At 62.9% G+C, this 54171-nt stretch carries 59 protein-coding genes (1 of these 59 only partly in view); 27 read left to right on the top strand and 32 right to left on the bottom strand.

What is annotated here, in order from left to right; all coding sequences use genetic code 11:
• From NKJ46_RS21280 to rpsF, 13 genes are all read right to left on the bottom strand, one after another.
• Window positions 1-161, bottom strand: the 5' portion of a protein-coding gene (locus NKJ46_RS21280) for a hypothetical protein (protein WP_292662211.1). The gene continues 61 nt to the left of window position 1, outside the view; 161 of the gene's 222 nt are visible here — the first part of the coding sequence; the start codon lies at window positions 159-161; its stop codon lies beyond the left edge, outside the window.
• 124 nt (window positions 162-285) lie between these two features.
• Window positions 286-1032 carry an SDR family NAD(P)-dependent oxidoreductase gene (locus NKJ46_RS21275; RefSeq protein ID WP_352667253.1) on the bottom strand — a complete coding sequence of 249 codons (747 nt, stop codon included), beginning with the start codon at window positions 1030-1032 and terminating at the stop codon, window positions 286-288.
• 22 nt (window positions 1033-1054) lie between these two features.
• A complete protein-coding gene (locus tag NKJ46_RS21270) occupies window positions 1055-1324 on the bottom strand; it encodes a hypothetical protein (protein ID WP_352667251.1) in 270 nt (89 codons plus the stop codon).
• Between the two features lie 14 nt (window positions 1325-1338).
• The gene (purF, locus tag NKJ46_RS21265; protein WP_502903425.1) at window positions 1339-2820 is read right to left on the bottom strand and encodes an amidophosphoribosyltransferase; all 1482 of its coding nucleotides are present in this window, start codon (window positions 2818-2820) and stop codon (window positions 1339-1341) included.
• A 131-nt stretch (window positions 2821-2951) separates the two neighbouring features.
• Window positions 2952-3623: a CvpA family protein gene (locus tag NKJ46_RS21260; RefSeq protein WP_352667248.1), complete on the bottom strand. Its 672-nt coding sequence runs from the start codon at window positions 3621-3623 to the stop codon at window positions 2952-2954.
• A 47-nt stretch (window positions 3624-3670) separates the two neighbouring features.
• On the bottom strand, window positions 3671-5089 hold the full coding sequence (gene radA / locus NKJ46_RS21255) for a DNA repair protein RadA (protein ID WP_352667374.1): 1419 nt from the start codon (window positions 5087-5089) through the stop codon (window positions 3671-3673).
• 231 nt (window positions 5090-5320) lie between these two features.
• Window positions 5321-6811, bottom strand: a complete 1491-nt coding sequence (locus NKJ46_RS21250; protein WP_023677714.1) for a replicative DNA helicase — start codon at window positions 6809-6811, stop codon at window positions 5321-5323.
• Window positions 6812-7017: 206 nt separating this feature from the next.
• Window positions 7018-7986, bottom strand: a complete 969-nt coding sequence (locus NKJ46_RS21245; protein WP_352667245.1) for a small ribosomal subunit Rsm22 family protein — start codon at window positions 7984-7986, stop codon at window positions 7018-7020.
• 3 nt (window positions 7987-7989) lie between these two features.
• On the bottom strand, window positions 7990-8313 hold the full coding sequence (locus NKJ46_RS21240) for a YnfA family protein (RefSeq protein ID WP_352667243.1): 324 nt from the start codon (window positions 8311-8313) through the stop codon (window positions 7990-7992).
• 81 nt (window positions 8314-8394) lie between these two features.
• Window positions 8395-9684, bottom strand: a complete 1290-nt coding sequence (locus tag NKJ46_RS21235) for a cyclopropane fatty acid synthase (protein ID WP_352667240.1) — start codon at window positions 9682-9684, stop codon at window positions 8395-8397.
• Window positions 9685-9837: 153 nt separating this feature from the next.
• Window positions 9838-10422: a 50S ribosomal protein L9 gene (rplI, locus tag NKJ46_RS21230; protein WP_254820243.1), complete on the bottom strand. Its 585-nt coding sequence runs from the start codon at window positions 10420-10422 to the stop codon at window positions 9838-9840.
• A gap of 213 nt (window positions 10423-10635) precedes the next feature.
• Entirely contained in the window at window positions 10636-10884 is a 249-nt protein-coding gene (gene rpsR, locus NKJ46_RS21225) for a 30S ribosomal protein S18 (RefSeq protein WP_006203718.1), read from the bottom strand.
• Window positions 10884-11384 carry a 30S ribosomal protein S6 gene (rpsF, locus tag NKJ46_RS21220; protein WP_292663863.1) on the bottom strand — a complete coding sequence of 167 codons (501 nt, stop codon included), beginning with the start codon at window positions 11382-11384 and terminating at the stop codon, window positions 10884-10886. Before rpsF ends, rpsR begins: the two co-directional genes overlap by 1 nt.
• Before the next feature lie 454 nt (window positions 11385-11838).
• On the opposite strand from rpsF, the gene NKJ46_RS21215 reads away from it, so the two are divergent.
• A complete protein-coding gene (locus NKJ46_RS21215) occupies window positions 11839-13383 on the top strand; it encodes a pilus assembly protein TadG-related protein (RefSeq protein ID WP_352667237.1) in 1545 nt (514 codons plus the stop codon).
• Between the two features lie 31 nt (window positions 13384-13414).
• Here the strand turns inward: NKJ46_RS21215 and NKJ46_RS21210 are convergent, their stop codons facing one another.
• The gene (locus NKJ46_RS21210; protein WP_352667234.1) at window positions 13415-15340 is read right to left on the bottom strand and encodes an LTA synthase family protein; all 1926 of its coding nucleotides are present in this window, start codon (window positions 15338-15340) and stop codon (window positions 13415-13417) included.
• 247 nt (window positions 15341-15587) lie between these two features.
• On the opposite strand from NKJ46_RS21210, the gene fabD reads away from it, so the two are divergent.
• The 7 genes from fabD (at window position 15588) to gmk (ending at window position 22104) form a co-directional block, all read left to right on the top strand.
• Window positions 15588-16553, top strand: a complete 966-nt coding sequence (gene fabD, locus NKJ46_RS21205; protein WP_352667231.1) for an ACP S-malonyltransferase — start codon at window positions 15588-15590, stop codon at window positions 16551-16553.
• Window positions 16554-16613: 60 nt separating this feature from the next.
• Window positions 16614-17351, top strand: coding sequence for a 3-oxoacyl-[acyl-carrier-protein] reductase (gene fabG / locus NKJ46_RS21200; RefSeq protein ID WP_352667229.1), 738 nt, complete (start codon window positions 16614-16616; stop codon window positions 17349-17351).
• Window positions 17352-17538: 187 nt separating this feature from the next.
• Window positions 17539-17775: an acyl carrier protein gene (locus NKJ46_RS21195; RefSeq protein ID WP_006203723.1), complete on the top strand. Its 237-nt coding sequence runs from the start codon at window positions 17539-17541 to the stop codon at window positions 17773-17775.
• Between the two features lie 34 nt (window positions 17776-17809).
• Window positions 17810-19072: a beta-ketoacyl-ACP synthase II gene (fabF, locus tag NKJ46_RS21190; RefSeq protein WP_352467164.1), complete on the top strand. Its 1263-nt coding sequence runs from the start codon at window positions 17810-17812 to the stop codon at window positions 19070-19072.
• Window positions 19073-19165: 93 nt separating this feature from the next.
• Window positions 19166-20386 carry an endolytic transglycosylase MltG gene (gene mltG / locus NKJ46_RS21185; RefSeq protein ID WP_352667227.1) on the top strand — a complete coding sequence of 407 codons (1221 nt, stop codon included), beginning with the start codon at window positions 19166-19168 and terminating at the stop codon, window positions 20384-20386.
• 137 nt (window positions 20387-20523) lie between these two features.
• Window positions 20524-21414, top strand: a complete 891-nt coding sequence (locus NKJ46_RS21180; RefSeq protein WP_352667225.1) for a YicC/YloC family endoribonuclease — start codon at window positions 20524-20526, stop codon at window positions 21412-21414.
• 33 nt (window positions 21415-21447) lie between these two features.
• The gene (gene gmk / locus NKJ46_RS21175; RefSeq protein WP_023719822.1) at window positions 21448-22104 is read left to right on the top strand and encodes a guanylate kinase; all 657 of its coding nucleotides are present in this window, start codon (window positions 21448-21450) and stop codon (window positions 22102-22104) included.
• Here the strand turns inward: gmk and NKJ46_RS21170 are convergent, their stop codons facing one another.
• From NKJ46_RS21170 to lptF, 7 genes are all read right to left on the bottom strand, one after another.
• Window positions 22105-22398 carry a DUF1330 domain-containing protein gene (locus tag NKJ46_RS21170; protein ID WP_352667223.1) on the bottom strand — a complete coding sequence of 98 codons (294 nt, stop codon included), beginning with the start codon at window positions 22396-22398 and terminating at the stop codon, window positions 22105-22107.
• Window positions 22399-22473: 75 nt separating this feature from the next.
• Window positions 22474-23313: a 16S rRNA (adenine(1518)-N(6)/adenine(1519)-N(6))-dimethyltransferase RsmA gene (gene rsmA, locus NKJ46_RS21165; RefSeq protein ID WP_352667220.1), complete on the bottom strand. Its 840-nt coding sequence runs from the start codon at window positions 23311-23313 to the stop codon at window positions 22474-22476.
• 69 nt (window positions 23314-23382) lie between these two features.
• The gene (pdxA, locus tag NKJ46_RS21160) at window positions 23383-24402 is read right to left on the bottom strand and encodes a 4-hydroxythreonine-4-phosphate dehydrogenase PdxA (protein ID WP_352667217.1); all 1020 of its coding nucleotides are present in this window, start codon (window positions 24400-24402) and stop codon (window positions 23383-23385) included.
• Window positions 24403-24415: 13 nt separating this feature from the next.
• The gene (locus tag NKJ46_RS21155) at window positions 24416-25342 is read right to left on the bottom strand and encodes a peptidylprolyl isomerase (RefSeq protein WP_352667215.1); all 927 of its coding nucleotides are present in this window, start codon (window positions 25340-25342) and stop codon (window positions 24416-24418) included.
• 117 nt (window positions 25343-25459) lie between these two features.
• Complete coding sequence (locus NKJ46_RS21150) at window positions 25460-27877, bottom strand: LPS-assembly protein LptD (protein WP_352667212.1); 2418 nt, start codon at window positions 27875-27877, stop codon at window positions 25460-25462.
• Entirely contained in the window at window positions 27877-28962 is a 1086-nt protein-coding gene (gene lptG / locus NKJ46_RS21145) for an LPS export ABC transporter permease LptG (RefSeq protein ID WP_023677695.1), read from the bottom strand. Before lptG ends, NKJ46_RS21150 begins: the two co-directional genes overlap by 1 nt.
• On the bottom strand, window positions 28959-30161 hold the full coding sequence (gene lptF, locus NKJ46_RS21140) for an LPS export ABC transporter permease LptF (RefSeq protein ID WP_352471099.1): 1203 nt from the start codon (window positions 30159-30161) through the stop codon (window positions 28959-28961). The genes lptG and lptF overlap by 4 nt, the downstream gene beginning before the upstream one ends.
• 354 nt (window positions 30162-30515) lie before the next feature.
• Between lptF and NKJ46_RS21135 the strand changes: the two genes are divergently transcribed.
• From NKJ46_RS21135 to NKJ46_RS21115, 5 genes are all read left to right on the top strand, one after another.
• The gene (locus NKJ46_RS21135; protein WP_352667210.1) at window positions 30516-31682 is read left to right on the top strand and encodes a flavin-containing monooxygenase; all 1167 of its coding nucleotides are present in this window, start codon (window positions 30516-30518) and stop codon (window positions 31680-31682) included.
• Between the two features lie 73 nt (window positions 31683-31755).
• Entirely contained in the window at window positions 31756-32139 is a 384-nt protein-coding gene (locus NKJ46_RS21130; RefSeq protein WP_352667207.1) for a VOC family protein, read from the top strand.
• A gap of 41 nt (window positions 32140-32180) precedes the next feature.
• Window positions 32181-33677: a leucyl aminopeptidase gene (locus tag NKJ46_RS21125; RefSeq protein WP_352667204.1), complete on the top strand. Its 1497-nt coding sequence runs from the start codon at window positions 32181-32183 to the stop codon at window positions 33675-33677.
• A gap of 38 nt (window positions 33678-33715) precedes the next feature.
• Window positions 33716-34165: a DNA polymerase III subunit chi gene (locus tag NKJ46_RS21120; RefSeq protein WP_352667202.1), complete on the top strand. Its 450-nt coding sequence runs from the start codon at window positions 33716-33718 to the stop codon at window positions 34163-34165.
• A 111-nt stretch (window positions 34166-34276) separates the two neighbouring features.
• A complete protein-coding gene (locus NKJ46_RS21115; protein ID WP_352667199.1) occupies window positions 34277-35167 on the top strand; it encodes an aminoglycoside phosphotransferase family protein in 891 nt (296 codons plus the stop codon).
• Window positions 35168-35204: 37 nt separating this feature from the next.
• Here NKJ46_RS21115 and NKJ46_RS21110 read toward each other — a convergent pair whose 3' ends face one another.
• Window positions 35205-35669 (bottom strand): carboxymuconolactone decarboxylase family protein, encoded by a 465-nt coding sequence (locus NKJ46_RS21110; protein ID WP_352667197.1) that lies wholly within the window; start codon window positions 35667-35669, stop codon window positions 35205-35207.
• An 85-nt stretch (window positions 35670-35754) separates the two neighbouring features.
• Between NKJ46_RS21110 and NKJ46_RS21105 the strand changes: the two genes are divergently transcribed.
• The 4 genes from NKJ46_RS21105 (at window position 35755) to NKJ46_RS21090 (ending at window position 38464) form a co-directional block, all read left to right on the top strand.
• On the top strand, window positions 35755-36426 hold the full coding sequence (locus NKJ46_RS21105) for a TetR/AcrR family transcriptional regulator (protein ID WP_352667194.1): 672 nt from the start codon (window positions 35755-35757) through the stop codon (window positions 36424-36426).
• A gap of 4 nt (window positions 36427-36430) precedes the next feature.
• The gene (locus tag NKJ46_RS21100; protein ID WP_352667192.1) at window positions 36431-37042 is read left to right on the top strand and encodes a hypothetical protein; all 612 of its coding nucleotides are present in this window, start codon (window positions 36431-36433) and stop codon (window positions 37040-37042) included.
• Window positions 37039-37887, top strand: a complete 849-nt coding sequence (locus NKJ46_RS21095; RefSeq protein ID WP_352667189.1) for a 23S rRNA (adenine(2030)-N(6))-methyltransferase RlmJ — start codon at window positions 37039-37041, stop codon at window positions 37885-37887. Before NKJ46_RS21100 ends, NKJ46_RS21095 begins: the two co-directional genes overlap by 4 nt.
• 124 nt (window positions 37888-38011) lie before the next feature.
• Window positions 38012-38464: a hypothetical protein gene (locus NKJ46_RS21090; protein ID WP_352567494.1), complete on the top strand. Its 453-nt coding sequence runs from the start codon at window positions 38012-38014 to the stop codon at window positions 38462-38464.
• A 37-nt stretch (window positions 38465-38501) separates the two neighbouring features.
• Here NKJ46_RS21090 and NKJ46_RS21085 read toward each other — a convergent pair whose 3' ends face one another.
• Window positions 38502-38864, bottom strand: coding sequence for a VOC family protein (locus tag NKJ46_RS21085; RefSeq protein ID WP_352667187.1), 363 nt, complete (start codon window positions 38862-38864; stop codon window positions 38502-38504).
• Window positions 38865-38990: 126 nt separating this feature from the next.
• On the opposite strand from NKJ46_RS21085, the gene NKJ46_RS21080 reads away from it, so the two are divergent.
• Window positions 38991-39749: a sulfite exporter TauE/SafE family protein gene (locus NKJ46_RS21080; RefSeq protein ID WP_352667184.1), complete on the top strand. Its 759-nt coding sequence runs from the start codon at window positions 38991-38993 to the stop codon at window positions 39747-39749.
• 151 nt (window positions 39750-39900) lie between these two features.
• Here the strand turns inward: NKJ46_RS21080 and NKJ46_RS21075 are convergent, their stop codons facing one another.
• Complete coding sequence (locus NKJ46_RS21075) at window positions 39901-40536, bottom strand: TetR/AcrR family transcriptional regulator (protein ID WP_352667181.1); 636 nt, start codon at window positions 40534-40536, stop codon at window positions 39901-39903.
• 67 nt (window positions 40537-40603) lie between these two features.
• On the opposite strand from NKJ46_RS21075, the gene NKJ46_RS21070 reads away from it, so the two are divergent.
• Window positions 40604-41119 carry a DinB family protein gene (locus tag NKJ46_RS21070; RefSeq protein WP_352667179.1) on the top strand — a complete coding sequence of 172 codons (516 nt, stop codon included), beginning with the start codon at window positions 40604-40606 and terminating at the stop codon, window positions 41117-41119.
• A gap of 456 nt (window positions 41120-41575) precedes the next feature.
• Here the strand turns inward: NKJ46_RS21070 and NKJ46_RS21065 are convergent, their stop codons facing one another.
• Complete coding sequence (locus tag NKJ46_RS21065; RefSeq protein WP_352667176.1) at window positions 41576-42022, bottom strand: hypothetical protein; 447 nt, start codon at window positions 42020-42022, stop codon at window positions 41576-41578.
• Between the two features lie 494 nt (window positions 42023-42516).
• Between NKJ46_RS21065 and NKJ46_RS21060 the strand changes: the two genes are divergently transcribed.
• A complete protein-coding gene (locus NKJ46_RS21060) occupies window positions 42517-43113 on the top strand; it encodes a glutathione S-transferase family protein (RefSeq protein ID WP_352667173.1) in 597 nt (198 codons plus the stop codon).
• Window positions 43114-43190: 77 nt separating this feature from the next.
• Here the strand turns inward: NKJ46_RS21060 and NKJ46_RS21055 are convergent, their stop codons facing one another.
• Complete coding sequence (locus tag NKJ46_RS21055) at window positions 43191-43841, bottom strand: outer membrane protein (protein ID WP_352667170.1); 651 nt, start codon at window positions 43839-43841, stop codon at window positions 43191-43193.
• A gap of 419 nt (window positions 43842-44260) precedes the next feature.
• Here NKJ46_RS21055 and NKJ46_RS21050 point away from each other — a divergent pair, with 419 nt between their 5' ends.
• The 5 genes from NKJ46_RS21050 to NKJ46_RS21030 all read left to right on the top strand — a co-directional run bounded on the left by NKJ46_RS21050 (window position 44261) and on the right by NKJ46_RS21030 (window position 48542).
• The gene (locus tag NKJ46_RS21050; RefSeq protein WP_352667168.1) at window positions 44261-45037 is read left to right on the top strand and encodes an SDR family oxidoreductase; all 777 of its coding nucleotides are present in this window, start codon (window positions 44261-44263) and stop codon (window positions 45035-45037) included.
• Window positions 45034-47112, top strand: coding sequence for an excinuclease ABC subunit UvrC (gene uvrC, locus NKJ46_RS21045; RefSeq protein ID WP_352667165.1), 2079 nt, complete (start codon window positions 45034-45036; stop codon window positions 47110-47112). Before NKJ46_RS21050 ends, uvrC begins: the two co-directional genes overlap by 4 nt.
• A gap of 100 nt (window positions 47113-47212) precedes the next feature.
• Complete coding sequence (gene pgsA / locus NKJ46_RS21040; protein ID WP_023719790.1) at window positions 47213-47809, top strand: CDP-diacylglycerol--glycerol-3-phosphate 3-phosphatidyltransferase; 597 nt, start codon at window positions 47213-47215, stop codon at window positions 47807-47809.
• Between the two features lies 1 nt (window position 47810).
• Entirely contained in the window at window positions 47811-48068 is a 258-nt protein-coding gene (moaD, locus tag NKJ46_RS21035) for a molybdopterin converting factor subunit 1 (RefSeq protein ID WP_023677674.1), read from the top strand.
• Window positions 48069-48071: 3 nt separating this feature from the next.
• Window positions 48072-48542: a molybdenum cofactor biosynthesis protein MoaE gene (locus NKJ46_RS21030; protein WP_352667162.1), complete on the top strand. Its 471-nt coding sequence runs from the start codon at window positions 48072-48074 to the stop codon at window positions 48540-48542.
• Between the two features lie 19 nt (window positions 48543-48561).
• Here NKJ46_RS21030 and NKJ46_RS21025 read toward each other — a convergent pair whose 3' ends face one another.
• From NKJ46_RS21025 to NKJ46_RS21010, 4 genes are read right to left on the bottom strand one after another with little or no spacing between them, the layout of a single operon-like run.
• Window positions 48562-49056 carry a DoxX family protein gene (locus NKJ46_RS21025; RefSeq protein WP_352667160.1) on the bottom strand — a complete coding sequence of 165 codons (495 nt, stop codon included), beginning with the start codon at window positions 49054-49056 and terminating at the stop codon, window positions 48562-48564.
• Complete coding sequence (locus tag NKJ46_RS21020) at window positions 49053-49862, bottom strand: HvfC/BufC family peptide modification chaperone (protein ID WP_352667158.1); 810 nt, start codon at window positions 49860-49862, stop codon at window positions 49053-49055. The genes NKJ46_RS21025 and NKJ46_RS21020 overlap by 4 nt, the downstream gene beginning before the upstream one ends.
• On the bottom strand, window positions 49849-50769 hold the full coding sequence (gene bufB / locus NKJ46_RS21015; RefSeq protein ID WP_352667157.1) for an MNIO family bufferin maturase: 921 nt from the start codon (window positions 50767-50769) through the stop codon (window positions 49849-49851). The genes NKJ46_RS21020 and bufB overlap by 14 nt, the downstream gene beginning before the upstream one ends.
• A gap of 27 nt (window positions 50770-50796) precedes the next feature.
• On the bottom strand, window positions 50797-51120 hold the full coding sequence (locus tag NKJ46_RS21010; RefSeq protein WP_352479258.1) for a BufA1 family periplasmic bufferin-type metallophore: 324 nt from the start codon (window positions 51118-51120) through the stop codon (window positions 50797-50799).
• A gap of 233 nt (window positions 51121-51353) precedes the next feature.
• Here NKJ46_RS21010 and NKJ46_RS21005 point away from each other — a divergent pair, with 233 nt between their 5' ends.
• Both NKJ46_RS21005 and NKJ46_RS21000 read left to right on the top strand, forming a co-directional pair.
• Window positions 51354-52040 carry a YbaY family lipoprotein gene (locus NKJ46_RS21005; RefSeq protein ID WP_352667154.1) on the top strand — a complete coding sequence of 229 codons (687 nt, stop codon included), beginning with the start codon at window positions 51354-51356 and terminating at the stop codon, window positions 52038-52040.
• Between the two features lie 194 nt (window positions 52041-52234).
• Window positions 52235-52504 carry a hypothetical protein gene (locus tag NKJ46_RS21000; RefSeq protein WP_352667151.1) on the top strand — a complete coding sequence of 90 codons (270 nt, stop codon included), beginning with the start codon at window positions 52235-52237 and terminating at the stop codon, window positions 52502-52504.
• A gap of 72 nt (window positions 52505-52576) precedes the next feature.
• Here the strand turns inward: NKJ46_RS21000 and NKJ46_RS20995 are convergent, their stop codons facing one another.
• Both NKJ46_RS20995 and ndk read right to left on the bottom strand, forming a co-directional pair.
• Entirely contained in the window at window positions 52577-53185 is a 609-nt protein-coding gene (locus tag NKJ46_RS20995) for a class I SAM-dependent methyltransferase (RefSeq protein ID WP_352667148.1), read from the bottom strand.
• Window positions 53186-53443: 258 nt separating this feature from the next.
• On the bottom strand, window positions 53444-53866 hold the full coding sequence (ndk, locus tag NKJ46_RS20990) for a nucleoside-diphosphate kinase (RefSeq protein ID WP_023677669.1): 423 nt from the start codon (window positions 53864-53866) through the stop codon (window positions 53444-53446).
• Window positions 53867-54171: the final 305 nt, after the last annotated feature.

Genomic DNA, 54171 nt, shown 5'->3' with positions numbered 1-54171 from the left:
CACTGCACCGACCAGCCGGCTGGCGTCGGTTGCTTCTGGTATTCGGTTATGGCGAAGGTGCACTGTTCGCGGGTGTCGAATGTGCTGGGCAACACGACCATGCCGCCTTGCGGGCCGGCGATCACCAGATACCAGACTAACGCTACGCTCGGTGCCGCCATGGGTATTTCCTCGCTCTGCTTGTTTTGGGAGTCGCACGATCCTAGCAACTCCGGCCCGGCGGGGAAAGCCGGGCCAAAGCGCGGCCTTAAGCCACGGCATCACAGCCGCGTGATGTTAGGCCGCTTACTCCGGCTGCCGGTAGGCGACAAAGCGGTTGTGCTTGGCCTGGAAGATCAGCCCCGTCTCCTTGAGCGTGGGGCTGGCAAGCGGCACGATACGCTTGGCGATCTCCGAAGGGTGCGGCAGCGTTTCCGGATCCTCGCCCGGTACGGCCTGCGCCCGCATCGCGGTGCGCGTTGCCCCCGGATCGGCGGCGTTGACCCTGAGCGGCAGGTTTTCGGTCTCATGTGCCCATGAACGCGTCATGGCCTCGACCGCCGCCTTCGACGCCGCATAAGGCGCCCAGAAGGCGCGTGCGGAGTGGGCAAGGCTGGAGCTCAGCACGATAGCACGGCCGGCATCGGAGAGCCGCAGCAGCGGGTCGACCGAGCGGGTCAGCCGCCATGTTGCAGTGACGTTGATGGTCATCACCTTCTCGAAGGTCTTCGCCTCGACATGGCCGATCGGGGCGATGACGCCGAGCACAGCGGCGTTGGCGACCAGTATGTCGAGCTTGCCCCAGCGCTCGTGTATGGCGCCGCCCAGCCGGTCGATCCCCGCCATGTCGGCAAGATCGAGCGGTACCAGCGTCGCCTGTCCGCCACCTGCCTTGATCTGGTCGTCGAGCTCTTCCAGCCCGCCGACGGTGCGGGCAACCGCAATCACATGTGCACCGGCCGCGGCAAGCTCCCTGGCGATGAAATAGCCGATACCGCGCGAGGCGCCCGTGACGACCGCAACGCGGCCGGAGAGATCGAGGGCAGAAATCATGAGGTCACTCTGAGATCAAAGGTTACGGAGACCAGTTATTATCATAACCGGTTGGAAACCAGATTCCTCGACGCAGGTAATGGCCGATATTCGGCCTGACATGGTTCTGGCCCAGGGTGTCGAGATCGGGGATGATCTTGATCCTGTAGGCGGTCGGAAATTTTCCGCTGGCAAACAACCGCGTTTTGGCGAGATCTACCGCATCCGTCTCGTCTTCTGCGGTGATGCCGACGCCCATCGGAAAACCGTGGCGGCGTCCTGCTTCAAAATCCAGCCAGAACAGCTTCAGCATTGAAGCGACGTCTGCTAAGACCCGCCGGCCGCTAACAGCGACAGCGTGCGCACATTGTCGGAGCCTTCGAAGTCGGCAAGCCGGGTCGGATACTGGCCGGTGAAGCAGGCGTCGCAGAATTGCGGCTGCTCGTTGTCGCGGCCGGCTTCGCCGACGGCGCGGTAGAGCCCGTCGATCGATAGGAAGCCGAGCGAATCGACGCGGATGAACTCGGCCATCTCCTCCACCGACATGCGCGACGCCAGCAGCTTCGACTTTTCCGGTGTGTCGACGCCGTAAAAGCAGGAGGCGCGCGTCGGCGGCGATGCGATGCGCATATGTACTTCCTTGGCGCCGGCATCGCGCACCATCTGCACAATCTTCTGGCTGGTGGTGCCGCGCACGATCGAATCGTCGACCAGCACCACGCGCTTGCCTTCGATCATGCGGCGGTTGGCGTTGTGCTTGAGCTTGACACCCATGTGGCGGATCGAATCGCCGGGCTGGATGAAGGTGCGCCCGACATAGTGATTGCGGATGATGCCGAGCTCGAACGGAATGCCCGCGGCCTGCGAAAAGCCGATCGCCGCCGGCGTGCCCGAATCCGGCACCGGCACGACGATGTCGGCCTCGACCGGACTTTCCTGCGCCAGCTCGGCGCCGATGCGCTTGCGCACTTCATAGACGTTGCGGCCTTCGACTGACGAATCCGGCCGCGCGAAATAGACATATTCGAAAATGCAGAAGCGGGTCTTCTGCGGCTCGAACGGGAACAGGCTTTCGATGCCCTTGCTAGTGACGACGACCATTTCGCCGGGCTTCAGGTCGCGCACGAAACGCGCCCCGATGATATCGAGCGCGCAGGTCTCCGAGGCGAGAATCCAGGCACCGTCGAGATCGCCGAGCACCAGCGGCCGGATGCCGAGCGGGTCGCGGCAGCCGATCATCTTCTTGGACGTCATCGCCACCAGCGAGAAGGCGCCTTCGACCTGGCGCACCGCATCGATGAAGCGCGAATTCAGGTCGCGCTCCTTGCTGGTGGCAACCAGGTGCAACAGCGTCTCGGTGTCGGAGGTGGAGGAGAAGATGGCGCCTTGCTTCTGCAGCGCGCGCTGCACGGTCATGGCGTTGGTGAGATTGCCGTTATGAGCGACGGCAAAGCCGCCATCGGCAAGTTCGGCGAAGAAAGGCTGAATATTGCGCAGGCCGGAGCCGCCGGTGGTGGCATAGCGTGTGTGGCCGATGGCACGGTTGCCTTGCAGGCTGTCGATGACACGCTGCTTGGTAAAGGTGTCGCCGATTAGGCCGACATGGCGTTCGACATGGAATTGGGTGCCGTCATAGGAAACGATGCCGGCCGCTTCCTGGCCGCGATGCTGCAACGCATGCAGGCCGAGGGTTACGATGGCTGCGGCGTCCTGCCGGCCGAAAATGCCGAACACGCCGCATTCGTCGTGGAAATGGTCGTCGGCTTCGGCGGAAAGCACGTCGTCTGCGTCTGCCACTGAGGCTGCCATTGGGGGCTCAAGCTCCGCTAAAGCCGCCATATAAGGTCATAGCGCATCGAAAGCAACGCACGTCGTGCGGCATTCACATGATCGTCAGTCTTGAGCCTCGCCAAGTCGGCAGATTGGCAAGTTTGCCGAAATCAGTTTGCCGGCGCCGGGTTTGCAGGTGCCGGCGTGGCGGGCGTATTGTCGGCCGGCGGCGCGTCGCTGTCGTCGGGTGCTGGAGCAGCGGCGTCGTCGCCGGCGGCAGGGGCTTCCGCTGCAGGCGCATCGGGGGCCAGAGGCGTCTCGGTGGCCGGCTGATTCGGATTGAGCTTGTTGAGGATGGCATTTTCCGGATCCTCGGGCAGCAGGCTTTCGAGCTTGGCGCCGATCGATTCGAGCAACGGCTTTGACTTGGCGTTGGCAATCCAGCCTGGAGCCTTGGCGCCGGCCAGCCAATTGAAGAAAAGCAGCGCAACAGCGACGACCAGGACGCCACGCGCCGCGCCGTAGAGGAAGCCAAGTGTACGATCGAGCGCGCCGATCCTGGAATCGATGATCCAGTCGGCGAGCTTCATGGTGATGACGGAAACGACGATCAGCGCGACAATGAAGACGATACCAGCGGCCGCCGCCATGGCGGCCTTTTCGTTGTCGATATAGGGCTGAATGTAAGGCAGCACCGGCTTGTAGAAAAAGAAGGCCGCCGCAGCAGCAGCTGCCCAGGAGATGATCGACAGGATCTCGCGCGAAAAGCCGCGAACCATAGCGAGCATCGCCGAGACCAGGGTGAAGCCGACGAGAATTCCGTCAAGCAGCGTAATCGGCATGTTTTTCGCCCCACTCCGATCTCTTTTTCACGGCTCGACGAGCCGCATCACTCTTGCTCGTCGGCGCGGCTGCGCCGAGAGCCGGCGATGCGCGCCACGAGATCGGCCAGCTCGGTGGGCTGGAAAGTGTCGGCTCCGATCCCCCCGACCCCATTACCACCAGCAAGTTCCTCGCTGCCCAAGGGCAGAACCGCGCTTCCGAAACCCAGCTTTTCGGCTTCCTTGAGGCGCTGCTGCGCATGCGCAACCGGCCTCACTGCACCGGAAAGGCTGATTTCGCCGAAATAGACGCAATCGGCGGGAAGGGCAAGACCGGTGAGCGAGGAAACCAGTGCCGCCGCCACGGCCAGGTCGGCCGCCGGCTCTGAAATGCGGTAGCCGCCGGCAACGTTGAGATAGACGTCGTGCGTGCCGAAGCGGACGCCGCAATGGGCTTCCAGAACCGCCAGGATCATCGACAGCCGGGCACCGTCCCAGCCGACGACGGCGCGGCGCGGTGTGCCCAGCGTCGACGGCGCCACCAGCGCCTGGATCTCGACCAGCACCGGCCGTGTGCCTTCCATGCCGGCGAAAACCGCGGCACCCGGCGACTTCGCATGGCGTTCACCGAGGAAAAGCTCGGACGGGTTGGCGACTTCCCGCAAGCCTTTGTCCGACATTTCGAAGACGCCGATCTCGTCGGTTGGCCCGAAGCGGTTCTTGACCGTGCGCAGGATGCGGTAGTGGTGGCCGCCTTCGCCCTCGAAATAGAGCACCGCGTCGACCATGTGCTCGACCACCCGTGGTCCGGCGATCTGGCCCTCCTTGGTGACGTGGCCGACCAGAACGATCGCCGCTCCTGTGGATTTTGCATAGCGGATCATCGCTTGGGCGGCGGCACGCACCTGGGTGACCGTGCCGGGTGCCGAATCGGCCATGTCGGTCCACAGCGTCTGGATCGAATCGAGAATGACCAGATCCGGCCGCTTGCCGTCGGCGATGGTGGCGAGGATGTCCTCGACATTGGTCTCGGCGGCGAGTTCGACCGGGGCGCCGGCGACGCCGAGCCGCTGGGCGCGCAGCCTGATCTGGGCGACCGCTTCTTCACCCGAGACATAGACGATGCGGTGGCCCTTTGCGGCCAGTGCGGCAGCGGCCTGGGTGAGCAGCGTCGATTTGCCGATGCCTGGATCGCCGCCGACCAGCAGCGCCGAGCCGCGCACGAAGCCGCCGCCCGTGGCGCGGTCGAGCTCGCCGATGCCGGAGACGATGCGCGGCGCATCCTCGATGTCGCCGGAGAGGCTGGTCAGCACCACCGGGCGGCCCTTGCGGGCGTTGCGCGTATTCGCCGGGCCGGAACCTATGCCGCCCGACGTGCCTTCCTCGACCAGCGTGTTCCACTCGCCGCAGGCATCGCATTTGCCGGCCCAGCGCTGATGCACCGAACCGCAATTCTGGCAGATGAACTGAATGCGGGATTTGGCCATCAGCGTCGCGTCGCTTGCCAATTGCCGAGGCTCGGCGATCCGGCCCACCCCGCTCTGTCCTGCCGGACATCTCCCCCGCAAGGGGGGAGATTGGCTGTCATCGACGCTGTCGCCAATCTCTGATGTCGCAGGAAGAGAGCCGGCGGCAAAACTGCCGATCTCCCCCCTTGCGGGGGAGATGGCCGGCAGGCCAGAGGGGGGTGTGACGGAGCGCGACGGTTGGTCAAAAAGCTACTCGAACCGATCCGGCAAATGATGTTCCTCGGCAAGGTCCGAGAAGCGGGTGAATTCGCCTTGGAAGGCGAGGCTGACGGATCCGGTTGGCCCATGGCGCTGCTTGGCGACGATGACCTCGGCCTTGCCGCGCATCTCGTTCATCTCGTGTTCCCATTTGATGTATTCGTCGGTGCCTGGCTTCGGCTCGCGGTTCTTCAGATAATATTCCTCGCGGTAGACGAACAGCACCACGTCGGCGTCCTGCTCGATGGAGCCCGATTCGCGGAGATCCGAGAGCTGCGGGCGCTTGTCGTCGCGGCTCTCAACCTGGCGCGACAGCTGCGACAGCGCAATGATCGGCACCGCCAGCTCCTTGGCCAGTGCCTTGAGGCCGGTCGTGATCTCGGTGATCTCCTGGACGCGGTTTTGCGACGATTTCGCGCTCGATCCCTGCATCAGCTGGATATAGTCGATGACGATGACGTCGAGGCCGCGCTGGCGCTTCAGGCGACGCGCGCGGGCCGACAGCTGAGCGATGGAAATGCCGCCGGTCTGGTCGATGAACAGCGGGATTTTCTGCATTGTCTGCGAGCAGGCGACCAGCTTTTCGAAATCCATCTCGCTGATCTCGCCGCGGCGGATTTTCGACGACGGGATTTCCGTCTGTTCGGAAATAATGCGGGTGGCCAGCTGTTCGGACGACATTTCGAGCGAAAAGAAGCCAACGACGCCGCCATTGGCAGCCTTGAACGACCCGTCCGCCTGCTGCGCCGGGACATACGCCTCGGCGATGTTGAAGGCGATGTTGGTGGCGAGCGAGGTTTTGCCCATGCCGGGGCGGCCGGCAATGATGATCAGGTCGGACGACTGCAGGCCGCCCATGCGGCGGTCGAGGTCGCGCAAGCCGGTGGCGACGCCCGACAAATGCCCGTCACGCATATAGGCGGCATTGGCCATGTCGACGGCGGTCTTGACGGCATCGGTGAAGCTTTCGAAGCCGCCATCGTAGCGGCCGGTTTCGGCCAATTCGAACAGGCGCCGCTCGGCATCCTCGATCTGGTCGGAGGGCGACATGTCGACCGGCGCGTCATAGGCGATGTTGACCATGTCCTCGCCGACAGTGATCAGCGCGCGCCGCGTCGCCAGATCGTAGATGGCGCGGCCATAGTCGGTTGCGTTGACCACCGTGACCGCCTCGACCGCCAACCGCACGACATATTGCGCCACCGTCATGTCGCCGACCTTCTCGTCGGCCGGCAGGAAGGTCTTCAGCGTGATCGGCGTCGCGATCTTGCCCATGCGGATGAGCTCGGCCGCGACCTCGAAGATTTTTCTATGCAGCGGCTCGTAGAAATGGCCGGGCTTCAGGAAGTCGGAGACACGGTAGAAGGCATCGTTGTTGACCAGTATGGCGCCGAGCAGCGCCTGCTCGGCCTCGATATTGTTCGGCGCCTCGCGATAGAGCGGTGTTTCCGCCACGCCGAATTTTCGTGCTGCCTCTGCCATGATGTCCCCGGTCCTGATCCCCGTCTCTCGATATCAGAACGAGACAAGTCGGTGATGACTTATCTGCATCAGTCCCCAACCAACCAACTTTGATGCCCGCGATTCACAGCCAGGATCTTTCGGTGGAAAGAATCTCGATTGACTCGAATCAAGATGGCGAGCTTAGCCGTTCTCAGGCGAGAACAAAACAGGAAAATAGCTGCCGGTCATTCCGGCAAGGCATCACTCCAGTCCAGTCGCCGCGCGGCCTTGAACGTCTCGCCGTCGCGCTTGGTGAACAGTCGCTCGGTAGCACTCCCATCCTGTTCGCAAAGCTTCAGCAAGACCTTGCCCGAGCCCGATTTCGGCGGTGCGATCACTCGCGCGCGAGGCGGAGCGGCCGGATGGCGGGAGGCCGCGACAAAGATGAATTTCTCGTCCTCCCACGGCACCTCGGCATCCTTGGCCAGACGGTGCAGGCGCGAGCGGGCGACGCGGCGGGCGAAATGGCACCAGTCGGGAGCGACGAGCGGGCAAGGCGCCTCATGCGGGCAGGGCGCAAGCACGTGCGCCCCCGCCTCGATCAGCTGCCGCCGCACGGCAAGGATACGCTGCCAGCCGGCCGGCGTGCCCGGCTCGACGACCAGCAGCGTGTCTGCGGTCAACTGCCAGAGCCGGTCGACGAGTTTTGCCAGCGATGCCGGCGCGATCTCATCCAGCACATAGGCTGAAGTCACCAGCTCGGCCGGCTCGAGATCGACCAGGTCGATGGTGACGTCGCCAGTCCGCCAGGCGGTCCTGGCCGTGATCGCATCCGCGGCAAGCGCCTCGCCGACCCGCCGCACCGCGGCGCCGGCCTCGAGCAGCACCGCCTGTTCGAGATCGGGCCAGAGATTGATTGTGGCCCAAAGCACCGTGCCAGGGCCGGCGCCGACATCGAGCAGGGTTCTCGGAGCATAATCGGGCCGCGCCTCGCTTACCGCATCGAGGCTGGCGCGAACGGCAGCATAGGTCGCCGGCAGCCGCGTTGCCAGATAGGCCTTCACCGCCATGTCTTCGGCCATGTGCAGGCGGCCGTCGCGCAACTCGGCGCGGTAGCGGTCCGACAGCGTCTTTGCCGCTTGCTTAAGCATCGGCAGCGGCACCTGTTCGAGAAGGCGGTCGACGCCTTGTCTGAGTAGGACGGGCAGTTCCATCGCTCACGCGGTCCGAGGTGCGAGCAGAATGACCGAGGCGCCAACGATGCAGATCGCGGCACCGGCAAGATCCCAACGGTCGGGGTGCACGCCTTCCGCCAGCCACAACCAGGCCAGCGAGGCGGCAATGTAGATGCCGCCATAGGCGGCGTAGGCCCGGCCCGCCGCGCTGGTGTCGACCAGCGCCAGCAGCCACGCGAATAGCACCAACGAGACGAGACCGGGCGCCAACCACAGCGGCGATTTTTCCAGCCGCCACCACGCCCAGAACGAAAAGCAGCCGGCGATCTCGGCAAGTGCGGCGGCGACGTAGAGGAGGTAGGTCATGAAAAAGGTCCCGCGTTGACGGGACCCTTTTCAGCGTGCCAGCCGGCAATGGCAAGCGGCAATGGCGCGATCGCCGATCGTCTACTCCGGATCCGCCACCTTGCGGCGGCGAGCAGGCTTGGCCGCCGGGGCCTTTTCACGACGTCCAAGATCGCGCATCTCCAGCGCCTTCTCGCAACTGGCCATGTAGTCGCGCGTCACCGGCAGCGTGTCGTTCTTCTTGGCAATCTGGATCTGGAAGATCACCAGATCCTGCCAGCGGAAGGCAGCTTCCGAGGCGGCAAGATAGAACTCCCACATACGGCAGAAGCGCTCGTCATAAATCGCCTTGGCCCTGTCGCGGTTGGCCGCAAAGCGCTCGCCCCAATGCTTCAGTGTCTCGGCATAATGCAGCCGCAGAACCTCGATGTCGGTGACGACGAGCCCCGATTTTTCGATGGCCGGCATTACTTCGGAGAGCGACGGGATGTAGCCGCCCGGGAAGATGTACTTGCGGATGAAGGCGCTGGTTGCCCACGGCACGCCGGAGCGGCCGATCGTGTGCAGCAGCATGACGCCGTCCGGCTTCAGCAGCGTCGCCGACTTGTCGAAGAAGGTGCGGAAATGATTGACCCCGACATGCTCGAACATGCCGACGGAGACGATGCGGTCGAAACGCTCATTGAGCTCGCGATAGTCCTTGATGTCGAAATGCACCCGGTTTTGCAGGCCTTGCGCATGGGCGCGGTCGGTGGCGACGCCGTGCTGCTCGGTCGACAGCGTCACGCCCTGTACGTCGACGTCGAATGCCTTGGCGAGATAGAGGCCAAGCCCACCCCAGCCGGAGCCGATGTCGAGAACCGTCTGGCCGGCCTTCAGCCTGAGCTTGGCGGCGATATGGCGCTTCTTGGCCGCTTGTGCCTCGTCGAGCGTCATATCCGGCTGCTCGAAATAGGCGCAGGAATATTGCATATCCTCATCGAGGAAGAGGCGGTAGAGGTCGCCCGACAGATCGTAATGGCGCTGCACGTTGCGGCGCGCCCGCGACGCCGTGTTGATCTGCTGCAGGCGCCGGAAGGCGTGGCGCAGACCTTCGATCGCCTTCGACCAGGTGGCATCGATACCGCCGCTGCCCATGTTCTGGAAGGCAATCCGCATCACCCCAAGCACGCCGCCCTCGAGAATGTCGAGTTCACCGTCCATGTAGGCTTCAGGCACCGCCAGCATCGGGTCGAAGGTTATTGCTCGCTCGGCATGCCTTGTCTTGATGTGCATGTGCACCGGCTCGCCGCTGCCGTCACCGAAAGTCACCATCGAGCCTTGCGGCCCTGTCACCTTGAGATTGCCTGTGCGGACCAGGCGGTCGAGAACGCGTTTCAGCAGAATATTCATGACCAAATGTCCCCTCTCGGTCAGACAGGCTGTCTTATTCTGCATCAAGATATAGGGGTTCGAAAAGTTCCATTTGGCATAAAAATGCCCGGGTACGAGGCCCGGGCATTGGTCCAGAATAGCGATTAGCCGGCGAATGCCGACGAATGACGATCAGCCGTTGTCTTCGCCGCCCTCGAACTCCGCATTCGGATCGAAGAAGTTTTCCGGCCGCGCATTATCGTTGATGTCCTCACCGTAGATGGCTTCGGCGGTGGTCAGCGTTTCGCCCTTGGCCTGGCGCTCGGCTTCGTCGGCCGTGCGGGCAATGTTGAGCGTGATGGTGACCTCGACTTCCGGATGCAGCGCGATCGCCACATTCGTAACGCCGATGGTCTTGATCGGCTGGTTGAGCAGGATCTGGTTGCGGTTGACCGAAAAACCTTCCGCCGTCACCAGCTCGGCGATGTCGCGCGTCGAGACCGAACCATAAAGCTGACCGGTTTCGCCGGCCGAGCGCACGGCGATGAAGCTCTTGCCGTCGAGCTTTTCGGCAATCTGCGCGGCCTCGGACTTGCGCTCCAGGTTGCGAGCTTCGAGCTGGGCCCGCTGTCCCTCGAACTTCTTCTTGTTAGCTTCGTTGGCGCGCAGCGCCTTGCCTTGCGGCAGCAGGAAATTGCGGGCGAACCCATCCTTGACCTTGACGGTATCACCCATCTGGCCGAGGCGGGAAACGCGTTCGAGAAGAATGACTTCCATGGTTTTGTTCCTTCGCTTGGGCGCTATCCTCAGGATCGGCGCCGAATTGTCTGGGACAGGTCAGGAAGCTTGGGCGTCGCCGCCTTTGTCGCTGTCCTGCCTGTCGCGGCAGTTAGGATCTCTCGTCGAAATCCAACCCGGGATTTGGTGTTCGATCCGGCTACGCCCGTCGTGGCCGTGAAAAAAAGCGGGCGGCGAACCGCCCGCGTAGATTTAGCGAACCACGTAAGGCAGCAAGCCGAGGAAGCGGGCGCGCTTGATCGCCTTGGCGAGTTCGCGCTGCTTCTTCTGGCTGACGGCGGTGATGCGCGATGGCACGATCTTGCCGCGCTCCGAAATGTAGCGCTGCAGAAGCCGCACGTCCTTGTAGTCGATCTTCGGCGCATTGGCGCCGGAGAATGGGCAAGTCTTGCGGCGACGATGGAAGGGGCGCCGGGTTGGGATCTGATTGATGTCGACCATTATTCTGCGGCTCCTTCAAAGCCTTCGCGCGGACGGCGCGGGCCACGATCGGCACCGCCATCGCCGAAGCTGCGCGGCGGACGATCACCACGGTCCCCGCGATCGCGGTCACCGAATGAGCGCGGGCCACGATCGCCACGGTCGCGATCGCCGAAGCCGCCGCGTTCCGAGCGCTCTTCGCGCTTCTGCATCATTGCCGACGGACCTTCCTCATGCGCATCGACCTTGATGGTCAGGAAACGCAGTACGTCCTCGGACAGGCCCATCTGGCGCTCCATTTCATTGAGCGCGGCCGGCGGGCAGGTGATGTCCATGAGTGTATAATATGCCTTCCGGTTCTTGTTGACCCGGTAGGTGAGGGACTTCAGTCCCCAGTTCTCGACCCGGCCGACGGACCCGCCATTCGCGGTGATGACGCCCTTGTACTGTTCGACAAGCGCATCGACCTGCTGCTGCGAGAGGTCCTGCCGGGCAAGAAACACATGTTCGTATAGAGCCATAGTGTTCGTGCCTTTCTTCGTTTCTCTCCCGGTTCCCGGCGGCAAAAGCCTCTGCAACTTCTCTGACCCGCAATCCTTGCGAAGGCGGGGAAGAAAGGAGCATGACGAGACGGTCGAGAGCGGAGACACGGGAGGCGGAAGCGCTTCTGGCTTCACGCGAAGGTTTAGAAAAACCTCCGGCCCTCCGTTCAGCCCCCAGCAAGGACCGGCAGATTGCGAGCGTCTATACAGGAATTTGACCGCAAAGCAAGGCCAAACCACGGAGCAAACGGCCCTACCGTCCAGAGCGCCACGGGCCTCGAGGCAAGGTTTTACGGATTTTTTGAAACCGGCCCTTAACCACCATGCGAAGTTCCAGCACCGGCGGGCGTGGCGGCAACCCGTCGTTCATCATGCGGATGCAAAACCAAACGGTCTGCGCGAGGTCGGCAGCAAGGCGGTTTTGGGGATAAAAATGCTTTTCGACAAATTCTGCCGTTCGAAGAGCGGCAACTTTGCCCTGATGCTGGCGTTCGGGCTGCCTGCGGTTCTGACCGCCGTCGCCTTTGCCGTGGACGTGTCCACCTTGATGAGGGCCAAGGTCAGCTTGCAGAACGCGCTCGATGCCGCGAACCTTGCATCTTCGCATCTCGGCGACATCGAGGCCTCGCGCAAGGACGTCTTCGATCGCTACTTCCAGACCAATGTCGCAAGCCACAGCGAGTTGATGAACGCCGAAGCGACGCTTACCGTGGAAAGGGGCCTCAATTACATCCAGACAAAGGCTGTCGCCACGGCGGACGTCGATTTGAACTTCGCCTTCCTGTTCGGCAACGACAAGCGCATCACCGTCGATGCAGGCGCCGTCGAATCGACCAATCAGCTCGAAGTCGTGCTGGTGCTCGACAATACCGGGTCGATGGCCAGCAACGATCGCATCGGCGCATTGCGGACGGCGGCGACGGCCCTGATCGATATGCTCGAAGCGGCGAAGTCGCCGACGCGCAGTGTACGTGTCGCGGTGGTGCCGTTCGTCACCGCGGTCAACGTCAAGGGCGAGGACTACGATCCGGCCTGGATCGACATGGCCGGCAAATCGCCGAACAATGGCGCCAATTTCCCCTTGGTCGGCGGCAAGCGCGTCAACCATATGGACCTGTTCAAGCAATTGGGCGTCGAATGGAGAGGCTGCGTCGAAGCGCGGCCCGGAACCAACAATGTTTCCGACATTTCGCCCGACCAAAACAAACCGGACACCCTGTTTGTACCCTATTTCGCGCCGGACGATCCAGGTAACGCTAAAAATCCAAACAGCTCCTACGGCAATTCAGCGACCGGCTACAACAATTCCTATCTCGACGATACCGTTATCTCCCTGCTTCCCGGCCTCACCGGCGACATGGCGAAGTACAGTTTTTCGACGATGAAACTGATCAACGACAAGAGAGGCCCGCTGACTATCGGCCCAAACCGGGCCTGCCCGACGCCGATAGTGCCGCTGACCGACGATTTCGACAAGTTGCGTAAGGCCGTCGGTGAGATGATCGAATGGAACGGTTCGGGGACCAATGTTTCGGAAGGCTTGTCATGGGGGATGCGGGTGCTCTCGCCGGAACCGCCTTACAGCGACGGCGCGCCTTTCAGGGCGTCAGGCACGACCAAAACGGTGCTGCTGCTCACAGACGGCGAGAATGTTGTCTATGGCGCGAAGGATACGCCACAGAAGTCGGACTATGGCTCTTACGGATTCCTGGCCTCGGGTCGGTTTGGCTCCAGCGACCAGACCGCGGCTGCGCGCAATGTCGACGATTGGACAACCAATGTATGCAACACGTTGAAGAAGCAGGACGTGCAGATCTTCACAGTGCTGCTGCAGGCCGACACCGCAGCCAACCGCAAGCTCTACGAGGCCTGCGCATCGTCGCCGTCGGACTATTACCCGACCAACGACGTCAGTCAGCTCGAAAGCGTCTTCTTGAAGATCGGAAGCTCGATTTCGCAACTGCACTTGACGAACTGAACGACGTCGGCCGCTCTCCCGCCGCCACTGCTCAACTCGTGTGTGCAGCCACTTTGCCTGTGGTTTCAGGGAAAAAATCGGGCGCCGCATGGCGCTTGCCGAACATCATGTCGTATTGCAGCAGACGGAAGTCGCGGATCGCCGGATCGATCTCTTTCTGACGCGACCAATCGGGGGTGGCGTCGCCCCCCGGTGCCAAAAGCAAATTGCGATCGATAACGCGGTAGCGATCCCGCAACTGGCCGAGGAAGCCGGTGTAATAGGGATGACTGATGCCGGCCGTCTTGAGGATATGGTAGGGCAGAAAGGCCGGGCTGACGGCGCCTAGATCCTCGGCCGGGCCGCCGCGGTTCGACCAGACGATCAACGGCGTCTGGTGGTGCAGCAGCATCTGGTCGGCCGCCTCCTTGCGCGGCGCGACATTGTCCTTCAGGAAGCCGGTCTCGACGTAGACCGGCCCAAGTGGCGGCAGATGGTCGCCGAAGAAGGCAATGACGGTCGGCCGCTCGCGTTTCTTCGCCCATTCGATCAGCCGCTCGAGGCCGCGGTCCGCGTCGGAAGAGCCTTCGGCATAGCTCAACAGCGATTCACGCGCCCATTGGCTGATCGGCGCCTGCACCTTGTGGGTCGGATTGTTATAGCGATACGGCTCATATGGTCCGTGGTTCTGCAGGCTGACGGCGAAAAAGAAGACCGGCTCGGCGCTAGTATCAGCCTCGTGGATGATCTCGTCCGTCATAGCTGCGTCCGACGCGAGCGGTCCGCGTTTTTGCATGGGCGGCAACGTCTCCTCGGACTTGAAGTCGTTGAAGCCGAAATCGGCATAGACGGCTCCCCGGTTCCAGAACCAGTTGGTTCCGGGATGGATGGCACGCGCGCGGTAGCCCTGACTTTTCAGGAAGGTCGCCAGCGAGGGGGTCGGTGTCCGCACATATTGCTGGTAGGGAATGCTGCCCGCCGGCAGGAAGGCGTTGGAAAAGCCGGTCAGGGCCTCGAACTCGATGTTGGCCGTCATGCCGCCGAATTCGGGCGAGAACATGTAGCCCGTGCGCAGTGCCCGCACATTGGGGATAGGGTCGGGTGTGATGGTGACGCCGGGCAGCTTGGTCGGATCCCAGAAGGATTCGCTCATGACGACGATGATGTCGGGCTTCTCGGCGGGTACCGAGGCCGTTACCTGCGGTTTGCCTATCGCTTCGATCGCCTTGTCGGAATAGCCGGGCGGCGCCGAGACGTGGGCCATCGGGACGTTCAGCGCGAAGGCGAGCGCAAAACCGTTTGAGGCATAGTTTTCCTTCTGGTCCCACATGATCGGGATGATCTGCAGCCGGTCGCGCGTCCACGAGAAAGTGGCATAGTCCATGATGGAGACGAAGAAGGCGATCAGCGGCACCGTCAGCGTCAGCCGGGCAAGGCGGCCCTTGTGGCTGAGTGCCGGAACGCGGCGGCGCCATAGCCGCCAGCCATAGACGAGCAGCGACAGCCCGCCGACAATGCCGATCGCCAGGGCAATGGCGGTTCCCGGGCGATCGCGTACCAGGAGCGGCATCAGTGCCACGATCTGCCGGGAATAGAGGAAATCGGTCGGATAGAGCGGATCGCCGAGATAGAGCGACTTCTGGTGGCCGACGAACGCCAGCGACAATGTCAGCGGCGCGACGATCATCAGGCTCTGATGGCTGCGGCCGAGCACGGCGTCGAGGCCGATGAGGATCAGCGCAAAAATGATGATCGTGGTCCAGCCGGGTTTGAAAGGCTGCAGAAAGAAATCAATGGTGCCGGCAAAGTTGCCGCGCACGATCAGTTCGATGGCAAACACCAGGATGGCCGCAGCCAGCAAGCTGATAAGGCCATAGCGGATGACAGGCCATCTGCGCGCCGGCAGATAGCCGGTCGACGGATCGCCTTCAAGAAATTGTGGCGCCGCCTCGGCTGCGCTCTGCTTGGTCTTTGCCACTTCAATAGTTCCCCGGCCCGCAACAAAAGCGTCACTCGATTGTCATCGAACTGTCACGCAAAGCCTAGCGTCTGCGGCGGAAATAAGAAGAGCCAGCAAACAAATCGTGAGCGGTTTTCATCATGAGTGATCGCCAAAAAGCCTGCCGAAACAGGCACTCGGCCGACATTGTGCGGTCAAGGTTGGACTTGACTTGGCCGCACGCCTTGCGCCACAGGCAACGAGAACCAGCAGCTGGGAGCCGACGATGGCCATCGCATTCACCTTTCCGGGGCAGGGCAGCCAGGCTGTCGGCATGGGCAAGGACCTCGCCGATACTTTTGTGGAATCGCGGCGGATCTTCGAGGAAGTCGACGACGCGCTCGGCGAAAAACTATCGCAGCTGATCTGGGAAGGCCCGGATGAGACGCTGACGCTGACCGCCAATGCCCAGCCGGCGCTGATGGCGGTGTCACTTGCCGCAGTCCGGGCGCTGGAGGCGCGCGGCTTCTCCCTGGACGGCAAGGTCACCTATGTCGCCGGCCACTCGCTCGGTGAATATTCGGCACTTGCGGCCGCCGGTTTCGTTTCGGTCGCCGACGCCGCCCGGCTGTTGCGTATCCGCGGCAATGCCATGCAGGCGGCTGTACCGGCCGGCGAGGGCGCCATGGCGGCGATCATCGGGCTGGAACAGGCCGACGTCGAGGCCGCTTGCGCAGAGGCCGCTCAAGGCGCGGCTAAAGATCCCGCACAAGCCTTGGTTTGCCAGATCGCCAATGACAATGGCGGCGGCCAGCTGGTGATCTCCGGCGCCAGGCCGGCGGTCGAACTGGCGGCGAAGCTATGCACGGAGAAGGGCGCCAAGCGGGCGCTGATGCTGCAGGTCTCGGCGCCCTTCCATTCGGCATTGATGAAGCCTGCGGCCGAGATCATGCGGGAGGCGCTGGCGGCCGTGACTAAGAGTGCGCCCGCCGTGCCGCTGGTCTCTAATGTTACGGTGACCCCGACGAGCGATCCCGACGAGATTGCCCGCCGCCTCGTCGAACAGGTGGTCGGGCGCGTGCGCTGGCGCGAAACGGTGGAGTGGTTCGGCAGCAACGGCGTCGGCACACTTTACGAAGTGGGCGCCGGCAAGGTGTTGTCGGGGCTGGCTCGCCGCATCAACCGCGATATTGCCACCGCTGCCATCGGATCCGCGGCGGATGTCGAGGCGGCGCTGGCGGCGCTTGCATAATCAACTGGCGATTTGACCCCGCTCCATGCGAAGGGTGTTCGCTCAGATCAGGAGGCAAGAATGTTCGAATTGACCGGCCGCAAGGCGCTCGTCACCGGCGCATCGGGAGGCATCGGCGAGGCGATCGCCCGCGTGCTGCATGCCCAGGGCGCCATCGTCGGCCTGCACGGCACACGTATCGAGAAACTGGAGGCGCTGGCCGCCGAACTGGGCGACCGGGTCAAGCTTTTCCCGGCCGATCTTTCCAATCGTGACGACGTCAAGGCACTCGGCCAGAAGGCGGAGGCCGATCTCGAAGGCGTCGACATCCTCGTCAACAATGCCGGCATCACCAAGGACGGGTTGTTCGTACGCATGGCTGATGCCGACTGGGATAGCGTGCTCGAGGTCAACTTGACCGCCGTGTTCCGGCTGACTCGCGAGCTTACCCATCCGATGATGCGGCGCCGCCACGGCCGCATCATCAACATCACCTCAGTGGTCGGCGTCACCGGCAATCCCGGCCAGACCAATTATTGCGCCTCCAAAGCCGGTATGATCGGCTTTTCAAAATCGCTGGCGCAGGAGATCGCCACCCGCAATGTCACCGTCAACTGCGTCGCCCCGGGCTTCATCGAATCGGCGATGACTGCCAAGCTCAACGACAAGCAGAAGGAGGCGATCATGGCGGCGATCCCGACCCGGCGCATGGGCACGGGCGCCGAAGTCGCCTCTGCCGTCGCCTACCTAGCTTCCAACGAGGCAGCCTACGTCACTGGCCAGACCATTCATGTCAATGGCGGCATGGCCATGATCTAACACTTGGGAAAACGCTTCATTCCATCTTGGATGCACGGGATTTTTCGTGTAATGCCGCCCGCAACCCGGCGGTTCGGGCAAAAACCGGTCCTGTTCCGCTGCGTTTCCGGCAGGACCATCTTTCAGCTTGATTAGCGGCATTCCGCCCGCTAACGAAGACAGACAACCCAAAGACGAGGATGCCCAAATGAGTGACACCGCAGAGCGCGTCAAGAAGATCGTCATCGAGCACCTTGGCGTCGATGCCGACAAGGTGACGGAGCAGGCGAGCTTCATCGATGATCTGGGCGCGGACAGCCTCGACACGGTCGAACTTGTCATGGCGTTCGAAGAAGAGTTCGGTGTCGAAATCCCGGACGATGCGGCCGAGACCATCCTGACTGTTGGCGATGCGGTGAAATACATCGACAAGGCCTCCGCCTGACGCTATTTGCAGTCATCACCGGGGAGGACCTGCGATGAGGCGTGTCGTCGTCACGGGCCTTGGGCTGCTTTCGCCGTTCGGCATGGGCTTCGAGCACAGCTGGAAGGAGCTTCTGACCGGCCGCAGCGCAGCCAAGCGCATCACCGAATTCGAGGTGGAAGACCTTGCCTGCAAGGTCGCCCACGTCATTCCGCGCGGTGACGGCTCCAATGCCACTTTCAATCCTGAAGCCGTTCTCGAGCCGAAGGAACTGCGCAAGATCGGCGACTTCATCCTGTACGGGATCGCGGCCGCCGACGAGGCACTCAAGGATTCCGGCTGGCAGCCGAAGACGCATGAGGAACAGTGCGCCACTGGCGTGCTGATCGGTTCGGGCATCGGCGGCATCGAAGGCATCGCCGAGAATGCGATGATCCTCAAGGAACGCGGTCCGCGCCGCATCAGCCCGTTCTTCATTCCCGGCCAGATCATCAACCTCGTCTCCGGTCAGGTCTCGATCCGGCATGGGCTGAAAGGCCCCAACCATGCCGTCGTCACCGCTTGCTCGACCGGTGCGCATGCCATCGGCGATGCCGCCCGGCTGATCATCTGGGGCGATGCCGACGTTATGGTCGCGGGCGGCGCCGAAGCGCCGGTGACGAGGCTCTCGATCGCCGGGTTCGCCGCTTGCCGCGCGCTCTCCACCGAGCGCAACGACGCGCCGCAAACGGCCTCACGCCCCTATGATCGCGATCGCGACGGCTTCGTCATGGGAGAGGGCGCCGGTGTTGTCGTGCTCGAGGAACTCGAACACGCCAAGGCCCGCGGCGCCAAGATCTATGCCGAGGTCACCGGCTACGGTCTGACCGGTGACGCCTATCACATCACCGCGCCTGCCGAGGATGGCGACGGCGCTTTCCGTTGCATGACCGCGGCGCTGAACCGGGCGAAGCTGACGCCGGCCGATGTCGACTACATCAACGCGCACGGCACCTCGACCATGGCCGACACGATCGAACTCGGCGCCGTCGAGCGGCTGGTCGGCAACGCCGCCTCGAAGATATCGATGTCGTCGACCAAATCGTCGATTGGCCACCTGCTGGGCGCGGCGGGCGCTGCCGAGGCGATCTTTTCGATCCTCGCCATTCGCGACAACATCGCGCCGCCGACCATCAATCTTGACAATCCGGAGCGCGAAACGGCGATCGACCTGGTGCCGCACAAGCCGCGAGCGCGGCAGATCGACGTGGCGCTGTCCAACTCCTTCGGCTTCGGGGGCACCAACGCCTCGCTCGTCTTCCAGCGCTACAATGGCTGACCGCTCTGCCGGTTTGCGTCTGCCGTCAATTTTGCCATATTCGCCCCTACTCTGCCCGAGGGGATTCGTCGCAAGATCAAATGGTAGGGCGCTATGAACACAAATCCGGCCGATAACGGGGAGTTCGGGCAACGGGCAGCAACGCCCGGCCCGATCGTGCCGAAGACGGCCAGCGAGGCGTTGCGGCCCGAGGCCGGCACGCCGCCGCCGAAGCGCTCGCGTGCCTCGCGCAGCCAGTTCGTCGTGTTCATGAACTTCGTCATCTCTTCGGTGATGCTGATGGTTCTGGCGGCAGGCGTCGCGCTGTATTTCGGCAAGCAGGAGTTCAACGAGCCCGGCCCGTCGGCCAATGGCGACACTTTCCTGGTCAAGCCGAATAGCGGCGTCCAGGAGATCGCCGACCAGCTTGAGCGGCGAGGGCTGATCAGCGACGCCCGTATTTTCCGCCTTGGCGTACGCGCCTTCGGCAATGATTCCGCCCTGAAGGCCGGCGAATACGAGATCAAGCCGCAGGCGTCGATGCACGATATCATGGAACTGCTGAAGAGCGGCAAGTCGGTGATGTATTCGCTGACTATCCCCGAGGGGCTGACGGTCGCGCAGGCGCTGCAACGAATCGCCGAGCAGGACGCGCTGACCGGCGATATGCCGTCGACCACTCCACCTGAGGGCAGCCTCGCCACCGACACGTTGCGCTTCACCCGCGGCGCAACACGCCAGCAGATGGTCGACAAGCTTCTGGCCGACCAGAAGAAGCTGGTCGACGAAGTCTGGCAGCGCCGAGCACCGGATCTGCCGATCGCCAACGTTGAGGATTTTGTCACCCTGGCCTCGATCGTCGAGAAGGAGACCGGCAAGGGCGATGAACGCTCGCGTGTAGCCGCCGTCTTCCTCAACCGGCTGGCCAAGGGTATGCGGCTGCAGTCGGATCCAACCATCATCTACGGCCTGTTCGGCGGCAAGGGCAAACCCATCGACCGCCCGATCTATCAGTCGGACATCCAGAAGCCGACGCCCTACAACACCTATCTGATCAACGGCTTGCCGCCGACGCCGATCGCCAATCCCGGCCGTGCGGCGCTGGAGGCCGTCGCCAATCCGTCGAAAACCAGCGACCTTTACTTCGTCGCCGACGGCAGCGGCGGGCACGTCTTTGCCTCGACTCTCGATGAGCATAACGAGAATGTCGCTCGCTACCGGGCACTACTGAAAAAGCAGGCGCAAGACGCCGCCAAGGCCGGGGCAACCAATACCGGAGCCGACACGCCGGCGGGAGCCATCGTTGACGATGGGGGCGCCACCGCCGCCCAGTAGGGCCGGACGCCATCAGGTTGGCCCTGTGCATGTCCGGGTGGATGTGCAAGGGCTGCTATGGCATTGAAATTCACGTGATCCTGTCCGGAGAAATCGCTCCGGCTTGGGGGGCATTCGGCAAAGGGACGCACGGCTACATGAACTTGCAGAGCATGACCGGTTTTGCGCGCAGTGTCGCCGAACACGACGGCACTTCGATTGCCTGGGAAGCCAAGTCCGTCAACGGCAAAAGCGTCGAGGTCAGGCTGCGGCTGCCGCAAGGTTTCGACCGGCTGGAGCCGGCCGTCCGGCAGACGGTACAAAAGCGTTTTGCGCGCGGCAATTTCCAGATGACGCTGACCATTGGCCGCGCCGCCGGCGCGCAAGTGCAACCCGTGGTCAACGAGGCTTTCTTGAAGGATCTGGCGGGGTTGGCCAAGCGGCTGCAGGAGCAGTTTGGAGTAGCCCCTCCGGGGGCCGACGGGCTGCTTGCGCTGCGCGGCGTCCTCGACATTCCCGAAACCATCGAAACCGAAGAGGCGCGCAGTGCGCTTGATACCGCGATACTGTCGGCGCTGGAAGCTGCATTGAGCGGGCTGCAGCAGGCGCGCCAGGGCGAAGGTGCCGCGCTTCGTTCCCTGCTGTCCGGCCATATCGATGCCATCGAGGCGCTGACGCTGCGGGCCGAGGCCGATCCATCACGCGAGCCGGCCACGATCCGCGAAAGGCTCGCCGAGCAGATCCGCCTGTTGATGGACGCGTCTGCCAACCTGGATGCCAGCCGGCTGCATATGGAAGCGGCGTTCCTGGCCACCAAGGCCGACATACGCGAGGAAATCGACCGGCTGAAGACGCACGTGGTGTCGGGGCGGGCGCTGCTCGCCGGCGGTGGCGCCATCGGCCGCAAGCTCGATTTCCTGGCACAGGAATTCAACCGCGAATCGAATACGCTGTGTTCCAAGTCGAATGCCGCTGCGGTCACCGCCATCGGGCTGGAACTGAAGGCGGTCGTCGACCAGTTTCGCGAACAGGTCCAGAATCTGGAATGATCCCGATGCCAAGCCACATGACTGCCAAGCCCCATGACCACTAGGGATGTGGGTTCCCGCATTCGGCGCCGCGGGCTGATGCTGGTCTTGTCGTCGCCGTCAGGCGCCGGCAAGTCGACGATTGCGCGCAATCTGCTGGAGAGCGATTCCAGCCTGGAATTGTCGGTCTCGGTCACCACGCGGCCACGCCGCGGCAGTGAGATCGAGGGCGTCCATTATCACTTCCGTACCATGCGCGAGTTCGAGCGGCTGCGCGATTCGGACGCGCTGCTCGAATGGGCTGAGGTGCACGGCAATTGCTACGCGACGCCGCGCGAGCCGGCTGAACAGGCGCTGGCCGAAGGCCGCGACATGCTGTTCGACATCGACTGGCAAGGCGCCCAGCAGCTCAAGGAGAAGATGCGCGCCGATATCGTCTCGATCTTCATCCTGCCGCCATCGATGAAGGAATTGAAGGCGCGGCTGAAGCGTCGCGCCGAGGACCAGGAAGCGGTGATCGAGACGCGGCTCAAGAACGCCCGCAACGAGATCGAGCACTGGAAGGAATATGATTTCGTCATCGTCAACGACGATCTCGACCGCGCTTTCGCCGAGGTGCGTGGCATCGTCACGGCCGAACGGCTCAGACGCGATCGCCGGCCGGGCCTGTTCGATTTCGTCTCGGGGCTGCTCGACGAAAAGACGGATTGATCAAGGCGCTGTCCCCGCGACCAGGATCAGATTGCGGCTGAGCGCGGCGTCGCGCAGTTCCAGTGCCGCGGCATATTCTGGGGAGCGGTACCAACGCCGCGCCGTGTCCATGTCGGGGAATTCCACGATGATCAGCGGCCCGGGAGACCAGTCGCCTTCCAACATTTCCACCTCGCCGCCGCGTACCAGATAGCGCCCGCCATGTTGGGCGATGGAGGCAGCCGCGCGGGCGCGATAGGCTTCGATAGCCTCTGCGTCACGGATTGTGACGTCGGAAATGACATAGGCGGCCACTGTTTGTCTCCGGGCAGGGTCTGTCCGGCTATCTATGCCATGAGTGCGGAAATTCCACGCGGACGCTTCCCGGCATCACACCGCATTCGTCAGCCGCACGAATTCCTCGACGCTGAGCGTCTCCGCACGCCTGGTCGGATCGATGCCGGCGCGGGTGAGCAGTGCCTCGCCGCCGAGGCTTTTCACGCTCTGCCGCAGCATTTTTCGGCGCTGGCCGAATGCCGCTTCGGTGACGCGGCTGAGCCGTTTCACCTCTGCCGGCAAGGGGTTGGCGCGCGGCACCAGATGCACCACCGAGGACGTCACCTTGGGTGGCGGCGTGAACGCCTGCGGCGGTACGTCGAAGGCAATCCTCGCCTCCGTCCGCCAGCCTGCCAGCACGCCGAGCCGGCCATAGGCCTCGCTGCCGGGGCTGGCTGCAATGCGTTCGGCAACCTCGCGCTGGAACATCAGCGTCATCGATGCGTAGAAAGGCGGCCACTCGGTGACGGTCAGCCAGCGGATCAGCAATTCGGTACCGATATTGTAAGGCAGGTTGGCAACGATTTTCGCCGACCCGCCGCTTCCCGGCACTCCTTTGGCAAGCGCTGCAAAATCAGTTTTCAGCGCATCGCCGGCTACGATCTCGAGCCGACCCGGATAGTGGTTCGCGATCTCGGCCAAGGCAGCCAGGCAGCGCTCGTCGCGCTCGATCGCGACGACCCGCCGGGCGCCGTTGAGGAGCAGGGCCCGGGTCAGCCCGCCTGGGCCGGGACCGACCTCGATAACCGTAACGTCGCTCAGGTCGCCGGCGGTTCGCGCAATCTTGCTTGTCAGGTTAAGGTCGAGCAGAAAATTCTGGCCGAGCGCCTTTTTCGCCTGCAGCCCGTGGCGCTCGATCACCTCGCGCAGTGGCGGCAGGCCGTCTATGCTCATCGGGCTGCGCTCATCGGGTTGGGCTCATCGGGTTAAGGCCATCGAATTGGGCTCATTGGGCTCAGGGGCCTACGGCCTTTTCCCGGCATCGGCAAGCAGGCGAGCGAGTTTCAGCGCCGCAATCAGGCTGTCGGCACGGGCGATGCCCTTGCCGGCAATGTCGAAGGCGGTGCCGTGGTCGGGCGAGGTGCGGACGAAGGGCAGGCCGAGCGTGACGTTGACTGCCTCGTCAAACGCCAGCGTCTTGGCCGGGATCAGCGCCTGGTCGTGATACATGCAGAGCGCCACGTCGTAGCCGGCGCGGGCGCGAGCGTGAAACAGCGTGTCGGCCGGCAATGGCCCGAAGGCGTCGATCCCTTCCTGCCTCAGCCGATCGATCGACGGGCGCACGATCCGCTCGTCTTCGGTGCCCATCGCGCCGCCTTCGCCGGCATGCGGGTTGAGGCCAGCAATGGCGAGCCGCGGCTTGGCAATTCCGAACCGGTTTGCAAGGTCGGCGGCGGTGATGCGGCCGGTGGCGACGATCAGGTCGGTCGTCAGCGCCTTCGGCACCTCGGCCAGTGCGATGTGGATGGTGACCGGCACGGTGCGCAAGTCCGGACCGGCAAGCAGCATCACAGGCGTCGCTTCGGTGCCGGTGTGAAGCGATGCCAGATGCGCCAGATATTCGGTGTGGCCGGGAAAGCGAAAGCCGGCATCGTAGAGCGGCTTTTTGGCAATGGGGCAGGTGACGACCGCGGCAGCCCGGCCGGCCAGGCAGTCGGCAACGGCGCGGTCGATCGCCTCGATGATGCCCGCAGCGTTGGCTGGATCCGAGCGGCCGGGACCGTCGACGAAACGGGCAGCAAGCGCCACCACCGGCAGCGCGCGCGAAAACACCCCCGGCGCTTGCGCCGGCGTCGTCTCGACAATCGCGATATCGGTGCCGCGCCTGTGCGCCCGCGCGGCAATCAGTGCCGGATCGGCAAGGAGATAAAAAGACGGAACGCCAGCGCTATCGCGGGCCCGCCAAGCAGCGATGGCGATTTCCGGCCCTACGCCGGACGGATCGCCGACGCTCAACGCCAGCGGAAGCTCTGCATCAGGCACGGCGATCGCGACTTCAGCGCTCGATTATGCGGGCTTTCTTCCGCAACTCCTCGACATATTTCTTCGAGAGCTCGTCGGCGTTCTTGTCGCTCGAATCTTCACTCTGGAACACCATCTGCGCGGCTTTGTCGTCTGACACTTCGCGCGACGAGCAGATGCCGATGAATTCGACACCGCGGTCGGTTTCGCGGGTCGTGGTGGCGCCGCCGACCTTTGTAGCCTTTATCTGCTCGGCCCAGTCCGCCGGCAATTGCGGCGCCAACACCCGGCCGAGATCGCGAACGGTGACATCGATCAGGCCCTTGGCGAATTCGCGCGTGGTGTTGCAGCCGTTGAAGCGGGCGCGCATGGCGTCGGCTTCGCGTTTGCGCTTGGCCAGCGTCGCGCTTCGCTCGGCGGCCGGCACCACGAAGATGACCTGCTGCAGCATGTACTCTGTGGCGCTCGGTTTGCTACCGCCTTTTTCGAGCATGCGCTTGACGAGGTCCTGCTCGCCCATTGCGCCGCCGCCGTCGCTAGAGCGGTGACGCGCGGTCAGCGCCTGGTTCCAGGCCATCTGCGCCCGGATAAAGTCCTTGAAATGCTCCTTGGTGACGCCGGATTGCGCCATCGCGCCGTCAAGCTGCTTGAGCGGCATCTTGTTGCTGGTAGCGAAACGCTGATAAGCGGCATCGACCTGCGCGTCGCTGATGCGGATGCCGAGCCGCCGGGCTTCGGCCAGACGCAGCGTCTGATCGATCATTTCTTGGCCGGCATCGCCCTTTCTGTGCTGGAGGCGCAGGAAAGCGGCCCGATGCTGGATGTCGCCGGTGGTGATCGGTATGTTGTTGACGACGTATTTGATCTCGGTGGCGAAAACTGGCTGCGTCACTGCGGTGGTCGAGAACGCCACCAGCAGCGCGAACCCTGCTGAAAAGAGGTATTTCCTCATCGAAAGCATCCCAATTCCATCCCGATTCGGCCCAACCTATCCCAGTTCAGGCCGTCAAAATTCGTGCCTGCTCTATGCGGCGAAACAATGTCGTCCGCCAGCCGCCCCGTTGCCGACCGCTGCCCGTTATTGGATGGTGTCGATGGAGCGTTGCGACGAGCCGAAATCGCCAAGCGTACGGAACGACAGGTTGAAGCCGACGTTCTGCGATACTTCCTTGGTGTTCAGGTCACGTCTTTCCGAAAACGTCATCAAATAGGTAAAGCATGAATCACTATAGGCAAAGCCGACCCCGTCCTTGACCAGAACGCTCTGCTCCAGATCATATGTGCCGGTGCCAAAGACGCGCCAATTCTCAGCAAGATGTGTCGAGGCGCCGAGCGTAACCTCATGGCGATCGGTCGAGAAGCCATAGAGCGGCTGCGCCTGGATGAAGGCGTATTTGGCGCTCAGCGATACCGGCAGGCCTGAAAAGGCGGCCTTTACCTCTGCGCGGCGGATCTCGAAGCTTTGCTCGTCGAAACGGCCGCTGACCGAGCCGGAAAACCCGCTGGGGCTGTTGAAGCCGACAAGGCCGACATAGTCGGAGGTTGCAGTTTCAAGACCCGAATAGGCGCCGACATTGACCAGGTCCGGCGTGCCGAACGAGTTCTGGCCGCCGAGCTGGTAGGATTGGCCGAACACCGCATTGGTGCCCCAGCCATTGTCATATGCGCCGGAATAGCGCAGCCCGACATTGGCGCGTGTGCCGCCTTCCATGCGGTCATAGCCCGAGAACTTGTCGCGCTCGAACAGCGTCGTGGCGTCGAAGACGAAGCTCTGGGCGTCCTCGTTGGGGACCGCCAGCCCGCCGACATATTGCTCGTTCGGACGCATGAATACTTGCGCCATCGGTTCGAAGACATGGCTGGAACTGGTCATCGAGAACAGCACCGGCCAGCGCATCTCAAGCCCGGCCGTCGCCATGTAGCGGGCAAGCGATGAACGCATATCGTCCTCGACGCCGAGATTGGTCGCCATCTGGTTGATGGCGTCGAGCGAGGCCGAGGAGGCGTTGACGTAGCCGGCGTCGCCGCGCAGCGCCAGGAGCGGTGTCAGCAGCAGCCCGCCATCGGTGGTGAAGGTGCGCTTCCATTCCGCTTCCGCGGTAAGGCGGCCGGATTGACCATCGATGCCGCGGACGTTGTTGACGGACGAAGGGATGCCCGAATTTGCAAGAGCCGTATCGAGCCTGTCGCGGTCAATGACCCGCGCGTTGACGTCGAACGACAGCTGCCCGCCGGCCACCGGCATGTCGGGGATATAGGCGTAGTCGAGCGAGGGCAGCACCCAGGGCTGCTTGGCGGCGCGTGCGGTCGGATCATTGGCGAGCGTGTCTTCCTGAACGTCGAAGTGCATGGCGCGCACATCGAAGTAATTGCGATCGTTGAGCCCCGTCAGGTACACCTCTGAGCGGTGCACGCTATCGTTGAAGCCATCGATGTCGTAGGTGCGCGCGAAATTCTTGTCGCTCTGCAGCAGGATGTCCCAGCCGAAGTCCCAGCGCGGGTTGATGGCGAACTGGCCCTGGGTGCCCATCATGCCGCGGAACCTGTTCGGGTCGCCTGCTGTACCCGAATTCACGTTGTGGCCATTGTCGTCGATGAAGGCGTCGGGATTCTCCTGCCGGATACCCGCAATCTTCAGGCTGTACTGACCGTTGTTGAAGCGCTGCCGCCACTCGGCCTCACCGAGGAAACCTTGCTTGGTATAGCCGCTGCCGGTGACAGTGAGATCGTAGGTCGGCGAGAGCGCGAAATAATAGGGGACTTTAACACCGACGCCGAGATCGCTCTTGTAGGCGACGCCGGGGATCAGGAAGCCGCTCTTGCGCTTGACCGTTGGGTCGGCGATCTCGAAAGCCGGCAGATAGGCCAGCGGAAAGCCGAAGAACTCGAAATTCGAGTTCTCGAAGCGAACCGTCTTCTTCTCGCCGTTCCAGATGATCTTCCTGGCCTTGATACGCCAGGTCGGCGCTTTGTCGGGCTTATCCTCGCACGGCTCGCAGGCGGTGTAGACGCCATTGTGGAACGTCGTCAGCACGCCGCCCATGCGCTCCGCGCTTTCGGCGGCGAAATACGCCTTGTCTATGGTCTCGACACGCAACGCGTTGACAAAGCCGTCCGCGAAATCGTCGGTGATGTCGGCATGTTGCGAATAGATTTTGGTGCCGTCGCTATTGACGAGTTCGACATTGCCGCTAGCGACGAGGCGTTTGGTGTTGCGGTTGTATTCGACCCGCTGGGCGACCAGACGGTTGCCGCCATAGTCGATCTGGACGCCGCCGACGGCCGTCACGGTCTGCTTGTCGTTGTCGTAGACCAGCGTATCGGCTGCCAGCAGCATCTGCGTGCCGCTCGGAACCTTCGTTGCCAGCTCACTGACGTCCTGGGCAAAAGCCGGAGCAATCGGGGCGACGCTGGCAAGCAGGCATACCAAGGCGCTCGCCGCAGAAAGGCGTGCCAAACCGGCGTGCCTATGGCTGCGCAAAACCGCCTCCCTCACTAGCCGTCTTCCTTGTATAGCAGGAATGTCACCCCGAAGAACATAGCCACGACAACCGGGACCCAAGCCGCTACGGCAGTGGGTACGAATCCCGCTACGCCGAATGCCTTGACCAGCACCGAAACGACATAAAGCAGAAAGCCGGCCACGATGCCACCCAGAATCATCGTTGCCGACTGCCCCATCCTCGCAAATCGCATTGATACCGTTGCCGCAATCAGCGTCATCGCGACAAGCAGGAAAGGCAGCGCAATCAGGGAATTGAACTGCATGGCGAAGGCATTTGCCTTGAGGCCGAAGGAGCGGGCCACTTCGATCTTGCCGGGCAGATCGTAGAAGGGAATAGTCTCAGGGCGCGCCAACCGCTCTTGCACGAATTCCGGCTTGAGATTGGTCGGCAGCCGATCGCTGGGCAACGACTGGATGGTGCCGTCCCGGAACACCTTGACGTCCTGCAATTCCCAGTAGCCATCCCGCAAAAAGGCGCGCGCCGCATCCTTGCGCTCGATGATGTCGCCTTGCGGGCTGAAACTGAAGAAGACAGCGTCGGCCATCTCCAGGCCTTGATTGAGAATGGCGCGCGCGCCGATAATGGTGTCGCCGGCGTTGGTTTTCTGCCTGATCCAGGGCGCGGCATCGGCCGAGACGCTGTTCGACTTGCCCGAACGGAGCTGGGTCTCGATCTCCTCGGACCAGGAATAGGCGTGCGCGGCTACCGGATTGATGACGCCGACCGACAAAGCTCCAAACAGCAGCGCCCCGATGCAACATGGCAGCAGGAACTGCCATGCGGAGACGCCGGCGGAACGGGCGATGACCAATTCATACTTTCGGTTGAGCGACACCAGGGTCGCCATCGCCGAGAACAGGCCGACGAACGGCACCGTCTGCAGCATGATCATCGGCATCCTGAGCCCTGAAATGGCGAACGCGGTTGCGTAGGTGAAGCCCGGCACGCCGGTCGTGCGGCCGGAAAGCTCGGTGAAATCGATCAGGAACACCAGCGCCAAGAGGCCGATGAAGAACCAGATGGTGATCGTCACATAGCGAAAGAAAAAGTACCGACCCAGAGTCCAGCCCATCAGCCGGCTCCCTGTCCGGATGCGCCACGCCCGGCAAAACGGAGCTTGATGGCGCTCCAGCCGTCACTGAAGCGGCCGGCAAGATTGGTTATCCAATCGGCCCAGGCAACCGGCAGTTCCATGGTCCGGTTGGAAACAATGAACCAGATGGCGATCGCCGATGCCACGATCGGGACGCCGTAGACCATATAGGCATATTGCGGCACCTTGTCGGCCTTGCCGGCGGCAAAGAACCCGAGCCAGCGTACGAACAGCGCGATCGCGATTGCCGTGATCAGCGGGTGCACACGCGCCTCGCGATGCGAGCGCGCATCTCCGGCGACGGCGAGCGCGATCAGCGCGAAGACGAGCGAATAGGACCACTCGGAAAAACGCTGGTTGAGCTCGGCCAGGTACCTGTTCGGCTTTTGCTGGTACATCTTGTCGTTCGGACTGGGGTTGAGCAGATACTGGGTCGTCCGGTCCTTCGGCAAAAGCAGGATGTCAGATGATGCCGACATGAAAGCGGACAAGTCGAAGGCATAGGAGGTGAACCGGATCACCGAGAGGTCGCCGGTCATGGTTTTGCGATGGATGACGCCGTCATTCATCATCAGCACCTTCTCGTCGCCGCGTTCGATGATGCTGCCGGTCTTGGCGTAGTAGATGAGATTGACGCCTTCTTCGCGCGAATCGGCGACGAAGATGCCGCCGAGGCGATTGTCGGGAAGCCGTTCGCCGACCTGCAGGAACAGGCCGTCATCGATCTTGCGGAAGGTGCCTTCCTGGATGATCAACGACAACAGATCGGCACGCGACGACGCAATCAACTCGCGATTCTTCTGGCGTGCGTAAGGGTCGACGCCATTGTCGACGGCGAACGAAAAAACGCTGGCTGCGAGTGCCAGAAGCATGATCGGCCTGACGATAGTCCAGCGTGATGCGCCGGCGGCATTGATGACGGCCAGCTCCGAATCCGAATTCATCACGCTGAGGATCTGGGCGACCGCGACCACCAGGGCGAACGGCACGACGATCGGAACGATCGTCGGGATGATCAGCGCTGCGACTTCGAAGAAGGTGAGGGCCGACTGACCGCTATCGGTGACGAGGTCGATGCGGGCGAGCACCTGAGTCGTCCAGACGATCGCCAGCGTCCAGACGAGCGCCAGCGCGAATACCGCGAAAGCACGGCGCATGATGTAACGTTCAACGACCTTCATGAAGGCTTTTCTCGGCGATTTCGAACGGCATCATGCCTTGGAACAAGGTAGTCGTCCGGCGCCGGCTGCACAACTGGCTCAGTTTGGCGGTTCGATCTGGGTTCTGTTCCGGATCGCAAAGTCCGCTTGGCCGGAGTGTCGGCGGCAATGGATAAGAAAGGGCGAACATTGTTGGTTAACAACAGGTTGCGGCGGGAAGCGGGGCCGTGCCGCGACGAATCGTGGATGGTTCGATATCGCATATGGGAGCGATTTCGGCCAAAGTCTTGTCAAATGCGGCAAAACGACCAAATGTCGCGCCGGTCGCGACCGCCGCGGCGTGATAGGACGGGTCAGGATCTGTTGAGCCCCAGCATGGAAGCGGAAAAATTGCGCAGTCAAACCGGTCGGGAAACCGTCTTTGACGGCGCGATCGTGGTCGGCGCCGGCGCGGCCGGCCTTGCCGCCGCCCACGCCTTGATGAAGGCCGGCGTACCGACGCTCGTCCTGGAAAGGGAGAGCCGGCTTGCCGAACCCTGGCATCGGCGGCACCAGCGGCTGCACCTCAATACGCATCGCGATCTCTCGACGCTGCCCGGCGTCGGCTATCCCGCAGGCACCCCGGCTTTTCCGCATAAATCGGCCGTCATTCGCCATCTGAACGATTTCAGCAAGGCGCATGGTCTGCCGGTTGCATTCGGCGTTTCCGTTGAAGAGATCACGTTCGACGACGATCACTGGACCGTGCGGACGAACGCCGGATTCCGTCCGGCGCGCCATGTCGTCGTCGCGACCGGGCGCGACCGGCAGCCGTTTATCCCCGCGTGGAAAGGCATGAACGATTTTGCAGGCCGGATCATCCATTCGGTCGATTTTGGCGAGGCGAAGAACTATGCCGGCAAAAAGGTGCTGGTGGTCGGTGCCGGCAATTCGGGTTTCGACGTACTCAATCATCTTGCGAATGCAGACGCCCAAAGCATCTGGCTGTCGGCCCGCAACGGCCCCTCACTGCTGCCGAAACGCATTGGCAAGGTCGCCGTCCACAGGCTTTCACCGTTAATGGCGAGCTTGCCGGTGCGACTGGCCGACGCGGTGATGGCGACAACCCAGCGCCTGGTTTTCGGCGACCTGACGAAATTTGGGCTTCCGCCGGCCCCCATAGGCGGTGCGAGCCGTCTGAGCGCCGACTACACCGCGATCGCAGCCGATGACGGCGCGGTTCGCGCCATCAAGGCAGGCACGATCGTGGTGGTGCCACCATTGCGGGAATTTACCCAGGACGGCATCGTATTGAATGACGGCAGGTTGATCACGCCCGATATCGTCATTGCGGCGACCGGCTATCGCACCGGTCTGGAACAGATGGTCGGCAAGCTCGGCGTTCTCGACGGCAAGGGCGTTCCGCTTTTCAATGGCGGCGACGCCGATCCGAAATTGCCCGGTCTGTGGTTTACCGGCATGCGGCCGAGCATTCGCGGTTGTTTCGCCAACGCCCGCATTCAGGCCAGGGCGATAGCGGCGCGGATTGTCAAGCAGCGATAGTGAGCTGGACCATGCCGACTGTTCCGCCCGCAATAGACACGCCTTGTTGAAACGCGCTCGAACCGAAAGGTCAATGATCATGACGCCAGTCAGCATTCGCTACGTGGTCGATGATGTCGCCGCCTCGATCGACTTCTACTGTGGACATCTGGGCTTCGCTGTTGAACAGGACGCGCGACCGGCTTTTGCTTCCGTCACACGCGGTGCCTTACGGCTCCTTCTAAGCGGACCCGGCAGTTCGGGTGCACGGGCGATGCCGGATGGCCGGCAGCCGGTGCCGGGAGGTTGGAATCGCATCCTGTTGGTGGTGCCGGATCTGAAAGAAGAGGTTGCGCGCCTCAAGAGTGCTGGACTTGTCTTTCGCAACGATATCATAACGGGCGTCGGCGGTTCCCAGACGCTGCTCGAAGACCCATCGGGCAATGTCATCGAGCTGTTTCAACCCGCCGCTCACTGACGAACGCGATAATCCAACGTACTTCCCGAAAGCAGGACATCATGAATTCAAGACCCTCGATCGCCTTTGCCAAATTCGCCGCGCCCAAAAAGGGCAGCGTTTTCGTTCTGGCGGCCGACGAGCGCGGCCTCGGCGACGCCGCAAGGGCTTGCGATCCGGCAAAGACCCTCGAGCGGGCTTTTCCGGTCGCCGACTTCACCGGCAAATTCGCCAGCCTGGTCGAAGTGCTGGCACCGGAAGGGACATCGCTCGAGCGGCTGGTGGCGGTCGGTGCAGGCAAGGGCTCCAATCTCGATGATTACGCCTGGCTGAAGCTCGGCGGCACGATTGCCGCGTCCTTTCGCAAGGCAACCGAAGTGGCCGTCGTGCTCGATCTTCCCGGTGCGGCCGTCAACGGCAGGCAAGCCGTTCAGCTTGCAGCGGGCATCCTGCTGCGCAGCTATTCCTTCGACAAGTACAAGACCAAAAAGAACAATGGTGACGACAAGCGCGAGCCAAAAAAGCTGGTCAAGGTGACTATTCACACCGCCGATCCGGCAGCTGCAAAGAAGGCCTTCGCCGATGAAGCGGCGGTGATCGACGGCGTGTTGCTGGCGCGCGATTTGGTCAATGAACCGGCCAATGTTTTGGGACCGGTGGAATTCGCCGCCCGCATCGCCGAACTGGAGTCGCTCGGCGTCACGGTCGAGATCCTGGCCGAGAAGGAGATGAAGAAGCTCGGCATGGGTTCGCTGCTGGGCGTAGCGCAGGGCTCGCCGCGTGGCGCCCGCATCGCGGTCATGCGGTGGGACGGCGGCAAGGCCAAGGAAAGTCCGGTCGCCTTCGTCGGCAAGGGCGTCACCTTCGACACCGGCGGCAATTCGATCAAGCCTGCCTCCGGCATGGAGGACATGAAGGGCGACATGGGCGGCGCTGCTGCCGTTACAGGGCTGATGCACGCGCTGGCCGCGCGCAAGGCGAAGGTCAATGTCGTCGGCATCGTCGGGCTGGTTGAAAACGCCGTCGACGGCCACGCTCAGCGACCGGGCGACATCGTCACCTCGATGTCGGGCCAGACCATCGAAGTGCTCAATACCGACGCCGAGGGCCGCCTGGTGCTGGCCGATGCGCTGTGGTACTGCAACGACCGCTTCCAGCCGAAATTCATGATTAATCTGGCGACGCTGACCGGCGCCATCATGGTCGCGCTCGGTCAGCATTATGCCGGCTTGTTCTCCAATAATGACGAGTTGGCGGACCGGCTGACGGCTGCCGGACAGGCGACGCAGGAGCGGGTTTGGCGCATGCCGCTCGGCGCCGAATACGACAAGCTGATCGATTCCAAGAATGCCGACATGAAGAACATCGGCGGCCGCCATGGCGGCGCCATCATCGCCGCGCAGTTCCTGCAGCGCTTCGTCAAGGACACGCCCTGGGCGCATCTCGATATCGCCGGCACCGCGATGGGCGCGCCTTCCAACGAGATCAACCAGTCATGGGCTTCCGGCTTCGGCGTCAGGCTGCTCGACCGGCTGGTGCGCGATCATTACGAACAATGAGCGGCTGGGGCGGGACTCCGACAATGTAGACTGAACGCATGGCCGAGATTCTGTTTTATCACCTGACCGAATCGACGCTGGAGGATGCGCTGCCCGGCCTCCTGGAGCGTAGTATTGATCGCGGCTGGCGCGCCGTGGTGCAGACCGGCACCGAGGAACGGCGCGACGCGCTGGACCAGCATCTGTGGACTTTCCGGGACGATTCGTTCCTGGCCCACGCAACGGATCGCGAAGCCCATCCCGCCGAGCAGCCGGTGCTTCTGACCGTCGGCGCTGACAATCCGAACCAGGCGCAGATACGCTTCCTCGTCGATGGGGCGGTGCCGCCGGAGCTTGGCGGCTACCAGCGCGCCGTATTCCTGTTCGACGGTCACGATGCAGCCCAGCTGGAGGCGGCGCGCACGCACTGGAAGACAATGAGGGAGGCTGGCCACACCGTGACCTACTGGCAGCAAACGCCGGACCGGCGCTGGGAACGCAAGGCTTAGAGAATTTGCAGCCGAGTGGAATCACTGGCGCCGCACAATGCGACGACAAGAAGATGGACCGCCGGCTATTCAAAAGACCTGAGCAAGCCGCCCGATGAACAAACATCAAGCATGTCGATAGATGCCGCACTTGTTCGCCGGCTGATTGCGGCGCAGCTCCCCAAATGGGCGGACCTGCCGGTAGAGCCGGTCGAGCCTGGCGGCTGGGACAACCGCACCTTCCGGCTGGGCGACAGCATGTCGGTGCGGCTGCCGAGCGCTGCCGCCTATGTCGCCCAGGTCGAGAAGGAGCATCGCTGGCTGCCCCGCCTGGCGCCTCACCTGCCTCTGCCTATACCCGTGCCGCTGGCCAAAGGCGCGCCAGGGGAAGGCTATCCATGGCCTTGGTCTGTCTATCGCTGGCTTGGTGGCAGACCGGCGGCTAGTGAACTGATTGCCGATCTCACTGAGTTCGCCCGTTCGCTGGCCGGCTTTCTGGTTGCGCTCTACCGGATCGACGCCGCAGGTGGGCCACCGGCAGGGCAGCATAATTTCCACCGCGGTGGCCGGCTTTCGGTCTACGACGCCGAGACCCGAGGTGCGCTCTCGGCGCTCGGCGGCCGCATCGACAAGGCCGCAGCCGAGGCCGTGTGGGCGACTGCGCTTGCCTCGCGATGGCAGGGGCCGCCGGTCTGGGTCCATGGCGACGTCGCCTCGGGCAATCTGCTCGTCGAAGATGGCAAGCTCTGCGCGGTCGTCGATTTCGGCAGTTCGGCTATCGGCGATCCTGCCTGTGACCTGGTGATCGCGTGGACGGAATTTTACGGCGAGAGCCGCCAGGCGTTCCGCGACGCCATTGCCCTTGATGAGCACAGCTGGGCGCGCGCACGGGGCTGGGCGTTGTGGAAGGCGCTGATCGTCGCTTCGGGACATGACGGCAACCAGCGCGAGGCGGAAAAATCGTGGCGGGTTATCAATGAGGTGCTGGCGGATCATACAGAACAGTCAGAGCGGGATGGCTAATTCAGTCTGAACGCAACCCGCTCTGATAACGAAGGCATTACTGCCCGCCCATCTCCTTCTTGAATGTGTCGAAATCGACCTGCATGCCGCTGAAGATGGTGCTCCAATGGCGGGTCAGCGCTGAAACGGCGATCGCCTCCTGGATCTCCTCGTCGGTGGCGCCGGCGCGCCTGGCATCCTGCGTGTCCGACCAGATACAGTAGTTGCACGGGATTTGCGCTGCCACCGCCAGCGAGATCAGCGACTTGACCTTCGGCGGCAGCGCCGTCTTGTCGCTGAGCTGGATGGCCTTGACCTCGGCCCATGCACCGGGCAGACCGGCTTTCGGGAACTGCTTTACGAAACCGGGTACGCCGCCCATGGTCGACTGGATGTCCTTGACGGTTGCGTCATACTCGTCGGCATAAGAAGGGCCTGCAGCCAGCGTCAGCACACAGGCGGCGAGCAGGCAGGCACGGCGGATGGAAGAATGCGTTGATGAAAGAGTACCATAGACAGACATGACATTCTCCTCTGGTCTTTGTTAGCCTTACGATGTAAGGTAATGTCGAAAATGAACCTTACGCTGTAAGTTGTCAAGCGGCACCATGGACACATCGATCAAAAAAAAGCGACCGCGCGGCCGGCTGTCTCGCGAGATGATCGAGGATGCGGCTTTGAAGGTGATCGAGAGCGAGGGCCTCGCCGGGTTTTCGATGCGCAAGCTGGCGGCAGAACTCGGCTGCGAAGCCATGAGCATCTACCACCACTTTCCTTCGGCGGCGCATCTCTTCGAAGCCTTGGTGGACCGGCTGATCGGCTCCATCGAAATGCCCGACGCGGATTTGCCCTGGCGGCAAAGATTGCGCAGCGCCGTGCTGGATTTCCGCCGCGTGGCGCGTGAGCACCCGGCCTTTGCCACGTTCCTTGTAACCTACCGGATGAATTCGCCGACCTGTCTCACTTGGCTGAACGGCATCCTTGGCCTGTTCGAGGCCGGCGGCTTCGGACCGGAACTGGGTGCGCGGCTGTTCCGCACTACCGGCTATTATCTGATGGGTGCCATCCTCGACGAGACTGCCGGCTATGCAAAGGGGCCTTCGGCCGTGACTATCGTCAGCGACGAGCAACTGGTGCAGGATTTTCCAAAAGTAGCTGCGGCCGGGCGTTATTTCGGCACCGCCGAATTCGACCGGACGTTTGATCTCGGCCTCGACATGCTCCTGGACGAAATGGAGCGCGCCCGCGACTGCGCCAGCGCGCCGAACACCAGGTCTTGACCTCATGCGCTCTCTGTTCGCCCTGATACTGCTCATTGGTACCGGCATCGGCGTCGTCTATCCCTGGGTGATGACCAATTTCTCCGGCCATGAGATCGGCACCTGGCGGGTTTACGACCAGGGCCGGTTCAAGCCGGTGACGGTGGCCCTGAGCGCACGCGACGGGCCGCTACGCGTGCTGGTCGATCTTACGGCAAGAGCCGAGCGCATCGTCTCGCAGCAGCGCACTGTGTTGACCCTGACTGCCGCCACCGGCGGCAGGACGGTGCTCGCCTCGACGCTGCAGTTCAACCATTCCGACAATCCGCGTCAGGTCAGCCCGCAACTGCCGGACAGGATCTTTCGCGACGAGGCCGGCCTGATCCCGAGCGTTACCCCCGGTTCCTACATCTTCACCGTCGGTCCGGGCGACGCCGAGGGCATTCCGATGCGGGCCGTCGACCTCGTCCTGCGCTCGGGTGCCGGCGAGGTCGACCGCCGGGCGCGGCCGGTCGGTTTTTCCCTGATGGCGGCCGGCCTGGCCGGGCTGGTGCTGGCATTCCGTTTCGGCGGCCGCCGGCCGGAAAATCCTAACTCGCAGCCGCCACCGCCGCGCTGGGGCAGGGGCTCCAATTGAACTATCGCCACGCCTACCATGCCGGGAACTTCGCCGACGTCGTCAAGCATGTCGTGCTCAGCCGGTTGATCGAATATCTGAAGCTGAAGGACAAGGCGTTTCGGGTCATCGACACCCATTCCGGAATCGGCCGCTACGATCTGTCCTCGACCGAAGCGCAAAAGACCGGCGAATGGCAAGGCGGCATCGGCCGGCTCGTCGATGTGGCCCTTGATGCGCCGGCGGCAGCACTGCTGTCGCCGTATCTTGAAGCCGTCCGTTCGTTCAATCCGGACGGCGGCGTGAAAAAATACCCGGGTTCACCGCTGATCGCCCGGCACCTGATGCGCAAGCAGGACCGGCTGTCGGCGGTCGAACTGCACCCCAAGGATGCTGCCAGGCTGAAGGCGCTGTTCGACGGTGACTTCCAGACCCGGGTGATCGAGCTTGACGGCTGGCTGGCTCTCGGCGCGCATCTGCCGCCAAAGGAAAAGCGCGGCCTCGTGCTGATCGATCCGCCTTTCGAGGAAGAGGGTGAGTTCGGTCGCTTGGTCGACGGGCTGCAAAGAGCCCATCGGCGCTGGCCAGGAGGGATTTACGCATTGTGGTATCCACTCAAGGACCGCAGGGCGGTCGCCGCCTTCCGCAAGGCGCTGAAGCAGACGGGCATTCCGAAGCTGCTCGATATTTGTTTTGAGATCAGGCCGGCATCCGTCGAGCCGAGCCTCGACGGCTGCGGCATGGTGGTGGTCAATCCGCCCTTCACGCTGGAAGGCGAGTTACGGACGCTGCTGCCGGCGCTGCACCGGCTGCTTGCAGTCGAGCAGCCGTCGCATTGGACGCTGGACTGGCTGGCGGGAGAGTAGTTTGAGATGCGGCCCTGCCGTTCAGACAGCGCAACAATCGTCACCACAACCATGGTCGCTACAACCGCTTGACCGCGCGTCAGCGAATCCGCACAGTGCGCGCAGTCGACCTTGAGAGGCTGCCATGACTCGCTTCGCCCAATCCGCCCTTGCCGCACTGCTCGCCTTGTGCACGCCGTTGGCCGCACCACTTGGCGTCACCCAGGCAGTCCAGGCGGCCGACCTTGCAATCTATACCGACGAGGATAGCGGCGTCTGCGGCGAGGCCTGGGTCCTGGACAAGATCACCGACCGCTTCTCCTATCAGGTGCATCACGTGCCGCATCTGCCCGATGTGCAGATCGTCGACTTCCAGCGTATCCACCAGCATCGCTATCTGCCGGCCGACGACACCTGGCCGATCGGCCGCCGTTATTGCGGTGCCACCGTCAGCCTCTCCGACGGCCGCGCCCGCACCATCTGGTACCTGATCGAAGAAGGCCAGGGCTTTGCGTCGATCGGTGACAATGTCGAATTCTGCGTCTCGGGCTTCGACCGTTGGATGGTCTATAACGGCCGCTGCCGCGTCCTGCGCTGAACCGGCGCCCTTCGATTCCCGATGGATTGTTGCGCCCTTAAGTGGTCGAGAAAAGAAACACCTGACGGCCATCAGGATCGCGGACGATAACACGCCTGCCCATAGCCGTCGCCTTGACATCCGCGATGACTCCAAAGCCATTGGCCTTCGCCGCAGAAGCGGCTTCGTCTGCGTCGGCGATTTCGAAGCCGATCATCGTTCCCGCCCCTTCCGTCATCATTCCTTCGTTTGCCGGATAGAGTTCAATCGCGAGCCCTTGACCTTGGAACGCGAAATGTATCGGACCGGAGCCGTGCTGCTCTTGCCTGAAGACAATTCCGAAATTCGCGTAGAAAGCGGCGGCTGATCTGGGATCAGCCGAAAACCATGTGACAAATGCCAAGCTCGGCAAGGAGGACATTCATACCTCTCTGATGTGAGGGTTGTCCGGCACTCAAGGTCGGACGGAGGTTGCCAAAATCGTAGACTTCTATGCAAGTCGACGCCAACAGACCACATCGATCACTGTGCGGGGAAACAGCACTGCATGGATTCACTTGTTTATACTGTTGCTCTCGGGGCGGTCGTTGCTGGCTTCGTCCAGGGGCTGTCCGGGTTCGCCTTCAGCCTGGTTGCCATGTCGTTTTGGGTTTGGACCGTTGAGCCCCAGCTTGCTGCTGCCATGGCGGTCTTTGGGGCGCTCACCGGCCAGATCATCGCTGCCGTCACCGTCCGCCGGGGTTTCGACCTCAAGCTTCTGCTGCCCTTCCTGATCGGCGGGGCCATAGGGATTCCGGTCGGTGTCGCCGTCCTGCCCTTTCTGGATGTGCAGTTGTTCAAGTTGGTCTTCGGTGCGCTGCTGGTCGTTTGGTGTCCCTTGATGCTCTTTGCGCGTCGCCTCCCTCCCATCACGGTCGGAGGTCCTGTTGCAGACGGTGCGATAGGTCTGGTCGGCGGCATCATGGGTGGGCTTGGCGGCTTCACCGGCCCGGTCCCAACGCTGTGGTGCGTGCTGCGCCAATGGGAAAAGGACAGGCAGCGCATTGTCATCCAGAATTTCAACCTTGTGACCCTCTCCATGACGATGGCTGCCTATCTTGCGGCCGGAAAGATCAAGCTCGAAATGCTGCCGATGTTTGCCGTCGTCGCGCCAGCGATGTTGATACCGACACTGCTTGGCGCGAGACTCTACATCGGCGTTAGCGAGGCGACTTTTCGAAAGATCGTCCTCACGCTCTTGGCCGCATCAGGTGCAGCATTGTTGGCATCGTCCTTGCCGCACCTCATAGGCCGGGTTTGGATCTGACGTACAGAAATCCCAGACTTCCCCCCGTAGGTCGTTTGCCAATACCGCGGCGTTGCAATTGGGCTGTCGGCAACACGACATGGTCGTGAAAAGGCGCCATCGGCTCCTTGGTGTCGCCCTATAACGGCACGTGCACAGTCGTGGCCATGCGCTATCGACCGATGCGGCCCGCTCCCGATAGGTAGGCGCAGATCAGTTCGACGAGTTGCTTTTGCAGCTCCGGCGCAGCGAGCATGTTCCGGCGTGCCGCGTTGTGGATCACACCTTCGATCGCCGACGACAGCACGCCCGCCACGGTCTCTATGTCGACGCCTTTCCTTGGCTTGCGATAGGAGGCGACGGCAGTCGCATAATGATTGAGGTATTGTGCCTGGAACGAAGCATGGGCGGCCCTGGAGCGGCGATCGCCGGGCGCCTCGTCGAGCAGAACCTGGTGTAGTGTCGGGTGAATGCTGTGCGCCGCGACCATGCCGTGCACCAGCCCCTGCGCGAACTTCCTGAGCGGCCTTTGGTCTTCCGCCGAATCGCGAATGACCGACAGCACATGATCGAAGTGACGGCGCCGGACGGCTTCCAGCAGAGAAAGCTTGTCGGGAAAATACTGGTAGAGCGTGCCGATGCTCACACCTGCCGTCTCGGCAACCTTGTTGGTGGTGAAGCCGGCCCAGCCTAGCCCGCTCAGAACATGAGCCGCCGCCTCGATGATCGCCTCGACGGTTGCCCTGGAACGCGCCTGGCGCGGCTGCTTGCGCATGCGCGGATGCGGTTTTGCAATGCGAGTAGACACGCCCGCCCGTTCTCCTGAAAATATAAACAACATACTCGCATTTGCGTGAAAAGGACACCGACCATGAGTGCGCTCGCTCTGCTTCGCAGCCTGTGCCTATCAGGCCTGGGCCAATGACGAACTGCTGGAAAAGCTGGCGGGTCTCGACCCGCATGTTCACGACAAGGAGCGGCAGGCCGTGATACGGCTCGTCGATCACAGCCATGTGGTTTCGCGGATATTCTCGGCGCACTTGGTTGGTGCAAGCCATGGCTACTCCGCCGACACCACGGAGGACACGCCGGCGTTCGACGAACTTCGCGCCGCGGTCGCGGCGACCGATCGCTGGTATCTCGATTATCTCGAAACCGTTTCGTCGCGGCAGCTGTCCGAGCCCGTCGCATTCGTGTTCACCGACGGGGATAAGGCATTGATGTCGCGACAGGAAATGCTGACCCACATCGCACTGCATGGAGTCTATCATCGCGGTGAAGCGGGGCGCATCCTGGCGCAGATTTCCGTCATGCCGCCATTTGCCGTCCATCTCCACAGGGCCGAGCCTTCGCGCCGGCTGCAGATGAGCCGTGAGCCGCTCGGCGCCTGAACGGCCGAGCGCTTTCGATCACGCGGTCGGCGCGACCGGATCTATCGAGCGATATCCTGTCTTTCAGAAATGCGAGCTGTCTGCTTACTTTCATCGCGTCGTGCAAGATAGTGCAGCGGCGTGCTCGTCGCGTTGCTTCCTACTTACCTGTAGTTTATCGTTTCGGACAAGACGAGGCGGGCGACCGCCTTCCTCTTGACAATGTTCGCGCTGAGCGTCGGACGTTGAAGCGCAAAACTGGTCGAAAAGGTCATGAGCTTGACGAGAAGACCGGTCGAGATAGAGCGACCAGAATTTCTGTCGCAGAACTTCGCTGCGGGGCATAAAGATTCGCAACCAATTTTCGTGCCGGTAAAATGGTCGCCCGCTCGCCGTAACCGAAACTTAAGCTGCAAAAATCATTCTAATGCTTCGCTGGCTAGCAAGCCGCGAGTCAGATATGCAATGCGCGCCGGGTCAATAACGGCCGTCGGCACAACGGAAGGGGCATGATATGGCTAAGCAGTCATCCAAAGCGCCGGCATCCAAGGCACCGGCAAAGTCACCGGCAAAGAAAGCACCAGCAAAAGCAGCCGCGGCAAAGGCCGCAACTGCTGTGAAGAAAGCAGCACCCGCTGCCAAAGCGAAGGCCGCTGCACCTAAGGCAAAAGCAGCGCCAGCCAAAAAGCCGGTCGCCAAGGCCGCGGCAAAACCGGCCGTAAAGAAAGCAGCACCGGCCAAGGCCAAGGCTGCACCGGCAAAGAAGGCGGCACCGGCCAAGAAGCCGGCTGCAAAGGCCGTGGCGAAGCCTGCTGCGAAGAAGGCAGCACCGGCAAAGGCCGCCGCTGCGAAATCTTCTGCTGCAGTGAAGAAAGCAGCGCCCGCGGCCAAGCCGAAGGCAGCGCCCGCAAAGGCGAAGGCCAAGAAGTAGTCGCAGCCCTGCTACCGCCGGGGACAGTACTCAAGACAGCCAGGGCGGGATGCCGGACAGGCGCCTCGCTTCTTGGTTGACGGTCGGGCAGGACGAGAAAGAGGCGGGAGGAAGACGTCTTTTCGCAACTCCCAGGACTTCGCCATGCGGCGAAGTCCGGTGGGATGTTCATGGCTGCCGAAGACCAACCTTCGGTGCAAGGCCGAGTTGGTAGTTGCTCGGATCTGGATTGTCCGACCTGCTCGCGTCTGCCGCCGCAGCTCCGGCTCATCGCATCCGAACGGGAGATTATGGCTGCACGCTGGCGGCGCGGTTTTCCGCCTCTGGCCATTGATGAACCCTGCATGATCGGTCAACAGTGCCCACGCACGAGCCCCTGTCGGAATCGATTTTCGGTAAGGGTCATGCGCGAAGTCACAATGCTACCGCGTCCTTTTGCGCGTCCAACAGGACGTATGGAGCTGTAGCCGGCAAACAGGAATCGACAATGCCCAGACTGCTCTACGCGGCTACTTCCCCCTACAGTTCCAAGGTGCGCATGGCAGCACTTCATGCCGGCATTGCGGTCGATCTCGTGCCGATAAAGACCGAGGAAAGGCCGGCCGAACTGATCGGCGCCAATCCGCTCGGCAAAATCCCGGTGCTGGTGCTCGATGACGGCCGCTCGGTCCACGACAGCCGCGCCATCACCCAGCATCTCAACCGGATGTCGAAGAACGCATTGTTTCCGCGCAATCCCGACAAGCGCCTTGAGGCGGAGGTGCTGGAGGCATTGGCCGACGGCATCTGCGACTGCGCGCTGTCGATGGTCTATGAGCGGCGCACGCGGCCGGAAGAGATGGTCTACCAGCCTTGGCTCGAGCGCCAGTGGACGAAGATTTCGGCCGCGCTCGATCTGCTCAACGCCAACCCGCCGAAGCTGCCGAAGAAAATCACCCTAGGCCAGATCGCGCTGCGCGCCTGCCTCGGTTATCTCTCGCTGCGCTTCGCTGGAAAATGGGAAAAGGGCCGCGGCCGGCTGACGCGCTGGGCGGCACGCTTCGACGAGAAATTCCCGGAGCTGAAGCCCGCCATCCCGGCTTGAGGGTGGGCGGCCTAAAGCCGTGCCACAAAAAAAGCCGGGCGCGAGGCCCGGCTTTTTCGTGTCGTGGCTTGGACGACTTAGAACTTCATACCGACGCCGAAAGTGACGCGATTGTCGGTCGACTTGACCTTGCCGATACCGTCGAAGTCCTTCCTGCCGAAGTCGGTGTAACGATACTCGACACGGCCGAACACATTGTCGGTGATCTTGATGTCGGTACCCACGCCGGCAGTCCAGCCAAGCTGGGTGTTGGTGTCGCTGACGCCGGCCGCTTCAATCTTCTGGTTCTTCAGCGCGCCACCGGCGGTGCCGTAGAGCAGGATATCCGGGGTGACGGCATAGCCGAGGCGGGCACGCAGCGAGCCCTCGAAGCCACCCTTGGCCTCGATGCCGGCATCGTCGCCCTTGACGCCGTTGTAGCCGATGTCGGCTTCGGCACCGTAGACGAAGTTCTCCTGCTGCCAGTTATAGCCGCCGAAGACGCCGCCGACAAAACCCTTGGTGTCGACGTCGACGCCAATGTCTTTGGCTTTGGCATGGCCGGCGAAGCCGTAGCCGACGCTCACACCGGCATAGGGACCGGCCCAGGATGCGACCGGAAGTTCTGCAATCGGGGCAGGTGCCGGCGGCTCTTCCTGAACCACGTCCGCGGCATAGGCGGTTCCGCCGAGGGCGAACAGCCCAAACGCCACCGCGAGCGGTCGCGCAAATTTAAGATTGGCTTGCATTGTTCTTTACTCCTTAAGCCACAGGACACAGGCTTGTTGTTTATGAGCGCCCTCAACCCGTCCGGGGGAGGAAACGGATCCGGCGTTCAACGGTTGCAAATGTCGTGTCGAAATGCGGCTGAAGCGAACCTGAACTTGGGTCATTCCCTGGCACGAATGAGGCAGAACCTTGACGTTGCATCTTCGCAACAGCGAATGTCAGCAGGTTCGCCGTGCTGCACTGCACACGGCTTGGTGTAAGGGCTCCAGCGCCCTATATTGCGGTCGGGCTGGCCCGAATTCCGGTCGAGCCAGAACGCCCACCGGCCACTTTGCCACAATCTTGCCCCAGGTGGAAATGGGATTTAACGCTTGGCGGGCCATAATTTGCCGGCGCGATCCCGGCAGGTCGGAATCGGCATCGGATTAAGGATTGACAGATGAGCAAGGTCGCCGCGACGGCACTGGTGACGGGCGGGGCGAAGCGGATCGGCAGGGCGATCGTCGAGGACCTTGCCGCGCATGGTTTTGCCGTCGCCATCCACTGCAATCGCTCGCTGGCCGAGGCGGAGGCACTGGCGGCCGAAATCAACAGTGGTCATTTTGGTCGACATGGCCGGGCCGCGGTGGTTGCTGCCGACCTGACCGACATGGGCGCCGTCGGCGACCTTGTCGGTCGCGCTGCGGCGGCGCTCGGGCCGGTGTCGCTGCTGGTCAACAACGCCTCGCTGTTCGAGCACGACAGCGTTGAGGATTTCGACTGGCCGGCCTGGGATCGCCATTTCGCCATGCATGTCAAGGCGCCGGCGCTGTTGGCGCAGACTTTCACCCGGGCGCTGCCGCAGAACAGTGAGGGGCTGATCGTCAACATGATCGACCAGCGCGTTTGGCGGCCGACGCCGCGTTATTTCTCCTATGCGCTGTCGAAGTCGACCTTGTGGGCAGCGACCGAGATGATGGCGCAGGCGCTGGGGCCCCGCATCCGTGTCAACGCCATTGGTCCTGGCCCGACCTTGAAGAACACGCGCCAGCACGACAGCGACTTCGATGCCCAGATTGCCGGGCTGATTCTGAAACGCGGCCCGGAATTGCCGGAATTCGGTGCCACTATCCGTTATCTCTGGGCGGCACGCTCGGTCACCGGCCAGATGATCGCGCTTGACGGCGGCCAGCATCTTGCATGGCAGACGCCCGATGTGACAGGCATGACGGAATGAGCCCCATGGACCAGAAACACAAAACGCGCGGCGGCGCCGACGACCTGCCGCCCGAAATCGACCTCGAGGACGAGGCGGCCGAGGAAGTCGTCGAGCCTGCGGCCAGCGGTCCGGACGTCACCTTCACCGCCATCGACTGGGCGCCGCATGCTGGCGACGCCGACGGCATGGTCGGCGCCGAGGTGATCCAGACGCTGGTCAAGCGGCTGCCCAACGCGCCCGGCGTCTACCGTATGATGAATGCCACCGGCGACGTGCTCTATGTCGGCAAGGCACGCAGCCTGAAGAAGCGGGTCACCAGCTACGCGCAAGGCCGGTTCCACACCAGCCGCATCGGCCGCATGGTGCGCGAGACGTCGACGATGGAGTTCGTCGTCACCCGCACCGAGATCGAAGCGCTGCTGCTTGAAGCCAACCTCATCAAGCGCTTGCGGCCACGCTTCAACGTGCTGATGCGCGACGACAAGTCGTTCCCCTATATCCTGCTGACCGGCGACCATGTCTCGCCCGGTATCTACAAGCATCGCGGCGCTCGCTCGCGCAAGGGCGACTATTTCGGCCCCTTCGCCTCGGCCGGCGCCGTCGGCCGCACCATCAATTCACTGCAGCGCGCCTTCCTGCTCAGGAGCTGCACCGACTCCTTCTACGAGAACCGCACCCGGCCTTGCCTTTTGTTCCAGATCAAGCGCTGCGCCGGCCCGTGCACCGGCGAAATCTCGCATGGCGATTACGCAAGGCTTGTCGCCGAGGCGAAGGATTTCCTCTCCGGCCGCAGCCAGAAGGTGAAGACGGAGATCTCCGCTGCCATGCAGCAGGCTTCGGAAAACCTCGACTTCGAACGCGCCGCCATCTATCGCGACCGGCTGGCGGCGCTGTCGCATGTGCAGAGCCATCAAGGCATCAATCCGCAGACCGTCGACGAGGCCGATGTCTTCGCCATCCATCAGGAGGGCGGCCAGGTCTGCATCCAGGTGTTCTTCTTCCGCACCGGCCAGAACTGGGGCAACCGCGCCTATTTTCCCAAGGCCGATCCGGCGCTCGAAGCCGGCGAGGTGCTGGGGTCGTTCCTGGCACAGTTCTACGACGACAAGCCGACGCCGCGCACCATCCTGTTGTCGCACGGCGTCGACGACCAGGAATTGCTGGCGGAGGCGCTCTCCACCCGCGCCGGCCGCAAGGTGTCGATCTCCGTGCCGCAGCGCGGGGAGAAGAAGGACCTGACCGACAACGCGCTGCAGAACGCGCGCGAAGCGCTCGGCCGGCGGCTCGCCGAGACCTCGACCCAGGCGCGGCTGCTCAATGGCTTTGCCGAGACCTTCGGCCTGGAAAAACCGCCGGTGCGCATCGAGGTCTATGACAACTCGCACATCATGGGCACCAACGCCGTCGGCGCCATGGTCGTCGCCGGGCCGGAAGGTTTTGTGAAGAACCAGTATCGAAAGTTCAACATCCGCTCGACCGAGATCACGCCGGGCGACGATTTCGGCATGATGCGCGAGGTGATGCAGCGGCGCTTTTCGCGGCTGTTGAAGGAACATGGCGATGCCCCGCAGACCGGGGGCTCGGGCGAGGCGGGCCCTAACGAACCGGGCGACGATATCGAGGACGCGGGCGGCTTTCCCGCCTGGCCCGACGTCATCCTCATCGACGGCGGCCAGGGCCAGATGACGGCGGTGCACAAGATCCTCGCCGATCTCGGCATAGAGGACCGCGTAGTGGCCATCGGCATCGCCAAGGGGCAGGATCGCGATGCCGGCCGCGAACGCTTCTTCGTCAAGGGCAGGGTCCCATTCTCGCTGCCCGTGCGCGATCCGGTGCTCTATTTCGTCCAGCGGCTGCGCGACGAGGTCCATCGTTTTGCCATCGGTTCGCACCGCGCCCGCCGCAAGAAGGAGATGGTCAAGAGCCCGCTCGACGAGATCAGCGGCATCGGCCCCGGCCGCAAGCGCGCGCTGCTGATGCATTTCGGTACGGCCAAGGCGGTCAGCCGCGCCGCCGTCGAGGACCTGGTCAAGGTCGACGGCATTTCCGAGCAGGTGGCGAAATTAGTCTATAATCATTTTCACGAGAGCTAAGACCTATTGCCGATATTTCGGCTGGCTAATCGATTCTGGCCTGTTGACCCCCCACATTCGCTTCTGATTTGACTAAGCAGGCAGAAAGAGTTCCCAAAACATGTCCCAGCGCGCGTTCAACCTGCCCAACATGCTCACTTACGCCCGCATCCTGGCGGTGCCGCTGGTCGTGCTGTGCTTTTTCCTGGAGGGGCATCTGAAATCGAGCGACTTCGCCCGCTGGTCGGCGCTCATCATTTTCCTGCTCGCCTCGATCACCGATTACTTCGACGGCTATCTGGCCCGCGCCTGGCAGCAGACCTCCAACATCGGCAAGATGCTCGACCCGATCGCCGACAAGCTGCTGGTCGCCACTTGCCTGCTGCTGCTTGCCGCCGATACCGATCGTCATGCCGGCATCGCCGGCTGGTCGCTATGGGCGGCGATCATCATCCTGTGCCGCGAGATCCTGGTTTCGGGCCTGCGCGAATATCTGGCGGCCCTGAAGGTCTCGGTGCCGGTGACGCAGCTCGCCAAATGGAAGACCACCATCCAGATGATCGCCATCGCCTTCCTGCTGGCGGGACCGGCCGGCGACAAGATCTTCCCGCTGACCACCCAGACCGGGCTGGTGCTGCTGTGGATCGCCGCCCTGGTGACGCTCTACACCGGCTACGACTATTTCCGCGCCGGCCTCAAGCACATCATGGATGAATAAAATGTCGACGAAGCTCATCTATTTCGCCTGGGTGCGCGAGCGGATCGGCAGACCGGAGGAAGAGGTCGAACTGCCGGCCGGCATCGAAACGGTCGCCGACCTGTTGCGCTGGCTGAAGTCGCGCGGCGAGGAATACGAGAACGCGCTGCAATATCCTGACGTGATCCGCGTCGCCATCAACCAGGAACATGTCGAGCACCGCGAGAAGATCGCCGGCGCGCGCGAGATCGCGCTGTTCCCGCCGATGACCGGTGGCTGAACCATGTCCGCGGTGGTGCCTGTCGTGCGCATCCAGGCGGAGGATTTCGACGTCGCCGCCGAGATCGCCAGGCTGACCAGGGGTCGCAACGACATCGGCGCTGTGGTGACCTTCTCCGGCCTTTGCCGCGACGAGCAAGGCAGGCTCTCCGCGCTCGAGCTCGAACATTATCCCGGCATGGCGGAAGCCGAGATTTCCCGCATCGCCGGCGAGGCAATCGAGCGCTGGCCCCTGCAGGGGCTCACCGCGATCCATCGCCACGGCAAGATCGCGCCGGGCGAAAACATCGTCCTGGTGGTGGCCGCTTCCGCCCACCGGCAGGCGGCGTTCGAGGCCGCGAATTTCCTGATGGACTATTTGAAATCACGGGCGCCTTTCTGGAAAAAGGAACACCATAGCGACGGTTCCGAGGGCGGCTGGGTCGATGCCAAGGAGGCCGACGACAAGGCGGCGAGCCGCTGGAAACGAGACTGACCAGGCTTTCCGCGAGCCCTCAACCTTTGTCAGCGCCGATCAGATGATCGAGCGAAATCCGGCCGGGTCCCCAGGCCATGATGCCCAGCGCCATCGCCGCCCAGGTAATGTGCAGCGGCCAGCCGTCCGGCACGGTGAGCTCGATGACCAGCGTCATCAGCAGCAACCCGAATGCCGCCAGTCGCGTCGCCAGGCCGAAAACAAGGAGAACTGGCAACACGATCTCCGCTGACCCTGAGGCGAACGCCACCAGCCCAGGTGCCGGAAAATCGTATGGGCCGCCCGGCAGATGCAATTTGAGTTCCGAGCTGAAAAGCAGCACGGCGACATCGTTCAACTGTAGAAAACCGTCCCATTTGTTGACGCCGGATCGCCAGAACGGGACGGCGAGGGCGCAGCGCAGAACAAGCTGCGTCAGCGATGGCGTCGCGATCGTGCGCAGGGCGGCATTCAGCCTTTCGACGAGGGCGGCGACCCCTCGCGATTCGGTGCTCGCGTTCTGTCCATCGCTCATCGTGCTCGCCTTTCCTGATGTGCTGTCGTGAAGACTCCCGCTTCCAGCACGCCGGCAATGTTGGCGGAAAGCTCGAATTCGGCACTCTCCGCAAATGCCGCCGCGGCCGCCGCGCCGAGCGACTCGCCCGCGATCAGATGCGAGATAAACACAGCGCCGCCGGGCGGCAGGTGGCGAACGAAGACCTCGAGGCCGGGCCGCGTGACCAGCGCATCTTCAGCGCCCGTTGCCCGGATCGGCCCAACAGGAGCCTCGTTCCGGTTTGTCGCGAAGACCGTGACTGCCGGGAACCGAGAGCGCGCGACCCGCGTCGCCGGATGCGGCCGCAGCCTGGTATCGGCAAGCCTCTCGCGAGGGATCGACGCCAGTGCCTCAGCCGACAGCGCCTCCGCGTCGGCGGCATGATAGGCGTCAAGCCAGGCCCGCTCGATGCGCGCCACGTCGGCCAGCCACGGCATCGACTGCGCGTATTCGTAGCGCTCGATGAAATCGGGAAAGTCGCGGCCATATTCGAATAGAAGCGGCGAGGTGGGTGGCGTTTCGCGGATGTGAAATCGCGCCATCGCGCAAAAAAAATCCGGGCCGGTGATGCGCAGCGTCGCTGGAAAGCTGGCGGCCAGCGCATCGATCAGGCTGACCGTGACGTTGTTGCGGTAGACGGCATATCGCTTGACCGCAGCCTTCCCGTTCGGCCCCGAGACAGAGTCAGGCGGGGCACGGTCAGGATCGAGCAAACCGGCGGTGAATGCCGCGGCATAGTCAAGCCGGCGGCCGAGATCGCCCGACTGGAGCTCATCCTGCGGCATGGGCTTTTCCGAAATCGGCATGACGGTCGAGGATGGCTTGGGCGGCCGCTGCCTCCGCCTTGAGCACCGGCCACTCGGGAATGTCGCTGTCCCATTCGATCAGCGTCGGCAGTGGCCCGCATCGGCCGATGACGGTATCGAAGAGCTTCCAGACCGCGTCGGCAACCGGGCCGTCATGGCTGTCGATGAGCAGCAGGTCGCCCTCGTCGTCCTTCTGCTCGGCGTGCCCGGCCAGATGGATTTCGCCGACATGTTCGAGCGGGAAGTCCGCGAGATAAGAACGTGCCGAATAGCCGTGATTGGTGGCCGAGACTAAGACGTTGTTGACGTCGAGCAGCAGGCCGCAGCCGCTACGCCGAACCAGCTCGCGGATGAAATCCGTCTCGCTCATCGTCGATTCCGGAAAAAGCACATAGGTCGAAGGATTCTCGAGCAGGATCGGACGGCCGATCGTGCCCTGCACCTCGTCGATGTGATCCGCCACCCGCGAAACCGTTGCCGGCGTGTAGGGCAGGGGAAGCAGGTCGTTGTAATAGGTGGTGTCGTGGGTCGACCAGGCGAGATGCTCTGAAACGAGCACCGGCTCGTAGCGATCGACCAGCGCCTTGAAACGACCGAGATGCGCCTTGTCGAGCGGCTGCGGGCCGCCGATCGACATGCAGACGCCATGCAGCGAGACGGGATAGTTGCGGCGGATGCGGGCGAGCGCGTCGTGCGGCGGGCCGCCGGCGCCCATGTAGTTTTCCGCATGAACCTCGAAGAAGCCGCTTTGGGGGCCGTCGCCGAGGATTGCGGACAGATGCTCATGCTTGAAACTGATGCCGGCAAGGCCGGCGACCGGGTGCGCCGGAAAGCGCAAGGTCTTCGACATGCGGGATGCTGGACGGCTCGGTCCGTTCATCGTCATCGCCGCTTTCCGGGCAGGGTGCATCGCTTACGATGGGACGTCGCGGGTCAGCTCGGTGGGTGAGCCCTTGCGGCCGCCGGGTAGGTCCATCGTCGTGCAGGTGCCGCCGTCGACGAACTTCCAGGCGTTGCCTTGATAGTCGACGGTCGAGGTGCCTTGGCAGGTGGTCCCCGGGCCTGCCTTGCAGTCGTTCTGCCCCTTCAAGGCGACGCCAAAGCACTTCTCCTTGCCGGCGTCCATCGCTGCCTTGACCTGTGCCTCGGTCAGCGGCGCGGCCGTCGCAAAAGAAGCAAGAGCCGTGGCAACGGCGCTGGCCAGTAAGGCCGCGCTCACGGTTGATCTCGTTGACATGATTTCACCTCCGGTTGGGTTTTAAGCGCACTCTCCTCAGCGCGCACTGGTCAGTTCGGTCCGGACACCGACCGTGTTACGTCTGTTTGGAACACGAATTCGTGATCGCCTGAGGCTTGGCCGAGCGTGGCCCGAACAGAGTTTGCGGAGCGGCCAAGGGGGCGACGATAAGGCGGCGGGCCGCTGAAAGCAGCGCCGGCCAAATAAATCCCTGCGACAGCCATCCCATACCCGTGGCTGCCGAAAAGACCCTCAAGGGCGAGGTGATGTATCGCGAGCGCATCGCGCTGCCGCCCAATGCCGTGCTTTCCGTGCAGCTTGCCGACGTGTCGCTGGCCGACACGCCGGGCGCAATCATCGGCGAGCGCAAGGTCGTGCCAGCCGGCCAAGTGCCGATCAAGTTCGAGATCAGCTTCGATCCGCGGGTGGTCCGGCCTGATATGACCTACGCGCTGCAGGCGCGCATCACTGTCGATGACCGGCTGCTGTTCGTCACCGACACGCGCCATCAGGTCGACCCACTCAGCGACGCACCACAGACCATCATGCTGAAAATGGCGGCGCCGGTCGACGAGCCGGCGGCAGCTTCCGTGTTCGGCCAAAGCTGGCTGGTCGAATATATCGACGGCATCGGCGTGATTGCCGAGCCGCGGGCGACCTTCCGCATCAGCGAAGCCGGCAAGGCCGGCGGCAGCGGCCCTTGCAACGTCTATTTCGCCACCGCCAGGATAAACGGATCGACGATCGCTATCAGCGACATCGGCTCGACCTTCAAGGCCTGCGCGCCACAGGTCATGGCCGAGGAAAAGGCGCTGTTCGAGGCGCTGGCCAAGGCGGCATCCTACCACGTCGACGCCGGTAAACTTGTCATCGCCGACAGAGACGGCCGCGACATCCTGCGCTTCAACGCCGCGAGCTAGCACTTCGTCCGCGCCGACTGGCCCGCGCGGCAGCCGCATGCCGATCACGTTGTGTTTCACCGGGAATAGGCCGGGCAGGGGGTCCGTTAGTCATTCATAAGATGGCGGGTAAGGCAAAAGGGACGTTTGTCCCTTCGTTGAAGCCGCCAGAATGGCTGCGGCTCGTTCTGGCCTTAACTCAAAGGAGTCCAGAGATGAAAACGCACACGCTTATCCTTGCCGCCACCGGTGCATCGCTCCTTGCCTTTACCGGCCTTGCCAAGGCGGACGACCATCTCGTCAATGCTCTTGACCACGGTCTCAAAGCGGACAGCCAACCGTTCCAGACCAACAAGGCCGGCCATAGCGGCGATCTCGCACCGGGGCAGGGCAGCCCGTTTTCAGGTGAAGAGACCAAGACCCCGTCCACCGACACGCCAGCGGCGAATGAACATGCGAACGTGAAGGAACGCCAGGCGAAATAGACTGCAGAACCCGCCGCTAGGGGGCGGCGGGCGACATACATTCTACCGGCGAGGCCGCATCACGAGGCATTCTCAATTCGTCGCGAGTTTGAATACCGCGCCATAGTGATAGGGCGGCACATCAACCAGCTCGGCGAGCTTGAATCCGCTCGCTTCCACCGCCGCGGTGGTCTGTTCGGGTGACAGCCTGAGCTCGGTCTTTGGCCCGCGCGGCTCGCCCAGGACTGTGGTTTGCTCGCGCGGATACTGGTGCCAGTTCACGATGGCAAAACGACCGGCAGGGCCAAGCGTCGTCCGCACGGCGCGGGCAAGGCGCGGCCGATCCGGAACGCCATGGAAGGCGTTGGCCATGAAAACGAAGTCGACGGTTTGAGGCACCAGCCCTGCAAGTTCATAGGCGTCGCCCGCCACAAACTCGCAATTGCTCGCGCCGCCTTCGGCCAGTCGCCGCCTGGCGACTTCGAGCAGATCGGCATCAATGTCAATGGCGATTACATGACGGGCGACCCTGGCGATTGGCAGCGTGAACCAGCCGTCGCCGCAGCAGAGATCGACCACGTCCGTGCCGGGCTTCATACCTACTGCCGCCAGCACGCTGGCAGGCTCGGGCCACAGCGCTTCCCACCAGCCGCTGGTTGGCATTTCGGTGCCCTGGAAGAAGCCGGGAATGGTGCTGGTCATGGCCTTGTCGGCTCCATTGTCGGGACCGCGTTTGATCCGCCCCTCCGAGCTTAACGCACCCGTGACCCGTCGAGGAGCCTGAAGCTGACAATGTTCGCTAATGCATGTCGCGCAAAAGTGTGCAGCGGTTTTGTGATAACGACATGCATCAAAACAAGAAAACTAAAGCGCATCGCATGAGGTCGGTCGAACGCGACGCGCTTTAGCGAAAAAGGCCGGCGTTGTGCCGGCCTTTTTGATGGGGTTCGGGATGCCGGCTCAGCCGACGATCTCGGTGTCCGAGAACCAGTATTTGATCTCCTGCGCGGCGGTTTCCGGCGCATCGGAACCATGCACGGAATTCTCGCCGATCGACAGCGCGTGCAGCTTGCGGATGGTGCCTTCGGCGGCGCTTGCCGGATTGGTGGCGCCCATCACTTCACGGTTCTTGGCGATGGCGTTCTCGCCTTCCAGTACCTGCACGACCGTCGGGCCCGACGACATGGACTCGACCAGCTCGCCAAAGAACGGACGCTCCTTGTGAACAGCATAAAAACCTTCCGCCTCGCGGCGGCTCATCCACACCCGGCGCGACGCGACGACGCGCAGGCCGGCATCTTCCAGTATCTTGGTGATAGCGCCGGTGAGATTGCGACGGGTCGCGTCGGGCTTGATCATGGAAAAGGTGCGTTCGAGCGCCATGGGGTCGTCCTTGTGATGGAGAGTGGAATTGAAGGTGGCGGGCTCTATACAAGCCGCCCGCCGCCTTGCCAAGGGGAGGCCGGCAGGGGATGGGAGGTCAATGGGAGCAGCACCGTCGGCGAAGCTGCCAGAGGAGGGGTTTGTCCCATGAACTCTCAAGAACTGGGTTCCTCGCCATACGAAAGTGGGGAGAGGTGGCCGCGAAGCGGCCCGGGAGGGGGCTTCGTAGAGCGCAGTGCCCTCTCCGGTCTAGGGGTGGCCGGGCCCCCACAACCCCCATTGGTGGGGGGAGGGACCCCACCTGG

Source organism: Mesorhizobium sp. M0166, assembly GCF_040322255.1.
Lineage (GTDB): Bacteria > Pseudomonadota > Alphaproteobacteria > Rhizobiales > Rhizobiaceae > Mesorhizobium.
This window is presented reverse-complemented; position numbering and strand designations above follow the sequence as displayed.

What these genes read in the sequence shown, in the direction of transcription:
- NKJ46_RS21275 (WP_352667253.1), bottom strand. Translation starts at nt 1,032, where the DNA reads ATGATTTCTGCCCTCGATCTCTCCGGCCGCGTTGCGGTCGTCACGGGC.
- NKJ46_RS21270 (WP_352667251.1), bottom strand. Translation starts at nt 1,324, where the DNA reads ATGCTGAAGCTGTTCTGGCTGGATTTTGAAGCAGGACGCCGCCACGGT.
- purF (WP_502903425.1), bottom strand. Translation starts at nt 2,820, where the DNA reads ATGGCAGCCTCAGTGGCAGACGCAGACGACGTGCTTTCCGCCGAAGCC.
- NKJ46_RS21260 (WP_352667248.1), bottom strand. Translation starts at nt 3,623, where the DNA reads ATGCCGATTACGCTGCTTGACGGAATTCTCGTCGGCTTCACCCTGGTC.
- radA (WP_352667374.1), bottom strand. Translation starts at nt 5,089, where the DNA reads ATGGCCAAATCCCGCATTCAGTTCATCTGCCAGAATTGCGGTTCGGTG.
- NKJ46_RS21250 (WP_023677714.1), bottom strand. Translation starts at nt 6,811, where the DNA reads ATGGCAGAGGCAGCACGAAAATTCGGCGTGGCGGAAACACCGCTCTAT.
- NKJ46_RS21245 (WP_352667245.1), bottom strand. Translation starts at nt 7,986, where the DNA reads ATGGAACTGCCCGTCCTACTCAGACAAGGCGTCGACCGCCTTCTCGAA.
- NKJ46_RS21240 (WP_352667243.1), bottom strand. Translation starts at nt 8,313, where the DNA reads ATGACCTACCTCCTCTACGTCGCCGCCGCACTTGCCGAGATCGCCGGC.
- NKJ46_RS21235 (WP_352667240.1), bottom strand. Translation starts at nt 9,684, where the DNA reads ATGAATATTCTGCTGAAACGCGTTCTCGACCGCCTGGTCCGCACAGGC.
- rplI (WP_254820243.1), bottom strand. Translation starts at nt 10,422, where the DNA reads ATGGAAGTCATTCTTCTCGAACGCGTTTCCCGCCTCGGCCAGATGGGT.
- rpsR (WP_006203718.1), bottom strand. Translation starts at nt 10,884, where the DNA reads ATGGTCGACATCAATCAGATCCCAACCCGGCGCCCCTTCCATCGTCGC.
- rpsF (WP_292663863.1), bottom strand. Translation starts at nt 11,384, where the DNA reads ATGGCTCTATACGAACATGTGTTTCTTGCCCGGCAGGACCTCTCGCAG.
- NKJ46_RS21215 (WP_352667237.1), top strand. Translation starts at nt 11,839, where the DNA reads ATGCTTTTCGACAAATTCTGCCGTTCGAAGAGCGGCAACTTTGCCCTG.
- fabD (WP_352667231.1), top strand. Translation starts at nt 15,588, where the DNA reads ATGGCCATCGCATTCACCTTTCCGGGGCAGGGCAGCCAGGCTGTCGGC.
- fabG (WP_352667229.1), top strand. Translation starts at nt 16,614, where the DNA reads ATGTTCGAATTGACCGGCCGCAAGGCGCTCGTCACCGGCGCATCGGGA.
- NKJ46_RS21195 (WP_006203723.1), top strand. Translation starts at nt 17,539, where the DNA reads ATGAGTGACACCGCAGAGCGCGTCAAGAAGATCGTCATCGAGCACCTT.
- fabF (WP_352467164.1), top strand. Translation starts at nt 17,810, where the DNA reads ATGAGGCGTGTCGTCGTCACGGGCCTTGGGCTGCTTTCGCCGTTCGGC.
- mltG (WP_352667227.1), top strand. Translation starts at nt 19,166, where the DNA reads ATGAACACAAATCCGGCCGATAACGGGGAGTTCGGGCAACGGGCAGCA.
- NKJ46_RS21180 (WP_352667225.1), top strand. Translation starts at nt 20,524, where the DNA reads ATGAACTTGCAGAGCATGACCGGTTTTGCGCGCAGTGTCGCCGAACAC.
- gmk (WP_023719822.1), top strand. Translation starts at nt 21,448, where the DNA reads ATGACCACTAGGGATGTGGGTTCCCGCATTCGGCGCCGCGGGCTGATG.
- rsmA (WP_352667220.1), bottom strand. Translation starts at nt 23,313, where the DNA reads ATGAGCATAGACGGCCTGCCGCCACTGCGCGAGGTGATCGAGCGCCAC.
- NKJ46_RS21155 (WP_352667215.1), bottom strand. Translation starts at nt 25,342, where the DNA reads ATGCTTTCGATGAGGAAATACCTCTTTTCAGCAGGGTTCGCGCTGCTG.
- lptF (WP_352471099.1), bottom strand. Translation starts at nt 30,161, where the DNA reads ATGAAGGTCGTTGAACGTTACATCATGCGCCGTGCTTTCGCGGTATTC.
- NKJ46_RS21135 (WP_352667210.1), top strand. Translation starts at nt 30,516, where the DNA reads ATGGAAGCGGAAAAATTGCGCAGTCAAACCGGTCGGGAAACCGTCTTT.
- NKJ46_RS21130 (WP_352667207.1), top strand. Translation starts at nt 31,756, where the DNA reads ATGATCATGACGCCAGTCAGCATTCGCTACGTGGTCGATGATGTCGCC.
- NKJ46_RS21125 (WP_352667204.1), top strand. Translation starts at nt 32,181, where the DNA reads ATGAATTCAAGACCCTCGATCGCCTTTGCCAAATTCGCCGCGCCCAAA.
- NKJ46_RS21120 (WP_352667202.1), top strand. Translation starts at nt 33,716, where the DNA reads ATGGCCGAGATTCTGTTTTATCACCTGACCGAATCGACGCTGGAGGAT.
- NKJ46_RS21115 (WP_352667199.1), top strand. Translation starts at nt 34,277, where the DNA reads ATGTCGATAGATGCCGCACTTGTTCGCCGGCTGATTGCGGCGCAGCTC.
- NKJ46_RS21110 (WP_352667197.1), bottom strand. Translation starts at nt 35,669, where the DNA reads ATGTCTGTCTATGGTACTCTTTCATCAACGCATTCTTCCATCCGCCGT.
- NKJ46_RS21105 (WP_352667194.1), top strand. Translation starts at nt 35,755, where the DNA reads ATGGACACATCGATCAAAAAAAAGCGACCGCGCGGCCGGCTGTCTCGC.
- NKJ46_RS21100 (WP_352667192.1), top strand. Translation starts at nt 36,431, where the DNA reads ATGCGCTCTCTGTTCGCCCTGATACTGCTCATTGGTACCGGCATCGGC.
- NKJ46_RS21090 (WP_352567494.1), top strand. Translation starts at nt 38,012, where the DNA reads ATGACTCGCTTCGCCCAATCCGCCCTTGCCGCACTGCTCGCCTTGTGC.
- NKJ46_RS21085 (WP_352667187.1), bottom strand. Translation starts at nt 38,864, where the DNA reads ATGTCCTCCTTGCCGAGCTTGGCATTTGTCACATGGTTTTCGGCTGAT.
- NKJ46_RS21080 (WP_352667184.1), top strand. Translation starts at nt 38,991, where the DNA reads ATGGATTCACTTGTTTATACTGTTGCTCTCGGGGCGGTCGTTGCTGGC.
- NKJ46_RS21060 (WP_352667173.1), top strand. Translation starts at nt 42,517, where the DNA reads ATGCCCAGACTGCTCTACGCGGCTACTTCCCCCTACAGTTCCAAGGTG.
- NKJ46_RS21055 (WP_352667170.1), bottom strand. Translation starts at nt 43,841, where the DNA reads ATGCAAGCCAATCTTAAATTTGCGCGACCGCTCGCGGTGGCGTTTGGG.
- NKJ46_RS21050 (WP_352667168.1), top strand. Translation starts at nt 44,261, where the DNA reads ATGAGCAAGGTCGCCGCGACGGCACTGGTGACGGGCGGGGCGAAGCGG.
- uvrC (WP_352667165.1), top strand. Translation starts at nt 45,034, where the DNA reads ATGAGCCCCATGGACCAGAAACACAAAACGCGCGGCGGCGCCGACGAC.
- pgsA (WP_023719790.1), top strand. Translation starts at nt 47,213, where the DNA reads ATGTCCCAGCGCGCGTTCAACCTGCCCAACATGCTCACTTACGCCCGC.
- moaD (WP_023677674.1), top strand. Translation starts at nt 47,811, where the DNA reads ATGTCGACGAAGCTCATCTATTTCGCCTGGGTGCGCGAGCGGATCGGC.
- NKJ46_RS21030 (WP_352667162.1), top strand. Translation starts at nt 48,072, where the DNA reads ATGTCCGCGGTGGTGCCTGTCGTGCGCATCCAGGCGGAGGATTTCGAC.
- NKJ46_RS21025 (WP_352667160.1), bottom strand. Translation starts at nt 49,056, where the DNA reads ATGAGCGATGGACAGAACGCGAGCACCGAATCGCGAGGGGTCGCCGCC.
- NKJ46_RS21020 (WP_352667158.1), bottom strand. Translation starts at nt 49,862, where the DNA reads ATGCCGCAGGATGAGCTCCAGTCGGGCGATCTCGGCCGCCGGCTTGAC.
- bufB (WP_352667157.1), bottom strand. Translation starts at nt 50,769, where the DNA reads ATGACGATGAACGGACCGAGCCGTCCAGCATCCCGCATGTCGAAGACC.
- NKJ46_RS21010 (WP_352479258.1), bottom strand. Translation starts at nt 51,120, where the DNA reads ATGTCAACGAGATCAACCGTGAGCGCGGCCTTACTGGCCAGCGCCGTT.
- NKJ46_RS21000 (WP_352667151.1), top strand. Translation starts at nt 52,235, where the DNA reads ATGAAAACGCACACGCTTATCCTTGCCGCCACCGGTGCATCGCTCCTT.
- NKJ46_RS20995 (WP_352667148.1), bottom strand. Translation starts at nt 53,185, where the DNA reads ATGACCAGCACCATTCCCGGCTTCTTCCAGGGCACCGAAATGCCAACC.
- ndk (WP_023677669.1), bottom strand. Translation starts at nt 53,866, where the DNA reads ATGGCGCTCGAACGCACCTTTTCCATGATCAAGCCCGACGCGACCCGT.